The 55946-nt window shown below is 73.4% G+C and carries 55 protein-coding genes (1 of these 55 running past the window's edge); 29 read left to right on the top strand and 26 right to left on the bottom strand.

Annotated features, from left to right (window positions below):
• Positions 1-308, top strand: a 308-nt coding sequence (locus tag ABKW28_RS07595; protein WP_348607860.1) for an HNH endonuclease signature motif containing protein, incomplete at its 5' end; no start/stop codon positions are given.
• A 7-nt stretch (positions 309-315) separates the two neighbouring features.
• Here ABKW28_RS07595 and ABKW28_RS07600 read toward each other — a convergent pair.
• Positions 316-663, bottom strand: a complete 348-nt coding sequence (locus tag ABKW28_RS07600) for a hypothetical protein (RefSeq protein ID WP_348607863.1) — start codon at positions 661-663, stop codon at positions 316-318.
• Between the two features lie 9 nt (positions 664-672).
• Positions 673-1551: an MFS transporter gene (locus tag ABKW28_RS07605; protein ID WP_348607865.1), complete on the bottom strand. Its 879-nt coding sequence runs from the start codon at positions 1549-1551 to the stop codon at positions 673-675.
• Between the two features lie 69 nt (positions 1552-1620).
• On the opposite strand from ABKW28_RS07605, the gene ABKW28_RS07610 reads away from it, so the two are divergent.
• The 9 genes from ABKW28_RS07610 to ABKW28_RS07650 all read left to right on the top strand — a co-directional run bounded on the left by ABKW28_RS07610 (position 1621) and on the right by ABKW28_RS07650 (position 12354).
• The gene (locus ABKW28_RS07610; RefSeq protein ID WP_227491879.1) at positions 1621-2256 is read left to right on the top strand and encodes a TetR/AcrR family transcriptional regulator; all 636 of its coding nucleotides are present in this window, start codon (positions 1621-1623) and stop codon (positions 2254-2256) included.
• Complete coding sequence (locus ABKW28_RS07615) at positions 2253-3053, top strand: TIGR03084 family metal-binding protein (RefSeq protein ID WP_348607868.1); 801 nt, start codon at positions 2253-2255, stop codon at positions 3051-3053. Before ABKW28_RS07610 ends, ABKW28_RS07615 begins: the two co-directional genes overlap by 4 nt.
• Complete coding sequence (locus ABKW28_RS07620; protein WP_348607870.1) at positions 3050-4816, top strand: acyclic terpene utilization AtuA family protein; 1767 nt, start codon at positions 3050-3052, stop codon at positions 4814-4816. Before ABKW28_RS07615 ends, ABKW28_RS07620 begins: the two co-directional genes overlap by 4 nt.
• Positions 4813-5958, top strand: coding sequence for an acyl-CoA dehydrogenase family protein (locus ABKW28_RS07625; RefSeq protein ID WP_348607873.1), 1146 nt, complete (start codon positions 4813-4815; stop codon positions 5956-5958). Before ABKW28_RS07620 ends, ABKW28_RS07625 begins: the two co-directional genes overlap by 4 nt.
• On the top strand, positions 5955-6437 hold the full coding sequence (locus ABKW28_RS07630; protein ID WP_348607875.1) for an SRPBCC family protein: 483 nt from the start codon (positions 5955-5957) through the stop codon (positions 6435-6437). Before ABKW28_RS07625 ends, ABKW28_RS07630 begins: the two co-directional genes overlap by 4 nt.
• Positions 6434-8032: a carboxyl transferase domain-containing protein gene (locus ABKW28_RS07635; RefSeq protein WP_348607878.1), complete on the top strand. Its 1599-nt coding sequence runs from the start codon at positions 6434-6436 to the stop codon at positions 8030-8032. Before ABKW28_RS07630 ends, ABKW28_RS07635 begins: the two co-directional genes overlap by 4 nt.
• Positions 8033-8121: 89 nt before the next feature.
• A complete protein-coding gene (locus ABKW28_RS07640) occupies positions 8122-10059 on the top strand; it encodes a biotin carboxylase N-terminal domain-containing protein (protein ID WP_348607880.1) in 1938 nt (645 codons plus the stop codon).
• Positions 10056-11222 carry an acyl-CoA dehydrogenase gene (locus tag ABKW28_RS07645; protein ID WP_193669506.1) on the top strand — a complete coding sequence of 389 codons (1167 nt, stop codon included), beginning with the start codon at positions 10056-10058 and terminating at the stop codon, positions 11220-11222. Before ABKW28_RS07640 ends, ABKW28_RS07645 begins: the two co-directional genes overlap by 4 nt.
• Positions 11223-11244: 22 nt before the next feature.
• Complete coding sequence (locus tag ABKW28_RS07650) at positions 11245-12354, top strand: YihY/virulence factor BrkB family protein (RefSeq protein WP_348607883.1); 1110 nt, start codon at positions 11245-11247, stop codon at positions 12352-12354.
• On the opposite strand, the gene ABKW28_RS07655 is transcribed toward ABKW28_RS07650, so the two are convergent.
• Positions 12311-13081 (bottom strand): tyrosine-protein phosphatase, encoded by a 771-nt coding sequence (locus ABKW28_RS07655; protein WP_227491914.1) that lies wholly within the window; start codon positions 13079-13081, stop codon positions 12311-12313. The two genes, ABKW28_RS07650 and ABKW28_RS07655, sit on opposite strands and share 44 nt — an antisense overlap.
• 67 nt (positions 13082-13148) lie before the next feature.
• On the opposite strand from ABKW28_RS07655, the gene ABKW28_RS07660 reads away from it, so the two are divergent.
• The gene (locus ABKW28_RS07660) at positions 13149-13688 is read left to right on the top strand and encodes a hypothetical protein (protein ID WP_348607885.1); all 540 of its coding nucleotides are present in this window, start codon (positions 13149-13151) and stop codon (positions 13686-13688) included.
• A 166-nt stretch (positions 13689-13854) separates the two neighbouring features.
• On the top strand, positions 13855-14697 hold the full coding sequence (locus ABKW28_RS07665) for an SDR family NAD(P)-dependent oxidoreductase (RefSeq protein WP_204797219.1): 843 nt from the start codon (positions 13855-13857) through the stop codon (positions 14695-14697).
• A 4-nt stretch (positions 14698-14701) separates the two neighbouring features.
• On the opposite strand, the gene ABKW28_RS07670 is transcribed toward ABKW28_RS07665, so the two are convergent.
• The 9 genes from ABKW28_RS07670 to ABKW28_RS07710 all read right to left on the bottom strand — a co-directional run bounded on the left by ABKW28_RS07670 (position 14702) and on the right by ABKW28_RS07710 (position 24500).
• Positions 14702-15271, bottom strand: coding sequence for a protein-L-isoaspartate O-methyltransferase (locus ABKW28_RS07670; protein ID WP_348607888.1), 570 nt, complete (start codon positions 15269-15271; stop codon positions 14702-14704).
• A 59-nt stretch (positions 15272-15330) separates the two neighbouring features.
• The gene (locus ABKW28_RS07675; protein ID WP_348607891.1) at positions 15331-16146 is read right to left on the bottom strand and encodes a DUF1295 domain-containing protein; all 816 of its coding nucleotides are present in this window, start codon (positions 16144-16146) and stop codon (positions 15331-15333) included.
• A 1-nt stretch (position 16147) separates the two neighbouring features.
• A complete protein-coding gene (locus tag ABKW28_RS07680) occupies positions 16148-17428 on the bottom strand; it encodes a cyclopropane-fatty-acyl-phospholipid synthase family protein (protein ID WP_193669511.1) in 1281 nt (426 codons plus the stop codon).
• Positions 17425-18699, bottom strand: a complete 1275-nt coding sequence (locus tag ABKW28_RS07685; protein ID WP_348607894.1) for a class I SAM-dependent methyltransferase — start codon at positions 18697-18699, stop codon at positions 17425-17427. Before ABKW28_RS07685 ends, ABKW28_RS07680 begins: the two co-directional genes overlap by 4 nt.
• On the bottom strand, positions 18696-20744 hold the full coding sequence (locus tag ABKW28_RS07690; protein ID WP_348607896.1) for a DUF1365 family protein: 2049 nt from the start codon (positions 20742-20744) through the stop codon (positions 18696-18698). The genes ABKW28_RS07685 and ABKW28_RS07690 overlap by 4 nt, the downstream gene beginning before the upstream one ends.
• A gap of 1 nt (position 20745) precedes the next feature.
• On the bottom strand, positions 20746-21474 hold the full coding sequence (locus ABKW28_RS07695) for an anti-sigma factor (protein ID WP_307822946.1): 729 nt from the start codon (positions 21472-21474) through the stop codon (positions 20746-20748).
• On the bottom strand, positions 21471-22079 hold the full coding sequence (sigK, locus tag ABKW28_RS07700; RefSeq protein WP_348607899.1) for an ECF RNA polymerase sigma factor SigK: 609 nt from the start codon (positions 22077-22079) through the stop codon (positions 21471-21473). The genes ABKW28_RS07695 and sigK overlap by 4 nt, the downstream gene beginning before the upstream one ends.
• Before the next feature lie 38 nt (positions 22080-22117).
• Positions 22118-22771 (bottom strand): fasciclin domain-containing protein, encoded by a 654-nt coding sequence (locus ABKW28_RS07705; protein ID WP_348607901.1) that lies wholly within the window; start codon positions 22769-22771, stop codon positions 22118-22120.
• A gap of 127 nt (positions 22772-22898) precedes the next feature.
• Complete coding sequence (locus tag ABKW28_RS07710; RefSeq protein WP_348607904.1) at positions 22899-24500, bottom strand: molybdopterin-dependent oxidoreductase; 1602 nt, start codon at positions 24498-24500, stop codon at positions 22899-22901.
• 62 nt (positions 24501-24562) lie between these two features.
• Here ABKW28_RS07710 and ABKW28_RS07715 point away from each other — a divergent pair, with 62 nt between their 5' ends.
• Complete coding sequence (locus ABKW28_RS07715; protein ID WP_348607906.1) at positions 24563-25333, top strand: enoyl-CoA hydratase family protein; 771 nt, start codon at positions 24563-24565, stop codon at positions 25331-25333.
• Between the two features lie 2 nt (positions 25334-25335).
• On the opposite strand, the gene ABKW28_RS07720 is transcribed toward ABKW28_RS07715, so the two are convergent.
• Both ABKW28_RS07720 and ABKW28_RS07725 read right to left on the bottom strand, forming a co-directional pair.
• Entirely contained in the window at positions 25336-27426 is a 2091-nt protein-coding gene (locus tag ABKW28_RS07720) for an acyltransferase family protein (RefSeq protein ID WP_348607909.1), read from the bottom strand.
• A complete protein-coding gene (locus ABKW28_RS07725) occupies positions 27426-28997 on the bottom strand; it encodes a sulfatase (protein ID WP_348607912.1) in 1572 nt (523 codons plus the stop codon). The genes ABKW28_RS07720 and ABKW28_RS07725 overlap by 1 nt, the downstream gene beginning before the upstream one ends.
• A 174-nt stretch (positions 28998-29171) precedes the next feature.
• Between ABKW28_RS07725 and ABKW28_RS07730 the strand changes: the two genes are divergently transcribed.
• The 3 genes from ABKW28_RS07730 to ABKW28_RS07740 all read left to right on the top strand — a co-directional run bounded on the left by ABKW28_RS07730 (position 29172) and on the right by ABKW28_RS07740 (position 33336).
• Positions 29172-29708 (top strand): SigE family RNA polymerase sigma factor, encoded by a 537-nt coding sequence (locus ABKW28_RS07730; RefSeq protein WP_348607914.1) that lies wholly within the window; start codon positions 29172-29174, stop codon positions 29706-29708.
• Positions 29705-31042 carry a hypothetical protein gene (locus ABKW28_RS07735; protein ID WP_348607917.1) on the top strand — a complete coding sequence of 446 codons (1338 nt, stop codon included), beginning with the start codon at positions 29705-29707 and terminating at the stop codon, positions 31040-31042. Before ABKW28_RS07730 ends, ABKW28_RS07735 begins: the two co-directional genes overlap by 4 nt.
• A 74-nt stretch (positions 31043-31116) precedes the next feature.
• Positions 31117-33336, top strand: coding sequence for a UvrD-helicase domain-containing protein (locus ABKW28_RS07740; protein WP_348608021.1), 2220 nt, complete (start codon positions 31117-31119; stop codon positions 33334-33336).
• Between the two features lie 6 nt (positions 33337-33342).
• Here the strand turns inward: ABKW28_RS07740 and ABKW28_RS07745 are convergent, their stop codons facing one another.
• Positions 33343-34254, bottom strand: coding sequence for a homocysteine S-methyltransferase family protein (locus tag ABKW28_RS07745; RefSeq protein ID WP_348607919.1), 912 nt, complete (start codon positions 34252-34254; stop codon positions 33343-33345).
• Positions 34255-34330: 76 nt separating this feature from the next.
• Between ABKW28_RS07745 and ABKW28_RS07750 the strand changes: the two genes are divergently transcribed.
• The 5 genes from ABKW28_RS07750 to zwf all read left to right on the top strand — a co-directional run bounded on the left by ABKW28_RS07750 (position 34331) and on the right by zwf (position 40390).
• Positions 34331-34945 carry a TetR/AcrR family transcriptional regulator gene (locus ABKW28_RS07750; protein ID WP_348607922.1) on the top strand — a complete coding sequence of 205 codons (615 nt, stop codon included), beginning with the start codon at positions 34331-34333 and terminating at the stop codon, positions 34943-34945.
• A gap of 60 nt (positions 34946-35005) precedes the next feature.
• Positions 35006-36919, top strand: a complete 1914-nt coding sequence (locus ABKW28_RS07755) for an anthranilate synthase family protein (RefSeq protein WP_348607925.1) — start codon at positions 35006-35008, stop codon at positions 36917-36919.
• 145 nt (positions 36920-37064) lie between these two features.
• A complete protein-coding gene (locus tag ABKW28_RS07760; protein ID WP_348607927.1) occupies positions 37065-37658 on the top strand; it encodes an aminodeoxychorismate/anthranilate synthase component II in 594 nt (197 codons plus the stop codon).
• On the top strand, positions 37655-38914 hold the full coding sequence (locus tag ABKW28_RS07765) for an anthranilate synthase component I family protein (RefSeq protein WP_348607930.1): 1260 nt from the start codon (positions 37655-37657) through the stop codon (positions 38912-38914). Before ABKW28_RS07760 ends, ABKW28_RS07765 begins: the two co-directional genes overlap by 4 nt.
• A gap of 24 nt (positions 38915-38938) precedes the next feature.
• Positions 38939-40390 carry a glucose-6-phosphate dehydrogenase gene (zwf, locus tag ABKW28_RS07770; protein WP_348607933.1) on the top strand — a complete coding sequence of 484 codons (1452 nt, stop codon included), beginning with the start codon at positions 38939-38941 and terminating at the stop codon, positions 40388-40390.
• An 18-nt stretch (positions 40391-40408) separates the two neighbouring features.
• Here the strand turns inward: zwf and ABKW28_RS07775 are convergent, their stop codons facing one another.
• The 6 genes from ABKW28_RS07775 to ABKW28_RS07800 all read right to left on the bottom strand — a co-directional run bounded on the left by ABKW28_RS07775 (position 40409) and on the right by ABKW28_RS07800 (position 45241).
• Entirely contained in the window at positions 40409-41260 is an 852-nt protein-coding gene (locus ABKW28_RS07775) for a thioesterase family protein (protein ID WP_348607935.1), read from the bottom strand.
• Positions 41261-41270: 10 nt separating this feature from the next.
• On the bottom strand, positions 41271-42701 hold the full coding sequence (locus ABKW28_RS07780; RefSeq protein ID WP_348607938.1) for a HAMP domain-containing sensor histidine kinase: 1431 nt from the start codon (positions 42699-42701) through the stop codon (positions 41271-41273).
• Positions 42698-43372, bottom strand: a complete 675-nt coding sequence (locus ABKW28_RS07785) for a response regulator transcription factor (RefSeq protein WP_341229819.1) — start codon at positions 43370-43372, stop codon at positions 42698-42700. The genes ABKW28_RS07780 and ABKW28_RS07785 overlap by 4 nt, the downstream gene beginning before the upstream one ends.
• 92 nt (positions 43373-43464) lie before the next feature.
• Positions 43465-44358 carry a fructosamine kinase family protein gene (locus tag ABKW28_RS07790; RefSeq protein ID WP_348607941.1) on the bottom strand — a complete coding sequence of 298 codons (894 nt, stop codon included), beginning with the start codon at positions 44356-44358 and terminating at the stop codon, positions 43465-43467.
• Positions 44355-44864, bottom strand: coding sequence for a low molecular weight protein-tyrosine-phosphatase (locus tag ABKW28_RS07795; protein WP_341229810.1), 510 nt, complete (start codon positions 44862-44864; stop codon positions 44355-44357). Before ABKW28_RS07795 ends, ABKW28_RS07790 begins: the two co-directional genes overlap by 4 nt.
• Positions 44861-45241, bottom strand: a complete 381-nt coding sequence (locus ABKW28_RS07800) for a phage holin family protein (protein WP_348607944.1) — start codon at positions 45239-45241, stop codon at positions 44861-44863. The genes ABKW28_RS07795 and ABKW28_RS07800 overlap by 4 nt, the downstream gene beginning before the upstream one ends.
• Positions 45242-45281: 40 nt before the next feature.
• Between ABKW28_RS07800 and ABKW28_RS07805 the strand changes: the two genes are divergently transcribed.
• The 4 genes from ABKW28_RS07805 to ABKW28_RS07820 all read left to right on the top strand — a co-directional run bounded on the left by ABKW28_RS07805 (position 45282) and on the right by ABKW28_RS07820 (position 48671).
• On the top strand, positions 45282-45836 hold the full coding sequence (locus ABKW28_RS07805) for a VanZ family protein (RefSeq protein WP_341229809.1): 555 nt from the start codon (positions 45282-45284) through the stop codon (positions 45834-45836).
• 13 nt (positions 45837-45849) lie between these two features.
• On the top strand, positions 45850-46932 hold the full coding sequence (gene hisC, locus ABKW28_RS07810) for a histidinol-phosphate transaminase (RefSeq protein ID WP_348607947.1): 1083 nt from the start codon (positions 45850-45852) through the stop codon (positions 46930-46932).
• Positions 46933-46979: 47 nt separating this feature from the next.
• The gene (locus ABKW28_RS07815) at positions 46980-47945 is read left to right on the top strand and encodes a glutathione S-transferase C-terminal domain-containing protein (RefSeq protein WP_348607950.1); all 966 of its coding nucleotides are present in this window, start codon (positions 46980-46982) and stop codon (positions 47943-47945) included.
• A gap of 168 nt (positions 47946-48113) precedes the next feature.
• Positions 48114-48671, top strand: coding sequence for a hypothetical protein (locus ABKW28_RS07820; RefSeq protein WP_348607953.1), 558 nt, complete (start codon positions 48114-48116; stop codon positions 48669-48671).
• Between the two features lie 54 nt (positions 48672-48725).
• Here ABKW28_RS07820 and ABKW28_RS07825 read toward each other — a convergent pair whose 3' ends face one another.
• Positions 48726-49178, bottom strand: coding sequence for an SRPBCC family protein (locus tag ABKW28_RS07825; protein ID WP_348607959.1), 453 nt, complete (start codon positions 49176-49178; stop codon positions 48726-48728).
• Positions 49179-49445: 267 nt separating this feature from the next.
• On the opposite strand from ABKW28_RS07825, the gene pdhA reads away from it, so the two are divergent.
• Genes pdhA through ABKW28_RS07840 form a run of 3 tightly spaced genes read left to right on the top strand, consistent with a single transcriptional unit; the run spans position 49446 to position 53035 of the window.
• The gene (gene pdhA, locus ABKW28_RS07830; RefSeq protein ID WP_302705665.1) at positions 49446-50561 is read left to right on the top strand and encodes a pyruvate dehydrogenase (acetyl-transferring) E1 component subunit alpha; all 1116 of its coding nucleotides are present in this window, start codon (positions 49446-49448) and stop codon (positions 50559-50561) included.
• The gene (locus ABKW28_RS07835) at positions 50561-51550 is read left to right on the top strand and encodes an alpha-ketoacid dehydrogenase subunit beta (protein ID WP_348607962.1); all 990 of its coding nucleotides are present in this window, start codon (positions 50561-50563) and stop codon (positions 51548-51550) included. The genes pdhA and ABKW28_RS07835 overlap by 1 nt, the downstream gene beginning before the upstream one ends.
• A 21-nt stretch (positions 51551-51571) precedes the next feature.
• On the top strand, positions 51572-53035 hold the full coding sequence (locus tag ABKW28_RS07840; protein ID WP_348607965.1) for a dihydrolipoamide acetyltransferase family protein: 1464 nt from the start codon (positions 51572-51574) through the stop codon (positions 53033-53035).
• Positions 53036-53056: 21 nt separating this feature from the next.
• Here the strand turns inward: ABKW28_RS07840 and ABKW28_RS07845 are convergent, their stop codons facing one another.
• Positions 53057-53515 carry a hypothetical protein gene (locus tag ABKW28_RS07845; protein ID WP_348607972.1) on the bottom strand — a complete coding sequence of 153 codons (459 nt, stop codon included), beginning with the start codon at positions 53513-53515 and terminating at the stop codon, positions 53057-53059.
• Between the two features lie 115 nt (positions 53516-53630).
• Between ABKW28_RS07845 and ABKW28_RS07850 the strand changes: the two genes are divergently transcribed.
• Complete coding sequence (locus ABKW28_RS07850) at positions 53631-54191, top strand: signal peptidase I (protein WP_348607975.1); 561 nt, start codon at positions 53631-53633, stop codon at positions 54189-54191.
• Here the strand turns inward: ABKW28_RS07850 and ABKW28_RS07855 are convergent.
• The 3 genes in view from ABKW28_RS07855 to ABKW28_RS07865 are tightly spaced (at most 36 nt apart) and all read right to left on the bottom strand, a layout consistent with a single transcriptional unit that may run on beyond the window.
• Entirely contained in the window at positions 54166-54975 is an 810-nt protein-coding gene (locus ABKW28_RS07855) for an SDR family oxidoreductase (RefSeq protein WP_348607978.1), read from the bottom strand. The two genes, ABKW28_RS07850 and ABKW28_RS07855, sit on opposite strands and share 26 nt — an antisense overlap.
• Before the next feature lie 36 nt (positions 54976-55011).
• Entirely contained in the window at positions 55012-55845 is an 834-nt protein-coding gene (locus ABKW28_RS07860) for an ABC transporter permease (protein ID WP_348607981.1), read from the bottom strand.
• A protein-coding gene (locus tag ABKW28_RS07865) for an alpha/beta fold hydrolase (RefSeq protein ID WP_348607984.1) crosses the window boundary here: on the bottom strand, positions 55842-55946 show its 3' end. 2619 nt of this gene lie beyond the right edge of the window; only the last 105 of its 2724 coding nucleotides appear in the window; the start codon falls outside the window, past its right edge — the gene reads right to left on this strand; the stop codon is at positions 55842-55844. Before ABKW28_RS07865 ends, ABKW28_RS07860 begins: the two co-directional genes overlap by 4 nt.

Genomic DNA, 55946 nt, shown 5'->3' on the forward strand with positions numbered 1-55946 from the left:
CGCCCCGCTGGATGCGCGACCTGGTCACCCGCCGCGACACCCACTGCGTCTTCCCGTTCTGCGACACCGGCTCCCCGTGCTGCGACCTCGACCACATCAGTCCCTACGTCCCCATGGACGAAGGCGGTCCACCCGGCCAGACCCACCCACAGAACTTGGCGCCGCTGTGTCGACACCACCACCGGGCCAAGACCGAGGAGCGCTGGACCTACCAGCGCACCGACCACGGCGACTACCTCTGGCGCGACGACCACGGGCACAGCTACGCCGTCACCACCCACGGCACCCTCGAGCTGACCGGACGCTGACCCCTGCTCAGCTCCGGCCGGTCGCCTCGGGCTCCGCGCCGGTGAGCCGGACGTCGGTGACGGTGCGTCGGGTGGCGGCGACCGCGCCGACCAGCACGGCCAGGGCGAAGCAGCCCAGCTGCACCCGGCCGGCCCCGAGAGCGAGGGCCAGTGGCCCGACGGCGAGCTGGCCGATGGGCGTGGCGACGAAGGAGAAGAACCCGTCGATCGACATGATCCGCGACAGCATCGCCTCGGGCACCTTCTCCTGCACCGTCATGTTCCAGGCCAGGTCGAGCAGGCTCAGCGCCGCGCCGGCGATGACGAAGGAGGCGGTGAGCAGCCAGGTGCTCACGTGGGTGCCGAGCACCAGCATCGGCAGGCATCAGATCGGGAAGGTGATCATGATCGTGCGCAGCGGCACCTTCAGGCTGACACGGGCCAGGAAGAACGCCGCGACGAAGACGCCGACCGCCTGGCCCGAGCGGGCCAGGCCCCAGCCCGTGCTGCCGATCGTGTCGTCGGCGATGCTCGGGCCGAGCACCCCGATGGCGCCGCTGACGAGCGCGTTGAACACCAGTGACGCCGACGCCGCCGGGATCACCCAGCCGAGCTCACGGGCGAAGGCCCACCCCGCCACGAAGTCGCCCAGCACGCTCGTCGCGGCGCCGCCGCGATCGCCCGGTGGCAGCCGCACCAGCGACAGGAACCCCGCCGCCACGAGGTACGTCGCCGCGTCGAAGGCCAGCGCCCAGCCCGGGCCGGCGGTCGCGACGAGCAGCCCCGAGAGCGCCGGGCCCAGGATGCCCACCGCGCTCGACGCCTGTCCGATGAGCAGGAAGGCCGCCTTGCGCTCCGCGACCGGCAGCAGGATCGGGACCATGCCCAGGAATGCCGGGTAGCTCACCGCGAAGACCGTGCCCGCCACGAACTGCAGGACGGCCAGGTGCCACACCTCGGCCAGGCCGGTGACGACCAGGAAGGCCGTCAGTCCCTGCGCGACGCCCAGCACCAGGTTGCAGCCGCGCAGCACGACCGCCCGCGGCAGCCGGTCGGCGATCGCGCCGCCCAGCAGCATGAACACCACCGACGGCACGCTCCACGCCGCGAGCACCACACCCAGGTCGGCTGCCGAGTCGCTGATCGCGAGCACGGCGAACGCCAGCGCCACGCCCGACATCGACGACCCTGCACGGTTCACGACCTGGCCGATGAAGAAGTAGCGGAAGGCAGGGGTGGCGAGCGGGGACAGGCGGGTGCTCACCCGGGAAAGTAAAGCCCACTTCTGGCGCCGGCGCCCGGGTCAACAAAAGTCAGGCTTGACTGTTTGTTGATGAGCCACCAGGCTGTGCTCGTGACCAGCGCCCCCACCCGTGTGCCCCAGGGCGAGCGCACCCGGCTGATGCGGGCGCGGCTCCTCGACGCCACCGTCGAGCTGCTGGTCGAGCGCGGCTTCGCCGGCACCACGACCACGCTGGTCAGCGAGCGGGCCGGGGTGAGCCGCGGGGCCCAGCTGCACCACTTCCCGACCAAGAACGACCTGGTCGTCGCCGCCGTCGAGCACCTCACCGAGGTGCGCGGCGCCGAGCTGGCCGCCGCCGCGACCGCGCTGCCGCCCGACGTGCCGCGCACCCGGGGCGTGCTGCAGGTGCTCGCCGACCACTTCACCTCCCCGGTCTTCGTCGCCGCCCTCGAGCTGTGGGTGGCCGCCCGCACCGACCCCGGCCTGCACGCCTCCGTCGGTCCGCTCGAGCAGCGGGTGGGTCGCGACACCCACCGCCTGACCGTCGACCTGCTCGATGCCGACGAGTCCGTCGACGGGGTCCGCGAGCTGGTGCAGGCCACCCTCGACCTGGTCCGCGGCCTCGGCCTGGCCAACACCGTCACCGACGACGCCGCCCGCCGCGCCCGGATCCTGGACCGCTGGGCCGACACGCTCGACACCACCCTCACGAGGAGAACGCGATGAGTGACCTGCTCGAGGCCCTGCTGGGCGACCTGCGCGCGGAGGGCGACCAGCTCTGGTCGACCGTCGCCGGGCTCGACGCCGACGGCTGGGCCACGCCCACCCCGGCACCCGGCTGGAGCGTGGCCACCCAGGTCGCCCACCTGGCCTGGACCGACGAGGTCGCCGCCCTGGCGGCCCGCAGCCACACCCCCGAGGGCAAGGCCGCCTGGGACGAGGTCGTCCTCGCCGCGATGGCCGACCCCACCGGCTTCGTCGACACCGCCGCCGTGGAGGTGGCCCGCCTGGCCCCCGAGGCCCTGCTCGCCCGCTGGGGCAAGGCCCGCGAGGAGCTGACCATCGCGCTGCGCGAGGTGCCCGCAGGCGAGGAGATGCCCTGGTTCGGCCCGCCGATGTCGCCGACCTCGATGGGCACCGCCCGCTTCATGGAGACCTGGGCGCACGCCCTCGACGTGTACGACGCCCTCGGCCAGCGGCACGAGCCGACCGACCGCGTCCGCCACGTCGCCCACCTCGGGGTGCGCACCCGCGACTTCGCCTACTCCGTGCACGAGCAGCAGCCGCCCGCCCAGCCGTTCCGCGTGCAGCTCGTCTCGCCCTCGGGGGAGACCTGGGCCTGGGGGCCGGAGGAGGCCACCCAGACCGTGACCGGGTCGGCGTACGACTTCTGCCTGCTCGTCACCCAGCGCGTGCACCGCGACGACACCGACCTGGTAGCCACCGGCGCCGACGCCGAGCACTGGCTCACCATCGCGCAGGCCTTCGCCGGCCCCGCCGGCCCCGGGCGGGAGCAGCGATGACGGGCACGCTCGCGCCGACACTGCTGGTCGGCAACTGCTCCGGCTTCTACGGCGACCGGATCTCGGCGATGCGCGAGATGCTCGAGGGCAGCCTCGAGGACGGGCGCACCCTCGACGTCCTCACCGGCGACTACCTCGCCGAGCTGACCATGCTGATCCTGGGCAAGGACACGATGCGCGACGAGTCCCTCGGTTACGCGCGCACCCACCTGCGCCAGCTCGAGGACTGCCTGGGCCTGGCGCTCGAGCGCGGCACCCGGATCGTCTCCAACGCCGGCGGCCTCAACCCCGCCGGGCTCGCCGCCAAGGTCCGCGAGGTCGCGCGGGGCCTGGGCCTCGACGTTGCCGTCGCCCACGTCGAGGGCGACGACCTGCGCGCCCGCGCCGCCGAGCTCGGCCTCGACGGCGCCCTGACCGCCAACGCCTACCTCGGCGGCTTCGGCATCGCCCGCGCCCTCACCGCCGGCGCCGACGTCGTGGTCACCGGCCGCGTCACCGACGCCTCCCTGGTCGTCGGCCCCGCCGCTGCCCACTTCGGCTGGAGCGCCGACCAGCACGACGAGCTCGCCGGCGCCGTGGTCGCCGGCCACGTGCTCGAGTGCGGCACCCAGGCCACCGGCGGCAACTTCAGCGGCTTCCGCTCGCTCGCCGCGGCCGGCGTCGACCTCTCGCAGCCGCTCGGCTTCCCCGTCGCCGAGATCGAGGCCGACGGCTCCTCGACCATCACCAAGCACGCCGGCACCGGCGGCGCGGTCACCGTCGACACCGTCACCGCCCAGCTGGTCTACGAGATCCAGTCCACCCGCTACCTGGGCCCCGACGTCACCACCCACCTCGACACCGTGCGCCTCGAGCAGGTCGGCCCCGACCGGGTGCGGGTCAGCGACGTCGTCGGCGAGGCACCGCCCGAGCAGCTCAAGGTCTGCGTCAACGAGCTCGGCGGGTGGCGCAACACCGTCGAGCTGGTCCTCACCGGCCTCGACGTCGAGGCCAAGGCCGACTGGGTGCGCGAGCAGCTCTCGCCGCGGCTCACCGCCCAGGAGGTCACCTGGAGCCGGCCCACCGCGCCCGCCGCCGACGCCGACACCGAGGAGGGCGCCTCGGTGCTGCTGCGCTGCACCGTCACCGACCCCGAGCAGGGCCCCGTCGCCAAGGCCTTCACCGGCCCCGCGGTCGAGCTCGCCCTCGGCTCCTACCCCGGCTTCACGATGACCGGCCCGCCCGCGGCCCCCACGCCCTACGGCGTCTACCGCGCGGCGTACGTCGACCGCTCGGCCGTCGAGCACGTCGTGGTGCTGCCCGACGGCACCCGCGAGAGCGTGCCCGACCCGACGGCGTACGCCGAGGCCGACCACACGCTGGGCCTGCGCCCCTCGCCGTACCCCGCGCCCGCCGACACCCTCAACCGCCGGCTGCCGCTGGGCACCTTCGTGCACGCCCGCTCCGGCGACAAGGGCGGCGACGCCAACCTGGGCCTGTGGGTCTCCCACGACGGCCCCGACGACAAGTACGCCGCCCGGGTGACCTGGCTGGCCAAGATCATCAGCCCGCGCAAGGTCCGCGAGCTGCTGCCCGAGACCGCCGCGCTGCCCGACGAGGCCATCGAGGTGCACGTGCTGCCCAACCTCGGGGCGGTCAACGTCGTCATCAAGGGGCTGCTCGGGCGCGGGGTGGCCGCCTCGACCCGCTTCGACCCGCAGGCCAAGGGCCTCGGCGAGTGGGCCCGGGCCCGCTCGGTGCACATCCAGGAGGGACTGCTGTGAGCGAGATCCACGAGCTCGGCGCCGAGTTCGCCCGCCGGGAGGTCGTCGACCACCTGCAGGAGTGGGAGGACGCCGGCACCATCCCGCGCGAGCTGCACGCCGCGGCCGCCAAGCAGGGGCTGCTCGGCCTGGCCTTCCCCACCGAGGTGGGCGGCGAGGGCGGATCGATGCTCGACACCGTCGACCTGCAGGAGGGGATGCTCTCCGCCGGCGCCTCCAGCGGCCTGCTCGCCGGGCTGTTCACCTCGGGCATCGCGCTGCCCCACATGGTCGCGGCCGCCGGCCGCGGCGAGGCCGGCGCCGACGCGCTGGTCGACCGGTTCGTGCGGCCCACGCTGGCCGGCGAGCTGATCGGCTCCCTGGCGATCACCGAGCCGGGCGGCGGCTCCGACGTCGCCGGCCTGCGCACCACGGCCGTCCGCGACGGCGACCACTACGTCGTCAACGGCGCCAAGACCTTCATCACCTCGGGCGTGCGCGCCGACTTCGTGACCACCGCGGTGCGCACCGGCCAGCCCGGCCACGCCGGCGTCAGCCTGCTCGTCGTCGAGCGCGGCACGCGCGGCTTCACCGTCGACCGCTCGCTGCGCAAGATGGGCTGGCACTGCTCCGACACCGCCGAGCTGTCGTACGCCGACGTGCGGGTGCCGGTGGGCAACCTCGTGGGCGCCGAGGGCTCGGGCTTCTACCAGATCGCCGAGCAGTTCGTCTCCGAGCGGATCGCCCTGGCGGTGCACGCCTACGGCATCGCCGCGCGCAGCCTCGAGCTGACCGCCGCCTACTGCCGCGAGCGCGACACCTTCGGCAAGCCGCTGGTGGCCAACCAGGTGGTGCGCCACAAGCTGGTCGAGATGCACCGCCAGGTCGAGGTGGCGCGCACCTACACCCGCGCCGTCGTCGAGCGCGGCGCGAGCGTGGCCGAGGCCTGCCTGGCCAAGCAGACGGCCTGCGACGCGGCGACCTACGTCTGCGACCAGGCGGTGCAGCTGCACGGCGGCACCGGCTACATGCACGGCACCGAGGTCGAGCGGCACTACCGCGACGCCCGCATCCTGCCCATCGGCGGCGGCGCCACCGAGGTCCTCACCGACCTCGCGGCCAAGCTGCTGGGCTACGCACCCACGAGAGGCGAGAGCCGATGATCCTGGACCGACTCGTACCCCCGATGACCGGTGAGGTCACGGTGGCCATGGACGCCCCGCCCGAGGAGGTGTGGGCCCTGGTCAGCGACGTGACCCGGATCGGTGAGTTCTCGCCCGAGACCTTCGAGGCGCGCTGGACCCGCGGCTCCACCGGCCCCGAGGTCGGTGCCAGCTTCAAGGGCCACGTCAAGCGCAACGGCGTCGGGCCGACGTACTGGACGCCCTGCCAGGTCACGGCCTGCGAGGAGCCGCGGCTCTTCGAGTTCAGCGTCGGCACCGACGACGTGACGGTCAACAGCTGGGGCTACCGCATCGAGCCCGACGGCGCGGGCGGCTCGCGGGTCACCGAGTACTTCCGGCTCTCGGCCGCGCTGCCGTTCCGGGCCTACTGGCTGGTGCTCGGCCGACTGCGCCGGCGCACCAACGCCAACGGCATGCGCACGACCCTGGAGAGGATGAAGCAGGTGGTGGAGTCATGAGCGGCAACCGCGAGGCGATGCTGGAGAAGCTGTCGTCGCTGGCCGAGGAGCAGGACAAGGCCGTCGCGGGCGGGGGCGAGCGCTCGGTCGCACGCCACCACACCCGAGGCAAGCTGCTGCCGCGCGAGCGCATCGAGCTGCTCGTCGACGAGGGCTCGGCCTTCCTCGAGCTCTCGCCGCTGGCCGGCTGGGGCTCCGACTTCACCGTCGGCGCCTCCGTGGTCACCGGCATCGGGGTCGTGGAGGGCGTCGAGTGCGTCATCACCGCCAACGACCCCACCGTCAAGGGCGGCGCGAGCAACCCGTGGACGGTCAAGAAGATCTTCCGGGCCGCGCAGATCGCCGAGGAGAACGGGCTGCCGACGGTCTCGCTGGTCGAGTCGGGGGGTGCCGACCTGCCGACCCAGAAGGAGATCTTCATCCCCGGCGGCAAGCTCTTCCGCGACCTGACCCGGGCCAGCGCCCGCAAGCAGCCCACGGTCGCGCTGGTCTTCGGCAACTCCACCGCCGGCGGCGCCTACGTGCCCGGCATGAGCGACTACACCGTGATGGTCAAGGAGCAGGCCAAGGTCTTCCTCGGCGGCCCGCCGCTGGTCAAGATGGCCACCGGCGAGGAGTCCGACGACGAGTCGCTGGGCGGCGCCGAGATGCACGCGCGCACCTCCGGGCTGGCCGACTACCTCGCCGAGGACGAGCGCGACGCCATCCGGATCGGGCGGCGGATCGTGGCCCGGCTGAACCGTCGACGCACCGGTGGTTTCGAGACGGGACTTCGTCCCTCCTCAACCACCGTGGGGTACGCCGAGCCCGACGCCGACCCCGACGAGCTGCTCGACCTCGTGCCGGCCGACCTCAAGGAGCCCTTCGACCCGCGTGAGGTGATCGCGCGGGTCTGCGACGGCGCGGGGCCGGGCAACGCGGTGGCCTTCGACGAGTTCAAGCCGCTCTACGGCACCTCGCTGGTCACCGGCTGGGCCCGCCTGCACGGCCGACCGATCGGCATCCTGGCCAACGCCCAGGGCGTGCTGTTCAGCCAGGAGGCCCAGAAGGCCGCCCAGTTCGTGCAGCTGGCCAACCAGTCCGACACCCCGCTGCTCTTCCTGCACAACACCACCGGCTACATGGTCGGCAAGGAGTACGAGCAGGGCGGCATCATCAAGCACGGCGCGATGATGATCAACGCGATCAGCAACTCCTCGGTGCCGCACCTGACCGTGGTGCTCGGCGCCTCCTACGGCGCCGGCAACTACGGCATGAACGGGCGCGCCTACGACCCGCGCTTCCTCTTCACCTGGCCCTCGGCGAAGTCGGCGGTGATGGGCCCCGCCCAGCTCGCCGGCGTGCTCTCGATCGTGGCGCGCGCCGCGGCCGAGGCCAAGGGGGCGGCGTACGACGAGGAGGCCGACGCGGGCATGCGCGCCTTCATCGAGTCCTCGGTCGAGGAGCAGTCGCTGCCGCACTTCCTCTCCGGGATGCTCTACGACGACGGGGTCATCGACCCCCGCGACACCCGCACCGTCCTGGGCATCTGCCTGTCCGTCATCGAGAACCAGCCCTGGACCGGCGCCGCCGGCTACGGCGTCTTCAGGATGTGAAAGCACCCCATGACGTTCTCCGCTCCTCCGCTTCGCTCCTCCGCGAACAACGCCACGGGGACCCCGAGGCCCCAGACAGAGGTGTACTCATGATCCAGCGACTGCTGGTGGCCAACCGGGCCGAGATCGCCTCGCGGGTCTTCCGGACCTGCCGGGCGCTGGGCATCGAGACCGTCGCCGTGCACTCCGACGCCGACGCCGTCCTGCCCTACGTCGCCGAGGCCGACGCCGCCGTGCGGCTGCCCGGCAACGCGCCGGGCGAGACCTACCTGCGCGCCGACCTGGTGCTCGAGGCCGCCCGGGCCGCGGGCGCCGACGCGATCCACCCCGGCTACGGCTTCCTCTCCGAGAACGCCGACTTCGCCCGCGCCGTCGAGGCCGCCGGGCTGACCTGGGTCGGCCCGGCCCCCGCCTCGATCGAGCAGATGGGCTCGAAGATCGAGTCCAAGAAGCTGATGGAGGCCGCCGGGGTCCCGGTGCTCACCGACCACACGGTCGAGACCGCCACCGAGGCCGACCTGCCGCTCATCGTCAAGGCCTCCGCCGGTGGCGGCGGGCGCGGCATGCGCATCGTCCGGTCGCTGGCCGACCTGCCCGGCGAGGTCGCGAAGGCCACCGCCGAGGCCGAGTCGGCCTTCGGCGACGGCACCGTCTTCGTCGAGACGTACGTCGAGGCCGGCCGTCACGTCGAGGTGCAGGTGCTCGGCGACGGCCGCGGCGCCGCGGTCGCCGTCGGCGAGCGCGACTGCTCGCTGCAGCGCCGCCACCAGAAGGTCGTCGAGGAGTCGCCGGCCCCCGGGCTGCGACCCGAGGTCGCGGCCGCCATGCACGAGGCCGCGGTGGCCGCGGCGACCGCGATCGACTACCGCGGCGCCGGCACCGTGGAGTTCCTCTACGACCCGGCCACCGAGCGGTTCTTCTTCCTCGAGATGAACACCCGGCTGCAGGTCGAGCACCCCGTCACCGAGCTGGTGCACGGCCTCGACCTGGTCGAGCAGCAGCTGGCGGTCGCCGAGGGCCACGACCTGCCCACGGTGCCCGCTGCGCAGGGGCACGCGATCGAGGTCCGGCTCTACGCCGAGGACCCCGCCGCCGACTACCAGCCGCAGAGCGGCGTGCTGAGCCGCTTCGAGATCCCCGGCGCGCTGGGCGAGGAGCCGGGGGTGCGCGTCGACGCGGGCTTCACCAGCGGCTCGGTCGTCTCCACCCACTACGACGCCATGCTGGCCAAGGTGGTCGTGCACGCCGCGACCCGCGAGGCCGCCGCCCGGCGGCTGGCCGGAGTCCTCTCGCGGGCCCGGATCCACGGGCTGGTCACCAACCGCGACCTGCTGGTCGCGGCGCTGCGCGAGCCCGACTTCGTCGCCGGCCGGGTCAGCACCGGCTTCCTCGCCGAGCACCCCGACGTGTTCGCCGGGGCCGAGGCCGACCCCGGGGCACCGGTCGCAGCCGCGCTGGCCCTGGCCGAGCGCACCCGCGCCGAGCGCACCGTCCAGCACGGTGCCCCGGTCGCGTGGCGCAACGTGGTCTCCGCGCCGCAGCGCACCGAGCTCGAGGCGCTCGGCGCCGACGAGCCGGTGGTGGTGCAGTGGTGGGGCGGCCGCGACGGCTACTCGGTCGAGGGCTTCCGCGTGGTCTCGGTGAGCGCCACGGCCGTGAGCCTCGAGCGCGACGGCGTGCGCACGACGTACGACGTGACGCTGAGCGGCCCGACCCACCGCGCGGTCGTCGACGTCGACTCCCCGCGCGGGCACCTGCGCCTGGTGCGGGTGCCGCGCTTCACCGACCCGGCCGACGCGGTCGCCAGCGGCAGCCTGCTGGCGCCGATGCCCGGCAGCGTCGTGAAGGTCCTGGTCGCCCAGGGCGACGAGGTCGGCGCCGGTGACCCGGTGCTGGTGCTCGAGGCGATGAAGATGCAGCACACGGTCAGCGCCCCCACCGACGGTGTGGTGGTCACGCTCGACGTACGACCCGGCTCGCAGGTCGCGGCCGGAGAGGTCCTGGCAGTAGTGGAGGAGAAGCAATGAGCACGCACGCGTTCACCGAGACCGAGGAGCGCCAGGAGCTGCGCAAGCAGGTCGCCAAGCTGGCCGCGACCTACGGGCGCGACTACTTCGTCGAGAAGGCCCGCTCCGGCGGCAAGACGACCGACCTGTGGATGGCGATCGCCAAGAACGGCTACCTGGGCATCAACATCCCCGAGGAGTACGGCGGCGGGGGCGGCGGCATCGGCGACATCGCCGCGGTCTGCGAGGAGCTCTCGGCGCAGGGCTGCCCGCTGCTGCTGATGGTGGTCAGCCCCGCGATCTGCGGCACCATCATCGCCCGCTACGGCACCGAGGAGCAGAAGCAGAAGTGGCTGCCCGGGCTGTGCGACGGCACCGGCACGATGGCCTTCGCGATCACCGAGCCCGACGCCGGCACCAACACCCACAACATCACCACCACCGCGCGCCGCGACGGCGACGGCTGGGTGCTCAACGGCCGCAAGATCTGGATCTCCGGCATCGACGAGGCCGACAACGTGCTGGTCGTGGCCCGCACCGAGGACGCGCGCACCGGCAAGCTGAAGCCGTGCCTGTTCGTGGTGCCCACCGACGCCGAGGGCTTCGAGGCCAACGCGATCCCGATGGAGATCGTCAGCCCCGAGAACCAGTTCCAGGTGTTCATGGACGACGTGCGGCTGCCGGCCGACGCGCTCGTGGGAGACGAGGACGGCGGGCTGGTCCAGCTCTTCGCCGGGCTCAACCCCGAGCGGATCATGGCGGCGGCCTTCTCGCTGGGCCTGGCGCGCTACGCGCTGCGCCAGGCGACGGCGTACGCCAAGGAGCGCGAGGTCTTCGGCCAGCCGATCGGCGCCCACCAGGCGATCGCGCACCCGCTGGCGCAGAGCCACATCGAGATCGAGATGGCGCGGCTGATGAACCAGAAGGCCGCCGCCCTGCTCGACGCCGGTGAGGAGATGGCGGCGGGGGAGGCCGCCAACATGGCCAAGTACGCCGCCGCCGAGGCCGCCTGCGACGTCGTGGACCGCGCCGTGCAGACCCACGGCGGCAACGGCGCGAGCCAGGAGTACGGCATGGCGGGGCTGCTGGTGGCCACCCGTGTGGGCCGGATCGCGCCGGTCAGCCGCGAGATGATCCTCAACTTCGTGTCCATGCACTCGCTGGGGCTGCCGAAGTCCTACTAGTCGACCAACTAGCGTGGGGCGGGTGGGAAGAGTCCTGGACGGTGCCGACCGGTTCCAACGACGCTTCCCGCCCGTCTCCGTGCCGCTCGCGGTCTTCTACAAGTACGTCGACGACCAGGGCCCCTACCTGGCCGCGATCATCACCTACTACGGGTTCATCGCGATCTTCCCGCTGCTGCTGCTGGCCACCTCGATCCTCGGCTTCCTGCTGCAGGGCAACCCGGGGCTGCAGGAGGCGGTGCTGAGCTCGGCGCTGCGCCAGTTCCCGATCATCGGCGACGAGCTCGGCCGCCCCGAGGGCCTCAGCGGCTCCACGACGGCGGTCGTCGTCGGTGCCCTCACCGCGACGTACGGCGCCCTCGGGCTGGGCCAGGCGCTGCAGAACGCGCAGAACATCGCCTGGGCGGTGCCGCGGCACAATCGGCCCAACCCCGTGGTGCTGCGGCTCAAGAGCCTGGTGCTGCTGGCCTCCGCCGGCGTCGCCGTGCTGGGCGTCTCGGTGGTCTCGGCGCTCGGCTCGGAGACCGACATGCTCGGCGTGAGCGTCGACGGGTCGCTGCGCTGGGTGGTGCGGCTGGTCACGATGCTGCTCGTCGGCGCGGTGCTCACGGCGCTGTTCCGGCTGGCCGCGGCCCGGCGGCTCAGCGTGGGCCAGGCCGCGCCCGGCGCCTTCGTGGTGGCCGCCTTCTGGCAGGGCCTGCAGTGGCTCGGCACGCTCTACGTCACCGCGGTGCTGAGCGAGACCGACGGCATGAACGGCACGTTCGCGCTGGTGCTGGGCCTGGTCGGGCTGATCTACATCGCGGCGGTGATGGGCGTGATCGGGATGGAGGTCAACGTCGTGCTGGCGCGCCGCCTCTACCCGCGCGCGCTGCTGACGCTCTTCATCGACAAGGTCGACCTGACCCCCGCCGACAAGCGGGCCTACGCCTACTACGTGCGCTCGCAGCGGCACAAGGTCAACGAGGTCATCGACGTGCAGTTCAGCGAGGACGAGCCGGCGCCGCCCGACCCCGAGGAGCTGCGCCGCCAGCCGCCCACGACCGTGCTCGACGTACCGGCGCCCGGTGCGGGATCCGGTGCGGGATCTAGCGCAGACGCGCCACCAGCGCCGCCACCGTCTCGCGACTGAGCCCCAGCCCCTCGACGGCGTACGTCGCGTGGTCGCCGTGCTCGGCGCGCACCCGCTCGTCGGCGGCCGCGAGGTAGCCGGCCTCGGCGACCATGACGCTCTCGTAGACCGGGACCTTCTCGGGGCCCAGGTGCTCGGCGACCATCGCGAGGTACTTCTCGCGGGTGCCGTTGACCTCGTTGGTGCGCAGGTAGTCGGCGAGCACCGCCTCCTCGGGGACCCCCGCCAGGCGCAGCAGCAGCGCGGAGGCCCAGCCGGTGCGGTCCTTGCCGGCGGTGCAGTGGAAGACCTGGGGCGCCGCGCCCGCCGCCAGGCGGGTCAGCAGCTCGGCGAAGCTCACCCGCGCCAGCTCGTCGTCGACGAAGCCGCGGTAGACCGCGCGCATCGCCTCGTCGGCCTCCTCGCGGCTCGACAGCGCCACCACCTGGTCCATCGGGATGCCCGGCACCGGCAGGTGGTGCCAGCTGGCGCCGGCCACCTCGATGTCGGGGTGGGCGTCGACCTCGTGCTGCTCGCGCAGGTCGAAGATCTCCCCGAGCCCCAGGGCGCCCAGCCGGTGCACGTCGGCGTCGCTGAGCTGCAGCTCGTTGGAGCGGTAGAGCACGCCCGGACGCAGCGGCGCGCCGTCCGCGGTGCGGTGACCGGGCCCCGCCAGGTCGCGGAAGTTGTCGGCGGAGGCCAGCCGCACCAGCTCGTGGCCAAGGTCGCCGGTCTCGCCGGGGGACATCTCGCTCACGCCCGGAATCCTGCCAGGTGGCGCCCCACCCGGGGGGCGGGTGCCGCAGGATGGGGCGATGGCCTGCTCGCGCATCCTCGTCGTCGGCTCGCCCGGCACGGGGAAGTCCCGGATCGCGGTCGAGCTGGGCGCCCGGCTCGGCCTCCCGGTCGTGCACCTCGACCGGCTGTTCCACGACCCGGCGCACGGCTACGCCGACGACCGGCCGCGCTGGCGCCGGCACGTGGTGGAGGAGCTGGTGACGCAGCCGCGCTGGGTGATGGACGGCCACTACGCCTCCACGTTGGCGCAGCGCATCGCCGCGGCCGACCTGGTGGTGCACCTCGACCACCCCACGCGCACGGCGCTGCGCGGCGTCGTGGCCCGCCGCTGGGGTCGGGGCCAGAATCGGCCGGACGTCCCCGAGGGGTGGCGGGAGCGGGTGTCGTGGGAGCTGCTGGTCTCGGTGCTGAGGTTCCGGTCGACCGAGCGGGCGAGGATCGCCGAGCTGGTGGCCGCGGCGCCGCACCCGCCGGTCGTCGTACGCCTGGGGTCGCGGGCCGAGGTGAGGCGCTGGCTGCAGGGCGTCGACGGGCGGCCGGCCGCGGACGTTGGTTGAGCAGCGAGGGCAGAAGGCTCGAGCGTCGCCGGAACCGGGTGACTCCATGGCGTACGGCGAGTGGTTGCGGTGGGCGCGGTGCTTGCGGGGTCTCGGCGTCGCTCGTCGCTGGCGCTCCTCCCTGCTCGACCAACGGTGACGTTGGTCGTCTCACTAGGCTCGAGCCATGACTGAGCAGACGATGGCGGGCCGCACGGTCCTGGTGACCGGCGCGAGCGACGGGATCGGCGCGGAGGCGGCGCGGGTGCTGGCCGCCGAGGGGGCCACGGTGCACGTGACCGGGCGCAGCGCCGACAAGCTGCGGCCGGTGGCCGAGGCGGTCGGCACCGAGCCGCTGGTCGCCGACTTCTCCCGCCTCGACGACGTACGCCGCCTGGCCGAGCAGGTCGGCGAGCGGGTCGGCAGCCTCGACCTGCTGCTCAACAACGCCGGCGGCACCTTCTCGCCCGCGCGGCGCACCCACGACGGCCATGAGCCCAACTTCCAGGTCAACCACCTGGCGCCCTTCCTGCTCACCCAGCTGCTGCGGCCCCGCCTCGCCGCGGCCGGCGGCTCGCTGGTCGTCAACACCTCGAGCATCGCCAACCTGATGGGCCGGGTCGTGCTCGACGACCTCGACTACGAGCGCCGCCGCGCGATCGAGTTCCCGGCGTACGGCACGGGCAAGCTGATGAACATCCTCTTCACCCGGGGCATCACCCAGCGCTGGGCCGACGACGCGATCCGCTCCGTGGCGGTGCACCCGGGTCCGGTCGGCAGCTCGTTCGGCCGCGACTCGTGGCTGGTCGGCCTGCTCTACCGCTCGCCGCTCAAGCGGTTCGCGACCATCACCGTCGCGGACGGTGCCGCGCCCCTGGTCGCGCTGGCCCACCGGGGCCCCGACCCCGAGATCGACGGTCGCTACTTCAGCCGCTTCACCATCGACGGCCGCGAGAGCCGCCAGGCCCGCGACCAGAGCCTCATCGACGGGCTGTGGGAGCGCTCGGCCCAGCTCACCGGCCTCGCCTGAGGCGCTACCTCAGGGGCACGAACCGGTAGCGGCCGTGCCGGGTCAGGTGGTCGCGGCCGTCCCGACGCTCGACGAGCACCATCTCGCCCGCGACCGGCACCACCATCCGGCCCGGGTCGGCGAGCTGGTCGAGCAGCGGTTGCGGCAGCTCCCGGGCCTCGGCCGAGACCAGGATCGCGTCGTACGGCGCCTCCGCGGGCCGGCCGAGCCCGTCGGGGTCGGCCTGCTCGACCCGCACCCGCGGCACCTGCCGCGCCGCGAGGTTGGTCCGGGCCATGGCGACCAGGGCGGGCTCGAGCTCGACACCGAGCACGGTCCCCGACGGGCCGACCAGCCACGACAGCAGCGCGGTGGTCCAGCCCGACCCGCAGCCCACGTCGAGCACCCGGTCGCCCGGGCGCGGGTCGAGCAGGCGCAGCATGTCGGCGACCGTGCGGGGCTGGCTGTTGGTCTGGCCGTGGCCGATCTGCACCGGGGCGTCGTCCCCGGCGCGGTCGCGCTGTCCCGGCGGCAGGTAGTCGCCGCGGGCCACGACCCGCATCGCCTCTGCCACCTGGTCGGACGTCGACGGCATGCTGCCATTCTCCCCAGCAGCGCAAGTCCGGGCCGGGTCAGCGCGAGATATGGGCCGGGTCAGCGCGGGGGGCGGGGGAAGAACATCGGCACGCGGGCGGCGTACTCGTCCCAGCCCTCGCGCTGGCTCATCTTCTTCTCCAGCAGCTTGGCGCCGGTGACGTTGCGCAGGAAGAGGGTCATCGCGACCGGGCACAGCACGGTGGCCAGGGCGGCGACCCAGCCGGTCGAGGCGGCGGCGGCGAGCCACAGGCCCCACCACACGCAGGCGTCGCCGAAGTAGTTGGGGTGGCGGGTCCAGCCCCACAGGCCCTGGTCCATCACCGGCGGGCGCTCGTCGCGCGGGCGCGACATGTAGTCGTTCAGCTGGCGGTCACCCACCGCCTCGAAGACCAGCCCGACGCCCCAGACCACGACGCCGAGCACCAGCACCCACGCGTGCTCGAGCGCCAGCACGGCGCCGACCGCGACCGGCACCGAGACGAACCACTGGGCCACCCCCTGCACCAGGAAGACCCGGCGCACAGCGGTGCCGATCCCGACCTCCTGCAGCGAGCCGCCGAGCATCTCCTGGTAGCGGGGGTCCTCCTCGCCGCCGTGGGCGCCGAGCGCGCGGCTGCGCACGTGCCAGGCGAGCCGGCCGCCCCACGCCGCGACCATCGCCAGCACCAGCCAGCGGTGCCCGTCGGCCCCGTCGGCGCCCAGGCCGACCAGCGCGGTCACCAGGGCGACCACCACGAAGCCGAGGCCCCACGCGACGTCGACGACCGCGACCACCCCGAGCTGGCGGGCCCGCAGCGCCGTCGCGGTCATCACCACCACGACGCAGGCCAGCCCGGCCAGCAGCGAGACGGTCAGGGCAGTCGCGGTGTCCATGTCACCAGTCTCGTACAGACGGCAGGGTGTGCGTGCCGCCCGGGCGCACCATCAGCACCTGGTCGACGCCCATCCGGCCGTCGCGGAAGGCCATCGCGCCGCCGACGAGGTAGAGCCGCCACACGCGCACGACCTCCTCGCCCACGAGCTTGGTGAGCACCTCGACGTTGGACTCGAAGCGCTCGAGCCACCCCGCCACCGTGAGCACGTAGTGCTCGCGCAGCGCGTGCACGTCGCGCACCTCGAGGCCACCGGCCTCGAGGAGGCCGACGGTCTCGCCGACGGGGCGCATGTGCATGTCGGGGGCGATGAAGCTCTCGATGAAAGGCCCGCCGCCGGGCCACCTGCCCGCGCGCGACATCTGCTGCACCAGCACCCGCCCACCGGGGCGGACCGCGTCGTGCAGCACCTTCGCGTACGTCGGGTAGTTGCCCTGGCCGACGTGCTCGCCCATCTCCAGGGAGCCGACCGCGTCGTACTCCTGGCCCGGGGCCGGCACCGCGTCGCGGTAGTCCTGCAGCCGGATCTCGACCCGGTCGCCCAGGCCGCGCTCGGCGATCCGGGCGTCGATGAACTTCTTCTGCTCCGCGGCGATGGTCACGCCGGTGACCTGGGCGCCGAAGTGCTCGGCGGCGTGCAGCGACAGCGAGCCCCACCCGCAGCCCACGTCGAGGAAGCGCATGCCGGGCTCGAGGCCGAGCTTGGTGCACACCAGGTCGAGCTTGGCGCGCTGCGCGTCCTCGAGGGACTGCTCGGGGGAGGAGTGGTAGCCGCACGAGTAGGCCATCTGCGGCTCGAGGATCAACGAGTAGAACTCGTTGGACAGGTCGTAGTGGAACGAGATCGCCGAGCGGTCGCGCACCTTGGAGTGCAGCCGGCCGCGGACCCGCGCCTGCGAGGCCGGGTTGGCGGGCGGGCGGCCCAGGACGCCCAGGCCGGCGGCGGTGCGCACGGCCTCGACCAGGGCGCGCGGGGAGGGTCGCACGCCGGAGAGGCCGCGCTCGCGGGCGACCGCGAAGGAGTGGGTCAGCGCCGAGTCGAGGTCCCAGCCGTCGACCTCGGGCACGTCGAGCTCACCGGTGACGTAGGCCTGGGCGGCCCCGAGCTCGCCCGGGTGCCACAGCAGGCGGCGTACGGCGTCGGGGCTGCGCAGCTCGACGGTCGGCACCGAGCCGTCGGCCGGGCCGGTCGCGGAGCCGTCCCACGCCACCAGGCGCACCGGGAGCGGCCCGCGCAGGAACGGCTCGAGCGCGAGGGCCAGCCGCTGCGCGACCCCGTTCACGAGTCCTCCGGACGCGACAGGACCAGCTGGTTGACGTCGATGTAGCCCGACGCGAAGCCGGCACGGGAGTACTCGAGGTAGAAGTGCCACATCCGCACGAACACCTCGTCGAAGCCGAGGGCGGCGACCTCGTCGGGCGAGCCGAGGAAGGCGTCGTCCCACAGCCGCAGCGTGGCGGCGTAGTGCTGGCCGAAGGCCTGGCGCTCGACCAGGCGCAGCGAGGTCTGCTCGTGGGTGATCTGCTCGATCACCGACACCGAGGGCAGCAGCCCGCCGGGGAAGATGTACTTGTGGATCCAGGTGTAGGTGTTGCGGGTGGCCAGCATCCGGTCGTGCGGCATCGTGATCGCCTGGATCGCCACCACCCCGCCCGGCGCCAGCACCTTGTCGATGGTGCGGAAGTACTCGCCCCAGTAGTCGTGGCCCACCGCCTCGATCATCTCCACCGAGACCACGGCGTCGTACTCGCCGGTGACGTCGCGGTAGTCGCAGATCTCCACGTCGACCAGGTGGCCCAGGCCGGCGGCCTCGATGCGGGCCTGGGCCAGGTGCTGCTGCTCGACCGAGAGCGTGATGGTGCGCACCGAGGCGCCGCGGCGCGCCGCGCGGATCGCGAGCTCGCCCCAGCCGGAGCCGATCTCGAGCACCCGTGATCCCGCGCCGACCTTGGCGCGGTCGAGCAGCCGCTCGATCTTGTTGGCCTGCCCGGCCTCGAGGTCCTCGGCCCGCGCGGCGGCGGGGCTGGTCTCGAAGAGCGCCGAGGAGTAGCTCATCGTCGGGTCGAGGAACAGCTCGAACAGGTCGTTGGACAGGTCGTAGTGGTGCGCGATGTTGCGCTGGCTGTTCGACCTGCTCGAGCGCATCCAGCTCGGTGGCCGCTTGACGACCAGGGCCCGGGCCTTCTGCAGGTTCTGCGGCACCAGGTGCTGGATCTCGGCGGCCAGCACCGTCAGGAAGCCACCCAGGTCGGGTGCGTCCCAGGCGCCGGTGAGGTAGGCCTCGCCGAAGCCGATGAGCTGGTGGCGGCCCACGCGCGCCCACAGCTCGTCGGGGCGGTGCACGGTCATCTCGGGGCCGCCGCGGCCGATGGTGCGCCGGCCCTCGGGGAGGTCGAGGTGCACGGTCACGTCGAGGCGGCTCACCGCGGCGACGAAGAGCCGCTGGGCGATGGCCGCGGAGACGCGGGCGCGGGGTCCGGAGGGGACGACGTCGAGGCCGGGCCAGCGCTCCGCCTGCGGCGGGCTGGTGGGTCGGGACGGGGTCATGGTCATCGCGAGACGCCTTCCTGGTGGTGCGCGGGTCGCTGTCGGATCGGGAGTCGGCGCAGCCACAGCCACACCCCGTGCAGCCGGATCAGCGCGGATCCTCGCAGGGCGGCGGGTGCGGCGCGCAGGGCGCTGCTGGTGCTCCGCTTCCCCGTCAGCGACGCGCTGAACCGTGCGTCGCCGTCGGAGTGCAGGGTCACGGCGATGTCGAGGCTCTCGCCGGGCACCGGCACCGCCAGCTCGTAGTGGCCGTCGGTGCCGTGGAACGGCGAGACGTACATGGCCTTGCCGGTGCGGGCGCGGCCCTGCTCGTCGGGCTGGACGAGGTAGGCGTGCCGGTCGCCGTAGGTGTTGTGCACCTCGACGACGCAGGCCTCGACGCCGCCGTCGGGCGCGAGCGCCCAGAAGACGGTGATCGGGTTGAAGCAGTAGCCGAACGCCCGCGGCTGCGCGGCCATCAGCACGCGGGTGTCGCGGCGCAGCGTGACGCCCTGCAGGTCGAGGAAGTGCTCGACGTTCTCGCGGATGCTGCGGTCGGGGGAGCCCAGGTGGTCGCGGGCCTCGAAGGAGCCGCGCAGCCACGACGTGGACTTGTGGTCGGGCAGGTCGTCGAGGTCGACGAGCCAGGTGTGCGAGTGGTGCGTGAACGCGCGCCTGAACGGCGTGCGGCGCTGGTGGCGGATGGTGGTCTCGTAGATGACGCCGGCCTCGACGTCGGCCGCGGTCGCCTGCTCGGGCCAGGTCAGGCCCAGCCGCTCGACGGCCCGCAGCCCCGAGCGGGCGCCGTCCTCGTGGAAGCCCCACCCGTGGTAGGCGCCGGCCAGCGCGACCCGGTCGGTGTCGAGCTCGCCGAGGCGGGCCTGGGCGGCGACCGAGGCGGGGGTGTAGAGCGGGTGCTCGTACTCCATCCGGTCGATCACCGTGGCCGGGTCGACGAGGTGCTCGCCGCCGAGGGTGACCAGGTAGTGGGTGTCGGTGTCGAGGCGCTGCAGACGGGTCAGGTCGTAGGTGACAACGACGCCCTCGACACCGTCGGGGCGCTCCTGCGCGTCGGAGGGACGCAGGAAGTTCCACGACGCCCAGGTGCCGCGCAGCCGCGGCAGCACCGAGGTGTCGGTGTGCAGGAGCGCGGTGTTGGGCGAGTAGGGCAGCGCGCCGAGCAGCTCGCGGTGCAGCGGCGTCGGCTCGGCCAGCATCGCCAGGGTCTGCGAGGGGTGCGTGGCCAGCACCACGGCGTCGTACGACGCGGTGGCACCGTTGCCGTCGGTGACCTCGACGCCACCGGGCGTCTCGAGGACCGAGGTGACCTTGGTGCCGAGCCGCACGTCCTGGAGCACCGCCCCGACCCGCTGCACGTAGGTGTGCGAGCCGCCGGTGACGGTGCGCCAGGTCGGCGAGCCGAAGATGCTCAGCATCCCGTGGTGCTGCAGGAAGCTGAAGAGGTAGCGCGCGGGGTACTCGAGCGAGACCTCCGGGTCGCACGACCAGACCGCGGCGACCATCGGCTCCATGAAGTGGCGCACGAAGAAGTCGCTGAAGCCGCCGTCGGCGAGGAACTCGCGCAGCGTCCGCTCGTCGCTGCGCCCCCGCTCGTCGGTGGCCGCGAGCAGGGCGCGGGCCCGGCGGTGGAAGCGGGGGATCTCGGTGAGCATCCGCAGGTACGCCGGGCGCGCCAGGTGGCCCCGCGAGGGGACCACCCCGCGGCGCCCCAGGGCACCGGCCCACTCGAGGTCGGAGTCGTCGTCGCGGATCGACATCGACATCTCGGACTGCTGGGTGGGCACGCCGAGCTCGGCGAAGAGACGCAGCAGCGTGGGGTAGGTGCGGCGGTTGTGCACGATGAAGCCGGTGTCGATGCCCAGCTCGTGCTGGCTGCCGTCGGGACGGGTCTCGGGCACCCGGTGGGTGTCGGCGTGCCCGCCGAGACGGTCGTCGGCCTCGTAGAGCGTGACGTGGGCGGTGCGCGAGGCGACGTACGCCGCGGTCAGCCCGGCCACGCCGGAGCCGACCACCGCGACCCGTCGGGGCGCAGCCGGGGTGGGACCGACCACGTCAGGCCTTCGCGAAGTCGATGACGATGGCCGACTCGAAGTTCGGGGTGGTGGACCCGCCCTCGGGCTCCACGGTGATGCCGACCGCCTCGGCGGTGGCGGCGTCGCCGGAGAGCAGCACGACGTTGTCGGGACCCTTGGGCATGAACCCGGCGGCCTTCATCCGGCCGTCGCGCTGGAGCCACAGCTCGTAGACCAGGCCCTCGCCGGGGTCGGCCATGTCCTCGGTGACGATGACGGCCTGGCCCAGCGAGACCGATCGGGTCACGGTGGCCTTGGCGCCGTCGTCGAAGGTGCGGGTGACGGTCTCGGCGTCCTCGGCCTGGAGGACCTGGGTGACCGCCTTGGGGGTCGCCACGACCTCGCCGGCCTCCTGCACCGAGGAGTCCTCCCACGGCTGGGTGACGGCGACGACGCCGCCGACGCCGAGCAGCGCTACCACTGCAGCTGCGGCGGCGACCAGAACCGGAAATCGACGGGTCCGGCGGACCTCCTGCACCAGCGGGGGCAGGGGACGCACGGTGGCGACGTCGGCGAGCAGCCGCTCGCGCAGCGCCGCCGGCGGGGCGACCGGGGCGACCTCGGACAGGACGCCGGAGGCCTCGCGCAGCGAGTCGACCTCGTGGCGGCACTCGGCGCACTCGGCGAGGTGCCGCTCGAAGTGCATCCGCTCGATGTCGTCGAGGGCGTCGACGGCGTAGGCGCCGGAGAGCGCGTGGACGTCGTTCACTGGCCTACTCCCATCGTGTCTCGCAAGCGGATCAGTCCGTCGCGTATTCGTGTCTTGGCTGTGCCGACCGGAAGGTCGAGCATGCTGGCCACCTCGGTGTGCGTGTAGCCGCCGAAGTAGGCCAGCTCGAGGGCCTCGCGCTGCACCGGGGTGAGCGTCGTGAGGGCCTCGCGGACCCGGCGGGCCTCCATCGAGGCGTGGGCCGCCTCGGCGGTCGAGTCGTGCTCGACCGGCTGGTTGTGCTGGTGGTACGTGGTGTCGCGCCGCGTGGACGCCTCGGCCGAGCGGACCCGGTCGACGGCCTTGCGGTGCACGATCGTGAGCAGCCACGACAGCGGGCTCCCGCGGTCGGGGTCGAACCTGGCGGACTGGCGCCAGACGTCGAGCATGGCCTCCTGGAGGACCTCCTCGCTCTGGGCCGGGTCGCGCACGACCCGGAGCACCAGGCCGAAGGCCCGGGAGGCGACCGCGTCGTAGAGCTGCGCGAACGCCTGCTGGTCCCCCCTGGCGGAGGAGCGCAGCAGATCTGCGAGGTCGGGGGGCGCGGCCCCGCCGGCCGGGGACCCCTGGGGATCCCCGGCGACGGTCAGCCTTGGCTCAGTCACGTGCTGATCTTCTCGCGTTGATGCTCAGTCGCGAAAGATCAGGGCATCAGCACGGCGTCGACGACGTACACGGTGGCGTTGGCGGTGGGGATGTTGCCGCACAGCACGTTGGCCGGGGTGTCGCCGTTCTGGACGGTCATGCCGTCGGTGTCGCCCTCGATGGTGAGGGTGTCGCCGTTGAGCGTGTCCTGCTCGCCCACGACGGCCTCGGGGTCGAGCTGCTCGCCGATGACGTGGTGGGTGAGGATCGCGGTGAGGGTCTCCTTGTCGGCGAGGACCGCGTTGAGGTCCTTCTCCGGGATGGCCGCGAACGCGTCGTCGGTGGGAGCGAAGACCGTCAGGGCCTCGGCACCGTTGAGGGTGTCGACGAGCTCGGCCTCGCCCACCGCGGTCACCAGGGTGCCGAGCAGCGGGTTGTTGCTGGCGGCGGTGGCGACCGGGTCCTGGACCATGCCGTCGAAGGAGCCGGCACCGTCCTGCGGCACGGCCGAGCAGGCGTCACCGAAGGTCTGGTCGCCGGCGGAGGCCTCGGCGGTCTCCTCCTCGGTGGGCTCGTCGGTGGTCTCGGAGCTGGTGTCCTCGGACGCGGTGCTGGTCTCGTCGGCGTCGTCGCCACAGGCGGCGAGGCCGAGGGAGAGGGTGAGGGCCGTGGCGGCCAGGGCGCCGGTGCGCTTGAAGGTGGTGTTCTTCATGGGGAATCGTGCCTTTCGTTGGCTGAACTTGGTGGCTGAACACTGGTTGTTCGGTGCTGCCCCGGGCCCGGATTGGCCGGATGGGGGCAGATCGTGCGGATCTGCTGTGAGCCGGGTCACGCACGCGTCACGTGACGGTGACGCGCAGCTCCTGGATGCCGCTCGCGCCCTCCGGGAAGGGCATGGCACGAGCGGGGGTCTGGGTGGTGCCGTCGCCGCTGATGGCGCGCGCGGCGACGGTGTGGCCGCCCTCGCTGGCGTCCCAGCGGTAGAACCACTGGCGCCAGTAGTCGTTGTTGACCGATGGACCCATCTCGGCGTCCTGCCAGGCGCCGCCGTCGATGCGTACCTGCACCTTGTCGACGCCGCCCTTCTGCTGGGCCCAGGCCACGCCGCCGATGACGTTCTCGCCCACCGGCAGCTCCTCGAGCGCGTTGGGGGTGTCGATGCGGGTCGAGACCTTGATCGGGGCGTCGGTGGCCCAGTCGCGGTCGGTCCAGTACGCCGACTTCTCGGCGTAGGTCGTCAGGGTGATGCGGGTGATCCACTTGGTGGCGCTGATGAAGCCGTAGAGGCCCGGCACGATCATCCGGGCGGGGAACCCGTGGGCGCGCGGCAGCGCCTCGCCGTTCATCCCGATCGCGATCATGGCGTCGCGCCCGTCGGTGGCCAGGTCGAGCGGGGTGCTGATGGTCATCCCGTCGAAGTCGGTGGAGTAGATCTGGTCGGCGGTGTCGCCGACGCCGGCCATGTCGAGCAGGTCGGTCAGGCGCACCCCGAGCCAGCGTGCACCGCCGACGAACTCGCCGCCGACGCTGTTGGAGACGCAGGTCATGGTGATGTCGCGCTCGATCAGGTCCATCTCGAGCAGGTCGTCGAAGGTCAGCGTGATCTCGCGCTCGACGTCGCCGTCGATGGTCAGCGTCCAGCTGTCCTGGTCGACCACGGGGGTGTCGAGGCGGGTGTCGACGCGGTAGAAGTCGGCGTTGTCGATGCGCAGCGGGGTGATGCCCTCGACCTGGCCCTCGAGGCCCTGGGGGAAGGGGTCGGCCGGCGAGGCCGGGTCGGGCAGGGCGATGTCGACGTTGCCGCTGCGCAGGCCGGTGATGAAGCGACCCGCTCCGCCCAGCACGGCGGCCGCGGCGGCGAGGGCGCCCGCGGCGACCAGGACGCCCCGGCGGCTCGCGCCGGTGCCCGCCTCGCGGGGCTGGCCGGGCTGGCCGGGCTCGGCCGCGCTGGTGGCGGACGCCTTGGCGTGCAGCCACCACAGCGACGCGACGCCGGTGACGGCGGCGACCAGGCTGGGCAGCAGCTCGGTGACGCTGCCCTGCACGACGGCGGCGGCCGCGGCCAGGGCGACCAGGGCGACCAGCAGGCCGGCGCCCAGCGCCAGGCGCCGGCGGGCCAGCACGCCCGCCACCCCGGCCAGGACGAGCACGACCAGCACGACGGAGCCGACCAGGATGATCTTGTCGGCGGTGCCGAACTGGCGGATCGCCCACTCCTTCATCGGGGTGGGGGTCAGGTCGATGACCTGCGAGCCGACGGCCAGCACCGGCGACGACGAGGGGGTGGTCACGGCGGCGACGAGGTGGGCCGCGGCCATGCCCAGCAGGGTGGAGACGACGCCCAGGCCGGCCCACAGGGCGGTGCCGGCGATCCGCTCTGATCGCGGCGGTCGGGGCGAGGCGCCGGGGTCGGGGGTGCGGTCGGACGTGGAGGTGGCCATGGAGGTGGTTCGGAGCGGGCCCCCGCGCCGGATGCCTGCGCGGGCGCGGCAGGATGTGGCGCATGTCGCACGAGAACACCCCTGACGAGCCCCTGGTCCGCTACGAGGTGGCCGATGGCGTCGCCACCGTCACCCTCGACTCCCCGCACAACCGCAACGCGCTCTCGAGGCGCCTGGTCACCGAGCTGCTGGCGGCGCTCGAGCGCGCCGCCGCCGACGAGGCGGCCCGGGTCGTGGTGATCGCTGCCACCGGCAAGGTCTTCTGCTCGGGCGCCGACCTCTCGGAGGCCGCGGGCGGCTCGATGGAGGAGGGCGCGCTCACGATCGTCGCGATCCAGCGCGCCGTGGCCGCGCACCCGAAGCCGGTCGTGACCCGCCTGCAGGGCCCGGTGCGCGCCGGCGGCATCGGCCTGGTCGCGGCCAGCGACGTCGTGGTCAGCGCCGAGGGCGCGACCTTCGCCCTGACCGAGGTCAAGCTCGGGCTGGCCCCCGCCGCGATCTCGCTGACCGTGCTGCCCCGGATGACCAGCCGGGCCGCCTCGCTGGCCGCGCTGGGCGGTGAGGTCTTCGACGCCGCGGCGGCGCTCGAGCACGGCCTGGTGACCCGGGTGGTGCCCGCCGAGGGTCTCGACGCGGCCGTCGAGGAGGTCTGCGCCTCGTTGGCGAGCGGCTCGCCGCAGGGCCTGCGCGAGACCAAGGCGCTGCTCAACCGCGACCTGCTGGCCCGCATCGACGAGCGCGGTCCCGAGCTGGCCGCCCTCTCGGCGCGCCTCTTCGGCTCCGAGGAGGCCAAGGCGGCGATGACCGCCTTCCTGGCCCGCGGCCGGGGCTGAGCCTAGGAGCGGGCGATCCGGTCGAGCTCGGTGCGCAGCTTCTGGTTCAGCGCCCGGGCCAGGCGGTGCACGAACGTGACCGTGAGGTGGCCGCGGAAGTAGTAGACGACCTGGTCGTCGACGACCGTCGGGCAGCGCTCCTCGCGGCACAGCCAGGGCAGCGGGTTTACGAAGCCCAGGCCCAGCTCGTCGCTGAGCTCCTCCTGCGCCTCGAGGATCCGCGTCACCTCGGGATCCAGGCTCATCTCGCAGTCGGCGGGGGTGGCGCCCTCGGTGTCGAGGCAGGCCACGAGGTCCTCCTCCCGGTCCAGCCACGGCGTCTCGCCGAGCACCACGACGTCGGCGCCGCTGGCCTGCAGCCGCTCGGCGCTGCGCCGCATCCCGGCCACCCACTGCTCGCCGAAGTCGTCCTGGGCCATCGTCGACATCACGACCACGTCGGGCGCGAGGTCGTCGACCTCGTCGAAGGCCCACTCGCGCCACTGGGTGCAGTCCTCGCGGGACAGCGAGGGCGAGTCGGCCAGCGTGCAGCCGGTCTTGACCAGGTGGTGGACCCGCCAGCCCCGGGCCTGGCCGATCTGGTCGAAGGCCGGCAGGAACATCCCGGCGTGCGAGTCGCCGATGACCACGACGTCGTCGAGGTCCTGGCCGTCGTGCGCGCCGACCGTGCACACGTCGTGGGAGGTCTGGTCGGAGCTGCGGGCGTAGCAGCGGTTGTCGACCGTGCGGTGGAAGGTGTCGCCCCGCAGCTCGGACAGCGGCGGCTCCAGCTCGTCCGCCACGGGCTCGTCGGCCCGCTCGACCGCCTCGCGCAGGTCGCGGCGCGGCTGGCGGGTCGCGGTGGGGAAGTCCTTGCCCGAGGCCCGCTCGGCGCGCTCCACGCGGGCGAAGTACTCCGACTCCTGGTCGAGGTCGGGCCCGTTGACGCCGACGACCACCACCGAGGTGACCAGCACGGCCACCGAGGCGGGCCACCAGGCCAGGGCGACCAGCCGCGCCGGCCGCAGCCGGCCGGTGTGGAAGGGCACCTCGACCAGGGTGTGGGTCAGCATCGTGGCGAGCACCGCGAGCCCGATCGCGCCGACGAGCTCGAGGAGGGTCGGCTCGCGGCCCAGCCGGGCCTCGGCCAGCACCAGCACCGGCCAGTGCCACAGGTAGAGCGAGTAGGAGCGGTCCCCGAGCCACTGCAGCGGGGCCACCCCCAGCAGCCGGCCCGCCGCGAACCTGCCGGGACCCGCCTCGGAACCCGGCGTGCCCGCGGCCACCAGCAGGCAGGTGGCCCCGACCGGGAGCAGGGCGACCACGCCGGGGAAGGCGCTCGTGTCGTCGATGACCCACAGCGACAGGCCCAGCCCGGCGAGGCCGACCCAGCCGGCTGCGGTGCGCAGCCCGGCGGGCAGGGCCGCCAGGCGCGGCACCAGCAGCGCGAGACCGGCCCCGGCGGCCAGCTCCCAGACCCGGGTGGTGGTGGTGAAGTAGGCGGCCTCGGGCGTGCTCGCGGTCAGGCTCACCGACCACGCGAGCGAGATCGCGACGACCGCCGTGACCAGCAGCCCCAGCGCGGGCGAGCGGCGTACGCCGCGACCGCGCAGCCGGGTCGCCAGCAGGGCGGCGCCGAGCACCAGCAGCGGCCAGCCCAGGTAGAACTGCTCCTCGACGGCCAGCGACCAGTAGTGCTGGAAGGGCGACTGGTCGGCGCCCTGCGCGAAGTAGTCGGCGCCCTGGGCGGCCAGGTCCCAGTTGATCGCGAAGAGTGCCACGAGGACCACGTCGCGGGTGACCTCGGCGGTGCGCACGTCGCCGAGCACCAGCACCGAGCCGAGCAGCGTGGCCAGCGCCACCAGGGTGGCGGCGGGCAGGATGCGCCGCGCCCGGCGGGCGTAGAAGTCGCGCAGCGAGATCGTGCCGCTGCGCTCCAGCTCGGCCAGCAGCAGCCCGGTGATCAGGAAGCCCGAGAGCACGAAGAAGACGTCGACGCCCAGGAAGCCGCCGGGCAGCCATCCGGCGTGGTCGAGGACGACCAGGCCCACCGCCACCGCGCGCAGGCCCTGGATGTCGCGGCGGTGCGGCCGCGACCGCGTCGCGCCGGGCACTACCGCCCCGGCTCCGGCAGCGGGCCGAAGTCCTGGTGGCACTCCTCCGCCCCGCGGCAGCCCGAGAGGATCTCGGTGCGGCGCGCCAGCTCGGCCTCGACCGCGGCGTAGCGCTCGCGCCCGGCGACCGACTGCACCTGGCCCGGGTCACGGTCGCGGTCGTACAGCTCGACGAAGCCGTCGTGGAAGCGGGCGTAGGTGTAGCGGTCGGTGCGCAGCCCGCGGTAGAGCCAGCCGGTCTTGCCCGTCTCCGGCTTGTAGGGGCCGCCCTGCAGCAGCACGCCTCCGGGATAGAGCTCCTCGCTCTGGAGGCCCTGCCACAGGTCGAGCAGCGAGGTGCCGTCGGTCAGCAGGCTCGGCGTCGCGCCGGCGATGTCGAGGAAGGTCGGCACCAGGTCGACGATGGTCGCGGTGGCATCGGTGCGGGTGCCGGGCTCGATGCCGGGCCCGCGCACCAGCATCGGGGTCCGCACGCTCTCCTCGTAGGGCAGGATCTTGCCGAACCAGCGGTGCTCGCCGAGCTGGAAGCCGTTGTCGGTGATGAAGACCAGGTAGGTGTTGTCGAGCTCGCCCTGGGCGCGCAGCTCCTCGACGAGCGGGCCGATGGTGTCGTCGAGGCTGGCCAGCGCGCTGGCGCGCCCGCGGGCCGAGCGCACGACCGTCTGCTCCGACATCTTCGGCTGGCGGCGCACCAGGGCCTGCTTGTCGGAGAGGTCGTCCTCGTTGAAGGCGGGCGAGCGGGTCACCGAGCGGGCCAGCTCGTCGGCGGCGTCCTGGTGCGGGGTCTTGCCGGTGCGCTCCTGCTCGGCGAGGTAGGTGGGCGAGGAGCGCGGCGGCTCGAGCCCGCAGGTGTCCTGCTCGCAGGTGCTGCGGCGGCGCGAGGGGTGCGGGGCGAAGTGGCTGACCCACATGAAGAACGGCTCGTCGCCCTGGCTGAGCTCGTCCACGTACTCGACGGCCTTGTCACCGACGTAGTCGGTGTAGTAGCCCTCGACGCCGACCACCTCGTCGCCGTCGAACTGCTTGAAGTCGTAGTAGTCGGCGTAGCCGTGGCTGGTGGCGTTGAAGATGTCCCAGCCGGGGTCGCGGCCGTCCTGGTGGGAGTAGCCGTTGAGCATCTTGCCCAGGAAGGCCGTGCGGTAGCCGGCCTCCTGCAACCAGACGCCGACGTGCTGGCTCTCGTCGAAGGCGTCGTAGCCGCCCTGCGGCGGGAAGTTGCCGCGCACCCCGTTGTTCTGGGCCAGCTGGCCGGTCATCAGCTCGGCGCGCGCGGGGCAGCACAGCGGGTGCGGGGTCAGCGCGTTGTCGAAGGTGACACCCTCGTCGCCGATCAGCCGCTCGACCTCGGGCAGGAACTGCATCTCGTCGAGGCGCTGGTCGTCGCTCGAGACCAGGACGATGTTGGGGCGCTCCCGGCCCAGGAAGCCGGGCGCCTGCTGCGCGCCGGTGCTCCCCGGCGGCGGCGGGTCGGTGCGGATGTCGGCGACGGCCGCGACCGTGAGCAGCACGACGAACGCCGTCAGTGCGGCCAGCAGGGGCCGCGGCAGGCGCGGCGGGATGAGCGAAGGCACGCCAGACCTCGGGATCGGGGGCGGGTGTCCCCCCAACCTACCGACGTCCCCGGGGAGCGGGCGAACTGACGATATCGCGGCCCGCAGGCAACCATCCGTCATCCTCGGGTGGTCCACCAGGACATGACCACCACCACCGGGACGCGCTCGGGCCCGTCCCGCCCAGGAGGATCCGTGGCACCACGGCCGGGCGACGCGCACGTCGCCTTCGACGAGTTCGTGCTGGCCCGCTCCTCCGGACTGCTGCGCACGGCGTACCTGCTCACCCACGACCACGCCCTGGCCGAGGACCTGCTGCAGACCGCGCTGGCCAAGGCCTGGTTCGCCTGGGACCGCATCGACCAGCACGAGGCCTACGTGCGCCGGATCCTGGTCACCACCTACGCGACGTGGTGGCGCCGGCGCTGGAACGGCGAGCACCCCACCGACGAGCTGCCCGAGGCCGGCGGGTCGCCCGACCCGACCGAGGCGGCCGGGCAGCGCCACGACCTGTGGAGCGCGATGGAGCGGCTGCCGCGGCGCCAGCGGGCCGTGGTGGTGCTGCGCTACTTCGAGGACCTCACCGAGGCCCAGACCGCCCAGGTGCTCGGCTGCTCGGTCGGCACCGTCAAGAGCCAGGCGTCGAAGGCGTTCGCCAAGCTGCGCATCGACCCGTCCCTGGCGCCCGTCCCCACGACCAGCTCCCGCACCGAGACCGAGGACCGCTCATGAGCACCGTCGACGACCTGCGCAGCACCCTCGAGGACCGGGCCCGGGCGGTCGACGACCCCGGCGCCTCGCCCCGTGTGGTGGCCGTGCACGAGCGGGTGCGCGGGCTGCGTCGCCGGCGGCGCGCGACGGCAGCGGTGCTGGCGGCCGCGGTGGCCGTGGCCGGGGTCGGTGTCGGCAGTCGGGTGCTGCTCGACGACGGCGCCGGCCCCGAGCCGGCGGGGCCGCCCCAGGTGGTGGCCGGCCAGCAGGTGCCGGGCTCGGTCACGGTGGGTGGCAGCGAGTACGACTACGTCAGCGCCGCTGAGAAGGGGAGCGACGACGACCGGCTCGTGCTGAGGCTGAGCCCCAGCGAGCGGCTGCGGGCCGTCTCGCTGGTGGCCAGCGACCTGGGTGAGGGCTGGGCGACGCTGCGTCACGACGACCGGCCCGCGGCCCGGCTGCTGGGCGAGGGCGGGAGCAGTGCCGCGGTGCCCGTGGAGGGGGAGCGGCCCCGGTTGGTGGTCGACCTGCACGGGGTGCCCGACGAGGCCCGGGTCGGGCTCGCGGTCTTCGAGCGCACCGGCGTGCCCGCCGCGAGCGTCGTGGCCGACGACGGGTCGGCGTACTTCCGCCCGACGGTCGACGACGCCGAGCTGCTCGACGCCGCCTTCGGCGAGCCCGGCCAGGGGGAGGTCTCGCTGACCGTGCGCACCTCGCTGGACGACCTGCAGACCTCCGACTTCTGCCGCACCGAGGCCAAGGGGCTGTGGGTCAAGACCAGCATCGACGGCGGCGGCTGGAGCGGGGGGCGCTGCTCGCCCGGAGGCGACGACCAGCAGGTCGACGCGGCCGCCAGCCACTCCAGCCCGGGCAGCACCGGTTCCCCGGTGCGCGAGCACACCGTGCGTGTCTACGTCACGCGCGGGTTCGAGGGCACCGAGCCGGTCTCGGACGCCAGCACGGTGCTCGGCCTGGGGGTCTACGAGCAGGGTGCTCGCGAGAGGGTGCTCGGGATGGACGTCCCGGGCACGGTGGACTCCGACGGCCGCCGATGGCGCATCGACCAGGTGCTGCCCGCCACCGACGCCCAGGGCGTCCTCACGACGCTGCCGGCGCAGGACGAGGCCGTGCTGCTCGGCATGGTGGCGCGAGGCGGCGCCGGTGGGGCGCTGCGCTGGCGCGGCTCGGTGTCGGGGCGCGCCGACGACGGGATCCGCTTCCTGGTCTCCAGGGGCTCGGGCTACGGCCTCGAGGGACAGCTGCTGCCGGGGGAGGAGTGGACGCTGCGGGTCCTCCAGCAGCGTGCGGAGAAGCCCACCGAGGTGGCGGTGCTCCTCTACCGACCGGTGTCCTGAGGCGCCGCCGTGCCGTCCTCTGGCAGGGACCGGTAAAGTCCCCTCCTTGCACGAGGAGCAGCACGGTGAAGGGGATGCGGGCGTTGACCGAGGATCTCGCAGCGCAGGAGACCGCGCGCGAACAGGCGTACGTCGACAAGGTCTACGCGCAGCTCTCGCTGTCGTCGGCCGCGGCCCAGGCGCTGGCCCGCGAGGGCCACGACCGGGGCCGGCTGGGCCACGAGGGCGGCCTGGTCGAGCGCGACGCGATGGTCTTCCAGGCCGCGCGGCGCATCGCCCAGCTCGACGCCGCCCACGAGGGCCTGGTCTTCGGGCGGCTCGACCTGCACCCGGGCCTCGACCCGCAGCCGCGCTACATCGGGCGCATCGGCCTGCGTGACGCCGAGCGCGACTCGCTGCTCATCGACTGGCGCGCCCCGGCCGCCGCGGTGTTCTACCAGGCCACGGCGGCCACGCCCCAGCAGGTGATCCGCCGCCGGGTGCTGCGCTCGGACGGCCCCCGGGTCGTCGGGGTCGAGGACGAGCTGCTCGACGCCGAGGCGCTCGAGGAGACCGGCGCCGACCTGCCGATCATCGGCGAGGGTGCGCTGATGGCGCAGCTCTCGCGCGCCCGCGACCGCACCATGCACTCGATCGTGGCGACCATCCAGGCCGAGCAGGACCAGGCGATCCGCGCGCCCAGCAAGGGCGTCGTGGCGATCTCCGGCGGCCCGGGGGTCGGCAAGACCGTCGTGGCGCTGCACCGCGCGGCGTACCTGCTCTACACCGACCGGCGCCGCTACGAGACCGGTGGCGTGCTGATCGTGGGCCCCAGCGGGGTCTTCATGCGCTACATCGAGCGGGTGCTGCCCAGCCTCGGCGAGACCGCGGTGGCGCTGCGCTCGCTCGGCGAGGTCGTCGACGGCGTGCGGGCCACCCGCCACGACGAGCCGTCGGTGGCCGACGTGAAGGGCGCGGCCCGGATGGCCGAGGTGGTGCGCCGCCTGGCGCGCCAGCAGGCGCCGGGCAGCCCGAGCGAGTTCCGCGTGTTCTACCGCGACGACGTGCTGGTGCTCGACCGCGGCCTGCTGGGCCGCATCCGCCGCCAGCTGATGTCGCAGGGCCGTCGCAACCGCCAGCTGCCGCGGGTGCCGGGGGTGCTGCTCGACGCGCTGTGGCGCCAGGTGCGCGGCGAGCGCGGTCGCGAGCGCGGCCGGGCCTCCTTCGACGACGACCTGCTGGGCGACCAGAAGTTCCTCGACTTCGTCACCGCCTGGTGGCCCCCGCTCGACGCCCCGACGGTGCTGGCCTGGCTGCGCGACCCCGAGGTCCTGGCGCGGGTCGCCGAGGGCGTGCTCTCCTCCGAGGAGCAGCGGGTGCTGGCCAAGTCGTGGGCCGACCTGCCCGAGCACCCGCTCGGCAGGGACCTCACGGTCCAGGACGTGCCGCTGCTCGACGAGCTGCGCTACGCGCTGGGCGACGTGCCCGAGCGCACCGACGACGAGGCCTCGCTCGCCGACACCTCGCTGCTCGAGGGCGGGCACGACATGGCCGAGCTGATGACCGCGGCCGACCGCGAGTACGCCCCCTCGGGGCGCGCCTGGGCGCCGCCGACGCACAAGATCGACGACGACCCGTTCGCGCACGTGCTCATCGACGAGGCGCAGGACCTCACGCCGATGCAGTGGCGGATGGTCGGGCGCCGCGGCCGCACCGCGTCGTGGACCATCGTCGGCGACCCCGCCCAGTCGTCGTGGCCGGTGCCCGACGAGGCGGCCGCCGCGCGCGCCGAGGCCATCGAGGGCAAGGCGCTGCACGAGTTCCACCTCTCCACCAACTACCGCAACTCCTCCGAGATCTACGCCCACGCCGCGGCGTACGCCGAGCGGGTCGGCCTCGACGCCGACCTGCCGACCGCGGTGCGCTCGACCGGCGTGGAGCCGCGGGTCGTCGAGGACGCCCCCGACCTCGAGGCAGCCGTGCGCGAGGCCGTCGTCGACCTGGCCGGCCGGGTGGCCGGCACCGTCGGCGTCGTCGTCCCCGCTGCGCGTCGCTCCGAGGTCAACGCCTGGCTGGCGTCGTGGCCCGAGCTCGCCGACGACGCGAAGGGCGCCCGCGCGGCCATCGACTCCTCGGTCACGCCGTCGGGCGAGGACCGCGTCGTGGTGCTCACCGGTCTCGACACCAAGGGCCTGGAGTTCGACGGCATCGTGGTGGTGCGGCCCCAGGAGATCGAGGACGAGTCCCAGACCGGGCGGGCCACGCTCTACGTCGTGCTCACGCGCGCGACGCAGCTGCTCACCACCGTGTCCTGACACGGCTCACGCCCCGACCAGCGCCGCGACGTGGCGGGCGTCGGTGCCGCAGCAGCCTCCGACGATCGCGAGGCCGGGCAACCGGTCGCGCAGCGCGGCGTACGACGAGGTGAGCAGGGGCAGGTCCCCCGGGTCGAGGTGCTCGGCGTCGTCGAGCTCGGCGTGGCTGAGCGTGGAGGCGTTCGGGTTCACCTGCACGACCCGGGCGAGCCACTCGCCCTCCTGCAGGCCGGGGGCGATGTGGGTGGGGTGGGCGCAGTTCACGATGAAGCCGTCGGCGGCCCCCTCCTCCTCGAGCAGCGTGATGGCCTCGCGCAGGGTGCTGCCGTCGGGCAGTCGGCCGTCGGTCTCGACGGTGAAGCCGACGAGGACCGGCAGACCGGCCCGCCGGGCGGCGCGGGCGACGCCGAGCCCCTCGGCCGCGGTGGTCATCGTGTAGGCCCCGACCACGTCGACCCCGGCCTCGGCGAAGGCCTCGACCTGGGGCAGGTGGAACTGCGCCGCCTCCGCGGCGGTCATCGCCTCGCGGGCGACGTAGCCGTCGCCGCGCGGGCCGACGGCGCCGATGATGCGCACGTCCTCGACGTCGTCGTACGACGAGCGCAGCTCCTGCATCAGCGCGACGGCGGCCCGGTTCGCCCGGGCCAGCGCGGCGTCGTCGTAGCCGAGGGTGGCCCCCCAGTCGTGGCTGGCGCGCCAGGTGGGGGTCTCGAGCGTGAGCCCGCGGGCGGCGCGGCGGGCCACGGCGGCGTACTGGCCGTAGTAGTCGCGCAGGTGCTGCCGGCCGGCCTCGTCCTCCACCAGCGGGAAGGACGCGAACTGCGGCAGGTCGACGCCCCGGTTGAAGATCAGGTCGGTCTCGAGCCCGCCGTCGCTGACGTAGCGACGGCCGGACTCCCAGAAGTGGGTGGTGCTCATGGCGGTGGTGTCCTCTCGTGTACCAGACTGTTCAGTCTGGTTGTAGCAGACCGGGCGGTCTGGTACAACGGCATTCATGCCGAGGGACGGGACCATCAACCGCGAGCGGATCCTCGACGCCGCCCAGCACCTGGTGATCGAGAACGGCTTCGCGGCCACCTCGCTCGACCAGGTCCTCACCGCGGCCGGGACCTCGAAGGGGGCGTTCTTCCACCACTTCGACTCCAAGCTCGACCTCGGTCGGGCGCTGACCGAGCGGTACGCCGCCGCCGACGTCGCCCAGCTGCGCTGGGCGCTGGAGCAGGTCGCCGACGTCGAGGACCCGGCCGAGCGGGTGGTCGCGTTCGTGCGCTGCTTCGAGGAGGCGGCCGAGGAGATCATGTCCGCCCAGAGCAGCTGCCTCTACGTCGCGGTCCTCACCGAGCAGCAGCTGGTCGGCAACGGCACCACGGACCTGGTCACCCGGGCCATCGAGGCCTGGCGTGAGGAGATCGCCCGGCTCCTCGAGGCGGCCGCCCAGGACCGGGGCCTGGACCTGGGCGACACCGACGCCTTGGCCGACCACGTCTTCGTCACCTTCGAGGGTGCGTTCCTGCTCTGCCGCTCGACGGGGAGCCCCGCGCACATGCGTGCCCAGCTCGGCGTGCTGCGGCGGTTGCTGGGCGCCGCCCTGGGGGTGCGTGCGGCCTGAGGGTGCCAGCGTCGTCCCGTCCGCGCGGGCACGCTGTCGCCGGCCACTAGGCTGCGGGGCATGACTGAGGCCATGCCTGACGCCCGCGCCGCGATCGAGGCGATCCAGGGGCACGAGGCGTGGGCGATCATCCGGCGCTCGACCCGGGCCGGCGACAAGGACACCGTCGGGCTGGTGGGCGGGCGGCGCAGCGTCGTCGAGTCGCTGCTCGACGTGCCGCTCGAGGAGGGCGCACCGGCCGACGGCCACATCGCCGACCGGCTGCTGGCGATCCCGTTCCGCCAGGTCGCCGAGCGCGGCTTCGAGGCCCACGACGACGGCACCCCGCTGGTGGTCGTCGACGTCGAGACCGAGCTGGAGTTCTCGGTCGCCGAGGTGGTCGAGGCGATCGACGACACCGGGGTCGAGTTCACCGACCGCGGCGGCTTCGAGACCGACGACGCGGCGTACGCGAAGGTCGTCGACACGATCATCCGCGACGAGATCGGGCAGGGCGAGGGCGCCAACCTCGTCGTCGGGCGCCACTACCGCGCGAAGGTCGCCGACTGGGGCACCGCGACGGCGCTGAGCGTCTTCAAGCGGCTGCTCGAGCGCGAGCGCGGCGCCTACTGGACCTACGTCTTCTTCACCGGCGACCGCTTCCTCATCGGCGCCAGCCCCGAGCGGCACGTCTCGATCCACGACGGCGACGTGCGGATGAACCCGATCTCGGGCACCTTCCGCATCCCGCGCGAGGGCGACGTGAAGGCCTCGCTGCTGGAGTTCCTGCGCGACGAGAAGGAGATCTACGAGCTCTTCATGGTCGTCGACGAGGAGCTGAAGATGATGTGCGACATCTGCCACGAGGGCGGGCAGGTGCTCGGGCCGTTCCTCAAGCCGATGACGCACCTGGTGCACACCGAGTACCTCCTGGCCGGGCGCACCGACCGCGACCCGCGCGAGGTGCTGCGCGACACGATGTACGCCGCCACCGTCACCGGCAGCCCGGTCGAGAACGCCTGCCGGCTGATCAAGGCCTACGAGTCGGAGGGCCGCGGCTACTACGGCGCCGCGCTGGCGATCCTGGGCCGCGACGAGCGTGGCGGACCGGTCGTGGACAGCCCGATCGTGATCCGCAGCGCCGACGTCGACCTCGAGGGCAACCTCAAGGTCACCGCCGGCGCCACGCTGGTGCGCGACTCCGACGCCGCCTACGAGGTGGCCGAGACGCACGCCAAGGCCGGGGGCATCCTCAGCGCCTTCGGGCTGGTGCCGCCCGCGCCGGTGCCGACGGTCCCGGTCGCCGAGCTGGCCGCCGACGAGGACGTGCTGATCGCCCTCAACGCCCGCAACCGCCGGCTGTCGTCGTTCTGGCTGACCGACCAGGGCGACGAGGACCCCGACCCGCGCCTGGCCGGGCGCAGCGTGGTGATCCTCGACGGCGAGGACGACTTCGTGAACATGCTGCGCCACGTGATGGGCGTGATCGGGCTGAGCAGCACCGTGGTGCGCCACGAGGACTACGTGCCCGGCTGCCTCGACGGCCACGACCTGGTGATCGTCGGGCCCGGGCCCGGCGACCCCCGCGACGACACCGACCCCAAGATGCAGAACCTGCGCGCGGCGGTGGCGGCGCTGCTCGAGAGCGAGCAGCCCTTCCTGGCGGTGTGCCTGGGCCACCAGGCGCTGTGCCACCAGCTGGGGCTGCCGCTGGCCTACAAGGACATCGTCTTCCAGGGCACCCAGTCGCCGGTGCGCCTCGCCGGGCGCACCGAGCGGGTCGGCTTCTACAACACCTTCGTGGGCCGTGTCGACGACGCAGGCGCGCTGCCGGCGGGCGTCGAGGTCGACACCGACCCCGACACCGGCGACGTGCACGCGCTGCGCGGCCCGCACTACCGCGGCATCCAGTTCCACGCCGAGTCGATCCTGACCCAGAACGGCTTCGACCTGCTGCACACGCTGGTGCGTGACCTCCTGGTCACCGAAGGATGACCGATCGGAGGATGCCCGCCGGGAGGGGACCTGTAAGGTTGTCTCTCGACACGCACTGCGCGTCGAAGCCCGATGGTGACTGCCCCCCAGCTCCATCGGGCTTGTCGCATTTGTGGGTGTCGCACCTCCGGGGCGAGCCGTCGCCGTGACGGCCGTGCCCGACGTGGTCGTGGTCGACCACCACGACTCCTACACCCAGAACCTGGTGCACCTGCTGGCCGAGGTGACCGGGCGGCTGCCGCGGGTGGTCCAGCACGACGAGACCGACCCCGACGACGTGCTCCGGCACAGCCACGTCGTGCTCTCGCCGGGCCCCGGGCGCCCCGACGAGCCGCGCGACTTCGCGGTGGGGGTCGAGGTGCTGCGTCGCGCCACCCGGCCGGTGCTCGGCGTCTGCCTGGGCATGCAGGGCCTGGTCACGGTGTACGGCGGCCTGGTCGGACGGGTGCACCCGGCCCACGGCACGGTCTCGGCGCTCGACCACGACGGGCGCGGGGTGTTCACCGGGCTGCCGCAGGGCTTCGACGTGGTGCGCTACCACTCCCTGGCCGCGCTGCGGGTGCCCGACTGCCTCGAGGTCAGCGCCACCTGCGCCGGCGCCGGTCCCGGCGACCCGCCCGTGGTGATGGGGGTGCGCCACCGCGGCCTGCCGCTCGAGGGTGTGCAGTTCCACCCCGAGTCGGTGCTCTCGCGCCACGGCGCCGCACTGGTCGGCTCGTTCCTGCGGGGGGCGGCGTGAGCGACCCGGCCACCGACCCCGTGGCGCTCTTCGAGCGGACGGCAGCGGCGTACGAACGGTGCTTCTGGCTCGACGGCGGCGGCGCCCGGGAGTGGTCGGGGCGCCGTTCGATCCTCGGCTGGCTCGAGCCCGACGACGTCTCGCTGAGCTACGACGCGACGCGCCGCGAGGTGACCCGCCACGCCGGTGGGCGCGCCGAGGTGGTCGGCGACGACGTGTTCACGGTGCTCGAGGCCGAGCTGGGCGCCGGGTCGCCGCGCGACCAGTGGTTCGGCTACCTCGGCTACGCCAGCCGCCCCGACCTGCCCGCCCGACCCTCGACCGACCTGCCCGACGCGGTGTGGATGCGCCCCCGGCACGTGCGGTTCTTCGAGCACCGCGGGGGAGCCGGCGGCGCGACCGCTGGCCTCGGGACGGGTGCCGCACAGCCCCCTCGACCTGCGTCCGCGGCCTACCGCGACGCGTTCGCGCAGGTGCAGGAGCGGCTCCGGGCGGGCGACACCTACGAGGTGAACCTGACCCTGCGCGAGGAGGTGGTCTCCGACCTCGACCCGGTCTCGGCCTACCTGCGGCTGCGCACGCTCAACCCGGCGCCGTACGCCGGCTTCCTGCAGCACGACGTGGCGGGCGCGCGGGGGTGGCTGCTGAGCAGCAGCCCCGAGCGCTACGCCCTGGTGGGGGCCGACCGGGTGCTGGAGACCAAGCCGATCAAGGGCACCGCGCCCCGCGGCGCCGACGCGGCGAGCGACGAGGCGCTGCGCGAGGAGCTGGCCCGCGACCCCAAGCAGCGCGCCGAGAACCTGATGGTCGTCGACCTGCTGCGCAACGACGTGGCCGGCGTCTGCGAGCCGGGCTCGGTGCGGGTGCCGGCGTTGATGGAGGTCGAGACCTACGCCAGTGTGCACCAGCTGGTCAGCGTCGTCTCGGGGCGCCTGCGCGCCGACGTGAGCACGGTCGGCGCGCTGCGCTCGCTCTTCCCCGCGGGGTCGATGACCGGGGCGCCCAAGCTGCGCACGATGCAGGTGATCGACGCCGTCGAGGCCACGCCCCGCGGTGCGTACGCCGGTGCCTTCGGCTGGGTCAGCGCCGACGGGCGCGCCGACCTCGGGGTGGTGATCCGGGCGCTGAGCACCCGCGGCGACGGCACCTGGCGCCTGGGCACCGGCGGCGGTGTGACGGTGCTCTCCGACGTCGGGGCCGAGTGGGCCGAGGCCCGGTTGAAGGCCGACCGGTTGCTGGCCGTCTTCGAGGCGTAACAAGGGACCGTTAGCCTCGGGGCCATGGAGAAGCCGCACGTCGTCGTCCTGTTCGGCGCGACCGGGGACCTGGCCCGGCGCAAGCTCCTCCCGGGGCTGCTGCACCTCTACCAGGCCGACCTGCTGCGCGATGCCAAGATCGTGGGCACCTCGCTGGAGGACCTGACCGACGAGGAGTTCGTGGCGCTGGCGCGCAAGTCGTGCCAGGAGTTCGCCACGGACGACTTCGACTCCGAGACCTGGCACTCCTTCGCCGCGATGCTCAGCTACGTCTCGCAGGCCGCGGGCTCCGATGCGCTGCGCGACGAGGTCTACCGCGCCGAGACCCAGCTGCCCGGCGACATCCACGACAAGCGACGGCTGCACTACCTGTCGGTGCCGCCCAGCGCGGCGCTCGACGTGCTGCACCAGCTCGACGAGTGCGACCTGGTGGAGCGCTCGCGGGTGGTGATGGAGAAGCCCTTCGGCACCGACCTGGAGTCCGCGAAGGTGCTCAACGCCCGCGTGCACGAGGTCTTCGACGAGTCGCAGGTCTTCCGCATCGACCACTTCCTGGGCAAGGAGGCGGCCCAGAACATCCTGGCCTTCCGTTTCGCCAACGGCCTCTTCGAGCCGATCTGGAACCGCAACTTCATCGACCACGTGCAGATCGACGTGCCCGAGACCCTCGGCCTCGAGGGCCGCACGTCCTTCTACGAGGCGACCGGCGCCTACCGCGACATGGTGGTCACCCACCTGATGCAGGTGCTGACCTTCATGGCCATGGAGCCGCCCACGTCGCTGACGCCCGACCCGATCAGCGACGAGAAGCTGAAGGTCTTCCGGTCGATGAAGCCGATCGAGCCGCACCACGTGGTGCGCGGGCAGTACGCCGGCTACCGCGGCAAGGAGGAGGTCGCCGACGACTCCGAGACCGAGACGTTCGTGGCGCTGCGGGTCGAGATCGACAACTGGCGCTGGGCGGGCGTGCCGTTCTACCTGCGCACCGGCAAGAAGCTCGCCGACAGCGCTCGGATCATCTCGATCGCCTTCAAGGAGCCGCCGCTGACGATGTTCCCGGCCGGCTCCGGGGTCGGCACCCACGGCCCCGACCACCTGACCTTCGACCTGGCCGACCAGTCGCGGATGTCGCTGTCCTTCTACGGCAAGCGGCCGGGCCCGGGGATGAAGCTCGACAAGCTCTCGATGCAGTTCGCCACCCACGACACCCCCGCCTCGGGGCTGGTGCTGGAGGCCTACGAGCGGCTGATCCACGACGCGATGCGCGGCGACCACACCCTGTTCACGACCTCGGAGGGCATCGAGGAGCTGTGGGCTAAGTCGACGCCGCTGCTCGAGGACCCGCCGCCGGTGCGCAGCTACCCACCCGGCTCGTGGGGCCCCAACGCGATCCACCAGCTGATCGCGCCGCGCGCCTGGCGGCTGCCCTTCGAGCGCGAGTGGCGCGACACCGGCACCACCATCCCCGAGGCCTGAGCCGCCGGCCGAGCAGGCTCAGACGTCGTCGCCGCGGGCCCGCTCGTCGGAGCCCAGGTCGACCGAGCGGCGGGTGTTGGTCATCGCGGTGACCACCGTGGTGCCCAGGCGGCCCTCGCGGTCGAAGATGGTCGCGGTGCCCACGGCGATGCCGTCGTGCTCGACCCGGTCGCTGGCCTCGAGCCCGACGGTGACGCCGACGGGGCGACGCGCCAGGGTCAGGGTGATGTCGGCGTTGATGTGCTCGACCCCGCGGCTGCCCCAGTTGCTGGTCAGGCTGGTGCCGTCGGCCATCGCGGCGGCGGCCTGGAAGCCGGTCAGCGGCTCGCCCGAGACGATCGCGGGCGGGGTGCTCCAGGTGGTCTTGCGTCCGGCGTTCTGGTGCTCGCGGAAGTTCTGCGACCAGTCCGCGTCGCTGCGCAGGTAGGGCACGTGCGGCTCGTCGGAGACCGGGGCGACCTCGAGCGGCGGCGGCTGCGGCGCGTCCTGGGGCATCCACACCTCGCCCGTCGGGGCCTCGCCGGTGCGCAGGAACAGCGCCGAGGCCCGGGCGGTGGTGACCTGCTCCCCGTCGCCCTCGCCGTCCACGTCCTGGCGCAGGTGCACGTCGACCAGGCACAGCCGCGGGCCCTCACGCACCACGGTGGTCTCGAGCCGGCAGGGACGCATCCGGGTGGCCCGGAAGAGGTCGACGCTCAGGCGCACCGGCACCAGCTCGGCGCGGCCGAGGTCGGCGACGGCCCGCTCGGCGGCGCGGCCCAGCGCCCCGCTGACGGCGACCCCGTGCAGCTGGTCGTCCGACCAGCTGCTCAGCGCCATGGGGGTCGGCACGAGGGTGTCGCCGTCGCTGGTGAAGAAGGAGAGGTCCACGGGCGAGACCCTAGAGGTCGCGCGGGCCCGGCGACCTCCCGGGCAGCTGCAGCACCAGCCGCGCCCCGCCGTACGTCGACGCCTCGGCGCGCACCGTGCCGGAGTGCCGCTCGGCGGCCTGCGCCACGATCGCCAGCCCGAGCCCCGAGCCGGGCATCGAGCGGGACTCGTCGGCGCGGTAGAAGCGCTCGAAGACGTGGGGGCGGTCGTGCTCGGCGATGCCGGGCCCCTCGTCGTCGACCGAGAGCTCGCCCCCGGCCAGGCGCACCCGCACCGTGGCGCCGTCGGGGCTCCACTTGGCCGCGTTGTCGAGCAGGTTGGTGACCGCGCGCTCGAGGGTGCCGGACTCGCCGACCACCTCCCAGGCCTCGGTCTCGACCTCGAAGCGGACCCCGGGGGCGCGGCGGCGCACCCGGGCCACGGCGTGCTCGACGAGCTCGGCGAGGTCGACCGTGCCCACCACGTGGGTCAGGGGCTCGTCGCGGGCCAGCTCGACGAGGTCGCCGATGAGGGTGGTCAGCTCCTCGGTCTGCGCGCGGACGTCGTCCATCAGCTCCTGGCGGGCCTCGGGCGGCAGCCGCAGCGCGTGCGGGTCGCCGTCGGCGGCGGTGGCCTGGCTGAGCAGGTCGATGTTGGTGCGCAACGAGGTCAGCGGGGTGCGCAACTCGTGCCCGGCGTCGGCGACCAGGCGCCGCTGCCGGTCGCGGGAGGCCTCGAGCGCGGCCAGCATCTGGTTGAAGCTGGTGGAGAGCCGGGCGATCTCGTCGTCGCCCTCGACCGGGATCGGGGTGAGCTGCTCGGTGCGCGCGATGGTCTCGACGGCGCCGGTGAGCCGGCGTACCGGCTTGAGGCCGTTGCGGGCCACGCCCCAGCCCGCGAAGCCGGCCAGCACCACGCCCGCGAGCCCGAGCAGCAGGGTGACCACGCCGACCTTGGCCATCACCTTCTCCTGCGCGTCGAGCGACTGGGCGATGACCAGTGCCTGGCCCTGGCTCTGGGCCGGCACCGCGACCACGCGGAAGCGCTCGCCGCCGGCCTCGACGGTGCGCAGGCTCGAGCCGCGCCCCTGCAGGGCCACCCGGGTCTCGGGGTCGCCCAGGGCGATGCGGGCCGCGTCGGGGTCGCGGTCGGCCGAGACGATCTCGGGCTCGGGTCCGGCGGTGAGGAAGGCGATGCGGATGTCGCCGGCGCCCAGCGCCCACGAGGGGATGTCGTTGGCCACCGTCAGCTGCTGCAGCGCGTCGGCGCTGGCCGCGGCCTGGGCCCGGTCGAGCAGCGACTCGTCGAGGGTGTCCTGCAGCTGCATGCGCATCGTCAGGTAGGTGCCGGCCGCGACCAGGGCCACGGTGAGGCCGACGGCCATGGTGGTCAGCAGGGTGACCCGCCCGGCCAGCGAGCGGCGGAAGCCGGTGAGCCCGGACGGCCCGGGGGCCGGGCTCATGACTCCTTCAGCACGTAGCCGACGCCGCGCACGGTGTGCAGCAGCCGGCTCTCGCCCTCGGCCTCGGTCTTGCGCCGCAGGTAGCCGACGTAGACCTCGAGGGAGTTGGCGGTCGTGGGGAAGTCGTAGCCCCAGACCTCCTCGAGGATGAACGAGCGCTCCAGGACCCGGCGCGGGCGCCGCAGGAACATCTCGAGCAGCGCGAACTCGGTGCGGGTCAGCTCGATCAGCCGCTCGCCGCGGCGCACCTCGCGCGTCGCGGTGTCCATGCTCAGGTCGGCGAAGGCGAGGGTCTCCTCGGGGTCGCCGGCGGCGGGCACCGTGCGCCGCAGCAGCGCGCGGAGGCGGGCCAGCAGCTCCTGCAGCGCGAAGGGCTTGGTCAGGTAGTCGTCGGCGCCGGCGTCGAGGCCGTCGACCCGGTCGCCGACGGCGTCGCGGGCGGTCAGCACCAGGATCGGCACGTCGTTGCCCGAGGCGCGCAGCGCGCGCGTGGTCTCCAGGCCGTCGAGGCGGGGCATCATCACGTCCATCACCACCACGTCGGGGCGGGCGGAGGCGATGCCGGCCAGCGCCTCGGCGCCGTCGGTGGCCAGCGCGACGGCGTACCCGTTGAACTCCAGCGAGCGGCGCAGCGACTCGCGCACGGCCTTGTCGTCGTCGACCACGAGCACCGTGGACCGGCTGGTCGTGGGGGCGTCGGCAGCGTTCACCCTCCCACTGTGCCAGGACGCCCTGAGTGGTGGCTGAGAGCGAGGGGTGAGCGTCAGAGGTAGCGGGAGGCGAGGTCGGCGGCGCGGGCGCCGTACCCGCCGCCCATCAGGCACGCGTGCACGAGCAGCGGGAAGAGCTGGTGCAGCGCCACCCGGTCCTCCCAGCCCTCGGCGAGCGGGTGGGCCTCGTCGTAGGCCGAGAGCACCACCGGCAGGTGCGGCAGCCCGAAGAGCGCCAGCATCGCCAGGTCGACCTCGCGGTGCCCGCCGTACGCCGCGGGGTCGACGACCCAGGGCGAGGCCGGGGCGCCGGGGGCGGCGCCGCTCGTGGTGTCGGTGCCCCACAGCACGTTGCCGTTCCACAGGTCGCCGTGCAGGCGGGCCGGCGGCTCGTCGGGCAGCAGCGTGGTCAGGCGGCCGACCAGCCGCTCGATGGTGGCGACGTGGGCGTCGGTCACGGCGCCGCGGTCGCGGGCCAGCTTGAGGTAGGGCAGCACCCGGCGCACGGCGTAGAACTCCGCCCAGGTGTCGGCGCTGCGCTGGGGCAGCGGCAGCCGGGCGATGAACCCGTCACGCTCGGCGCCGTACGCCGGCGCACCGGCGCGGTGGGTGGCGGCCAGCGCGCGGCCCAGGTCGGCGGCGGCCTCGGCGCTGACCCGGCCGGGCTCGATCCAGCGCAGGATCACGCAGTCGCTGTCGGCGGCCAGCAGGGCCGGCACCTGCACGCCCTCGGGCGCGGTCTCGGCGAGCCAGCGCAGGCCGGCGGCCTCGGCCTCGAAGAAGCCGGGGGGCGCCTGCGAGAGGGTCTTCATCAGCGCCGTGGTGCCGTCGGAGAGCCGCAGCTTGGTGGCGCGGGCCACGTCGCCGCCGGCGACCGGGGCGGTGGCGACCACGGCGGAGCCGAGGAGCTCCTCGGCGCGACGGGCGATCACGGGCTGGCGCGTCATGGCAGACCCGTCGCCTGCTGCAGCGCGGAGACGAGCGCGGCGCTGGTGCGCTCGACCATGGCCAGCACCTCCTCGAACCCCTGGTCCCCACCGTAGTAGGGGTCCGGCACCTCGCCACCGGTGCCGACGGGGTCGTGGTCGCGGTAGAGGTGCACCCGCTCGCTGCGTCCGCCGAGGTCGGCGAGGTTCTGCTCGTCCATGGCCAGCACCAGGTCGTGCCGGTCGAGCCAGCCCGGGTCGACCTGGCGGGCCCGGTGGGCGGTGGGGTCGTGGTCGGCGGCCAGCAGCGTGGTCGCGGCCCGGGGGTCCATCGGCTTGCCCGTGTGCCAGCCGGCGGTGCCGGCGCTGGCGACGCTGACGCGGGCGCCCAGGCCGGCGTCGTCGACGCGCCGGGCCAGCACGACGTCGGCCATCGGGGAGCGGCAGATGTTGCCCAGGCAGACCAGGGCGACGGCGTAGCGGCCGGGCTCCCGCGGCGGGGGCAGCTCGCCGGGGGCGGGCCTCACCGCTCGGAGCCGATCAGGTTGTCGACGGCCCAGGTCACGACGGTGATGACGATCGCTCCGCCCACCGCGGGCCAGAAGCCGCTGACGCGGAAGCCGATGTCGAGCAGCTGGGCGATCTCGTCGGTGAGCAGCAGCATCGCGGCGTTGATGACGAGCAGGAAGAGCCCGAGGGTCAGGATGATCAACGGCAGCGCCAGCAGCTTGAGCACGGGCTTGAGCAGCGCGCTCACGGTGCCGAGGATCGCGGCGACCACCAGCAGGGGCACGATCTTGTCGGCCAGCTCGGCGTCGCGTGGGGTGAAGCGGATCCCGTCGAGCAGCCAGGCGGCCGCCGCGAGGGCGATGGCGTTGGTCAGGAGCCAGGTCACGAAGCGCACGCCCCGAGTGTGTCAGGTCGCCGTTACGTAGGCTGCGGTCGTGTTCCCGGTCGGTGGTGTGGAGGCGATGCTCGCCGGGGCCGTCCTGTCCGGGCTGGTCTGCCTGGCGCTCGCGCTGGCCCTGCAGCGGCGTACCGGGGTGGTCTGGGCGTGGTCCTTCGCCGGCCTCCTGTGGTCGCTGGCGGTGATCGCGCTGGTCACGCTGCTGCCCGCCGACGGGGCCACCGAGGTCGTCTACGCCGACGAGCGGATGGGCTCGTGCTCCTTCGACCTGGGCGGTCCGGCCCCGGAGGGGTTCTGGATCTTCTCGGGCGGCCAGCGGCTGCTCAACGTGCTGGTCTTCGTGCCCTCCGGGGCGCTGCTGGTCGTGGTGGCGGCGCGCTGGCGCTCGGGGTGGGTGACGGTGCCGATCGGGCTGCTGGCGCTGGCGGCGTACTCGGTGGGCATCGAGTGGACCCAGCTCGAGCTGGCCCGCATCGACCGGGCCTGCGACGTCACCGACGTGGTCGACAACGTCACCGGGGCCGCGCTGGGGGTGGCCGCGGGGCTGGTGCTGGTGCTGGTGCTGCGGCCGTGGCGGGCCCGCCGGGCCTGACTAGGGTGACGCCATGAGCACCCCCACGACGCCTCGGCCGCGCTCGCACATCGCAGACATCCCGGCCTACGTCCCCGGCAAGCCCCCCACCCCGCGCCCCGGCCTGACGGCGTACAAGCTCTCCAGCAACGAGAACCCCTACCCGCCGCTGCCCGGCGTGGTGGAGGCCGCGACCCGTGCGGTCGAGGCGATGAACCGCTACCCCGACATGGGCAGCAGGGCGCTCTACGAGGCGCTGGCCGAGCGGTTGGGCGTGCCCGTGGAGGACCTGGCGGCGGCGACTGGCTCGGTGGCGCTGATCTACCAGCTGCTGCAGGCATTCTGCGAGCCCGGCGACGAGGTCGTCTACGCGTGGCGCTCCTTCGAGGCCTACCCCATCGCGGTCACCGCGGCCGGCGCGCGCTCGGTGCAGGTGCCGCTGCGCGCCGACGGCCACCACGACCTCGACGCGATGGCCGCGGCGATCACCGACCGCACCCGCGTCGTGATGGTCTGCACCCCCAACAACCCCACCGGCCCGGCGGTCAGCCAGGCCGAGCTCGACGCCTTCCTGGCGCGGGTGCCCGCGCACGTGGTGGCCGTCGTCGACGAGGCCTACCTCGAGTTCGTGCGGATGGACGACGCGGTCGACGGGCTCGCGACCTGCCGCGCGCACCCCAACGTGGTGCTCTTCCGCACCTTCTCCAAGGCCTACGGCCTGGCCGGCTTCCGGGTCGGGTACGCCGTCGCGCAGCCCGAGGTCGCCGGCGCGCTGCGGGCGGTCTCGCTGCCCTTCGGCGTCTCCGCGGTGGCGCAGGCGGCCGCGGTGGCCTCGCTGGAGGCCGGCGAGGAGCTGCTGGCACGGGTCGACGCGCTGGTCGCCGAGCGCGACCGGGTCGAGGCGGGCCTGCGTGCGGCCGGGTGGGACGTCCCCGACGCCCAGGGCAACTTCGTCTGGTTCGCCCTCGGCGAGCGCACCTCGGAGTTCGCGGCGGCCTGCGACGAGGCCGGGATCGTGGTGCGCCCCTTCGCGGGCGAGGGCTGCCGGGTCTCGATCGGCGAGGTGGAGGCCAACGACCGGCTGCTCGAGGTGGCGCGCTCGTTCTCCGGGGGGTGAGTGCCAGGGATGACCTGGGTGGTTGAGCCTTCACCTAGTCTGGACGGATGAGCGAGGACCTGAAGCCGACGTACGTCGAGGCCGGTGGCTTCGACCGCGACATGAACTACGTGCCCGATCGCATCACGCAGGGCGCGCGGCGCCCCGAGCACGGTCCGGTCGAGGGTGAGCTGTGGCCGGCCGAGCCGGGCCGCTACCGCCTGGTCGCGGCGAAGGCCTGCCCCTGGGCCAACCGCTCGATCATCGTGCGCGGCCTCCTCGGGCTCGAGGACGTCATCTCGCTGGGCACGCCGGGCCCCACCCACGACAAGCGGTCGTGGACCTTCGACCTCGATCCCGGCGGCAAGGACCCGGTGCTGGGCATCGAGCGGCTGCAGGAGGCCTACTTCGCGCGCTTCCCCGACTACCCGCGAGGCATCACGGTGCCGGCGATGGTCGAGGTCGAGTCCGGCAAGGTGGTCACCAACGACTTCCCCTGGATCACCCACGACCTGTTCTTCGAGTGGCGCGAGCACCACCGCCCCGACGCCCCCGACCTCTGGCCCGCCGAGAGCCGGGAGGAGATGGAGCAGGTGATGAAGCGGATCTTCACCGAGGTCAACAACGGTGTCTACCGCTGCGGCTTCGCCGGCGACCAGGAGTCCTACGAGTCGGCCTACGACCGGCTCTTCGACGCCCTCGACTGGCTGGAGGAGCGTCTCGGCGAGCGGCGCTACCTGATGGGCGACGCGATCACCGAGGCCGACGTGCGGCTCTTCACCACGCTGGTGCGCTTCGACGCGGTCTACCACGGCCATTTCAAGTGCAACCGCAACAAGCTCACCGAGATGCCGAACCTGTGGGGCTACGCGCGCGACCTCTACTCCATCCCGGAGTTCGGCGACACCATCGACTTCGAGCAGATCAAGGCGCACTACTACGTGGTGCACAGCGACATCAACCCCACCGGCATCGTGCCCAAGGGCCCCGATGAGTCGCTCTGGCGCACCCCGCACGACCGCGACCGGCTCTGAGCGCCAGCTGCTCCCAGACAGACCCCCCTCCCCATTCGTCGATCGGTTGACCAACGGCCGTTGTCGTTGATCAACCGGTCGACGAATGGGGAGGGCGGGTGTGTGTCGGGCGACGCGGCCTGTGGAGGAGCGCTCGCGTCGGTCGACGCGGGGTGGTCGACTCCGGGCATGCGCCCCCTCGCCGAGTTCAGCCGCACCTCCGACGTCCTGGACGCGATCAACGCCCTGGTCGTCGAGGGCGGGTTGCGCGGCCCCAGCCAGCGCCAGATCGCGGCGGTGGTGCGGATCAGCCCGGGCACCCTGATGCACGAGTACGGCAACCGGTCCGAGATGCTGCGCCGCGCCTGCGTGCAGGCGGCCAGGGACCGCGTGCGGATCTGGAACCGGCGCTGGTCCGATCGCTGGCACCTCGCGGTGCCGGAGCGGCGAGGACCGGCGCTGCTCCTGCCCGACCACGAGCAGGACCTCTCGCACGAGCGGCAGTGGGCGGCCTGGCGCGAGCTGTCCCGGGGTGACGTGGCCATGCTCCCCGGCATGGGCGTGGCCCTTGAGGGCGAGCGGCGCGCGGTGGAATGGGCCCGCGAACAGCTCGGCCGTGAGCGCGACGAGCTGGCCACCGACGCGTTGCTGGCGCTGGTGACCGGCGTGATCACCAGGATGGTCGACACGGAGGACCCGTGGACGCTGGAGCACGCCTCGCGGGTGCTCGAGTCGGCGTGGTCCTAGTCGGAGCGGGCCGTCAGTCGGCGCGCTCGACCTCGGTGCCCGTGCGGATCGACATCAACGCACCCCTGCGTCCGCCTCGGCGGCGTCCTTGAGCTTGGGCAGGGTCGCCTCGATGGCGGCCTGGGTCCGCTTCGCGAAGAGCGCCCGGAAGACCGCGCGCACCGGGGCGGGGTAGCGGGTGATGTCCCAGGTCTCGGTGACGCGGGTGCCGCCGTCGCCGGTCGGGTCCAGCTCGTAGCGCCAGCGGTGCAGCCCCTTGTGCCGCCACGCGATCAGCCGGTCCTCGTCGTACTCGACGACCTTGTTGGTGATCTTGTAGGGCGCGCCCTGCTTCATCGACATCCCGAACTCCGAGCCGAGCACCAGCTGGTCGGGGCCCGAGACCGTGCCCTGCACGGTGCCCGAGCCGTCGATGCGGGGGTGCTGGCGCGGGTCGCTGAGGATCGCGAACACGGTGGCCGGGGGAGCCTGCACGGTCAGGGAGGTGTGCACCGGTGAGGTCGACATGCCTCGACGGTAGCGGGCACGGCCGGTCCGGGTGGGTGGGTGATTGGCGAGCGCGCCGACCGGTTCGGTAGGTTGGCGCTACTCGTGTGGTCCGGGTCACAGACCCCTGGCACGATGGCGCACCACCCCGCGCCGAGCCAGGCCCGGACCACGTGCGGCCCGCGGAGACCCCGCTCGGCCCGTGACTCGAATGGAGCGTGCCCCGTGCCTGATCCCGCCACCGAACGCGGCCAGAACCGCGACGGATTCGGCCCCGACCTCGCCGAGGTGTTCGGCCCCTCGCAGAACGACGGCGGCCCCGAGCTGGTGCAGCTGCTGACGCCCGAGGGCGAGCGGGTGCACCACCCCGAGTTCGACATGGACTTCAGCGCCGAGCAGCTGCGCGGCTTCTACCGCGACATGGTCCTCACCCGGCGCATCGACACCGAGGCGACCGCCCTGCAGCGCCACGGCGAGCTCGGCATCTGGGCCCAGCTGCTGGGCCAGGAGGCGGCCCAGATCGGCGCCGGCCGCGCGCTGCGCCCGCAGGACTACGTCTTCCCGACCTACCGCGAGCACGGCGTGGCCTACTGCAAGGGCATCGACCCGCTGAGCCTGCTGGGCCTCTTCCGCGGCGTCGACCACGGCAACTGGGACCCCGCCGAGTTCAACTTCGGCCTCTACACGATCGTCATCGGCGCCCAGACCCTGCACGCCACCGGCTACGCCATGGGCATGCAGCGCGACGGCGTCGTCGGCACCGGCGACCCCGAGCGCGACGCGGCGGTCGTGGCGCACTTCGGCGACGGCGCCTCCAGCCAGGGCGACGTCAACGAGGCCTTCATCTTCGCGGCCTCCTACAACGCGCCGGTCGTCTTCTTCTGCCAGAACAACCAGTGGGCGATCTCCGAGCCCATCGAGCGCCAGACCCGCATCCCGCTCTACCAGCGCGCGCTGGGCTTCGGCTTCCCGGGCGTGCGCGTCGACGGCAACGACGTGATGGCGACGTACGCCGTGACCCAGGCGGCGCTGCAGCGCGCCCGCGACGGCCAGGGCCCCACCTTCGTGGAGGCCTACACCTACCGGATGGGCGCGCACACCACCACCGACGACCCCACCCGCTACCGGCTCAGCGACGACGTCGAGAGCTGGAAGCTCAAGGACCCGATCGCGCGCGTGGAGGCCTACCTGCGCCGCAACGGCCTGATCGACACCGAGTTCGTCGACGACCTCAAGAAGGAGGCCGACGACCTCGGCGCCCACCTGCGCGAGGGCTGCAAGTCGATGCCGGACCCCAAGGCCATGCAGATGTTCGACCACGTGTACGCCGACATGCCCGAGGAGCTGGTCGCCCAGCGCGACGGCTTCGCGGCGTACCTCGAGACCTTCGAGGAGGCCCGCTGATGTCCGCCAGCACGCAGAAGATCACCCTGGCCAAGGGGCTCAACATGGGCCTGCGCAAGGCCATGGAGGACGACCCCAAGGTCCTGGTGATGGGTGAGGACGTCGGCAAGCTCGGCGGCGTCTTCCGGATCACCGACGGTCTGCAGAAGGACTTCGGCGAGGACCGCGTCATCGACTCGCCGCTGGCCGAGTCGGGCATCGTGGGCACCGCGGTCGGCCTCGCGCTGCGCGGCTACCGCCCCGTGGTGGAGATCCAGTTCGACGGCTTCGTCTACCCCGCCTACGACCAGATCGTGTGCCAGGTCGCGAAGATGCACTACCGCTCCAAGGGCCGCTCGCCGATGCCGATGGTCATCCGGATCCCCTTCGGTGGCGGCATCGGCGCGGTCGAGCACCACAGCGAGTCGCCCGAGGCGCAGTTCGCGCACACCCCGGGCCTCAAGGTCGTGGCCTGCTCCAACCCCGTCGACGGCTACTGGATGATGCAGCAGGCCATCGCCTCCGACGACCCGGTCATCTTCCTTGAGCCCAAGCGTCAGTACCACGCCGAGAAGGCCGAGCTCGACGAGACCGCGACCCCCGAGCCGCTCTTCACCTCGCGCGTCGTACGCCGCGGCGAGGACGTCACCGTGCTCGCCTACGGGCCGACCGTGAAGACGGCCATGTCGGCGGCCGAGGCCGCCGCCACCGAGGGCCGCTCGCTCGAGGTCATCGACCTGCGCACCCTCTCGCCGCTCGACATGGGCCCGGTCTACGAGTCGGTGCGCCGCACCGGCCGCGCCGTGATCACCCACGAGGCGCACGTCAACCTCGGCATCGGCGCCGAGGTCGCGGCCCGGGTCACCGAGGAGTGCTTCTACTCGCTGGAGTCGCCGGTGCTGCGCGTCGGCGGCTTCGACACGCCGTACCCCGCGTCGCGGATCGAGGAGGACTTCCTCCCCGACCTCGACCGGGTCCTCGACGCCGTCGACCGCACCCTGGCCTACTGAGAGCCTCGAAGGAGCACGCGCATGCCTGAGTTCAAGCTGCCCGACGTGGGCGAGGGCCTCACCGAGGCCGAGATCGTGACCTGGAAGGTCAAGGTCGGCGACGTCATCGAGATCAACGACGTGGTCGTCGAGATCGAGACCGCGAAGTCGCTGGTCGAGCTGCCCTCGCCGTACGCCGGCGAGGTCACCGCCCTGCTCGTCCCCGAGGGCGAGACCGTGCCCGTGGGCACCCCGATCATCCGCGTGGGTGCCGACGAGGCCGCCCCGGCGGCCGGTGGTGCACCGGCGCCCCAACCCGGCGCCAGCTCGGGCACGCCGGCCCCCGAGATGGAGATCGACCTCTCCAACCCCGCCGCCAGCGGCGGCGGCGAGGGCGAGAGCCTGGTGGGTCGCAACAAGGCTGACCGCGGCCCCACCCGCCGGGCGCGGCACGGCGCCGGCGCGGCCGCCGCCAACCGCCAGGCCCAGGCCGCCTTCGAGCCGGGTGCGGCGCCGCCCGTCGAGGAGGAGACCGACGAGGAGCCCGTCCCCGCCCGTTCGGTGGTCGACCGCTCGCTGGTCGAGGAGGTTGCGCAGCAACCGTCTCGAGACCAAGCGTCCACCCGCGCCCTGGCGAAGCCCCCCGTGCGCAAGCTCGCCAAGGACCTCGGCGTCGACCTGAGCACCCTGACCGGCTCGGGCCCCCAGGGCTCGATCACCCGCGACGACGTCCAGGCCGCGACCACGCAGGCTGAGGAGGTCGCCCAGCGACCGTCGCGAAGCCACCAGTCGACCACTGGCGAGCGCGAGACCCGCGAGCCCGTCAAGGGCGTGCGCAAGATGATGGCGCAGGCGATGAGCCAGTCGGCCTTCACCAGCCCGCACGTCACCGAGTGGGTCACCGTCGACGTCACCGCGACCATGCAGCTCGTCGAGCGGCTCAAGGAGCGGCGCGAGCTGCGTGAGGTCAAGGTCAGCCCGCTGCTGGTCCTGGCCCGGGCGGTGCTGCTGGCGATGCGGCGTACGCCGGAGATCAACTCGTTCTGGGACGATGCCGCCCAGGAGGTCGTCTACAAGCACTACGTGAACCTCGGGATCGCCGCGGCGACCCCCCGCGGCCTGGTGGTGCCCAACGTCAAGGACGCCGACAGCCTCTCGCTGGTCGAGCTGGCGAGCGAGCTCGGCGAGCTGACGGCCACCGCACGCCAGGGCAGGACCCAGCCCGCCGACATGGCGGAGGGCACCTTCACGATCACCAACGTCGGCGTCTTCGGCGTCGACGCGGGCACGCCCATCATCAACCCGGGCGAGTCGGCGATCCTGTGCTTCGGCGCCATCAACAAGCGGCCCTGGGTCGACGAGACCACCGGCGAGGTCGTCGCCCGCGACGTCACCACGCTGGCGCTCTCCTTCGACCACCGCCACATCGACGGCGAGAAGGGCTCGCGCTTCCTGGCCGACGTCGCCGGGCTGCTGCAGGATCCCGCCTCCGCGCTGCTCTTCTGAGGGCCGGGCCCAGGGGCCTGCTCAGGGGCAGCCGCCGGGCAGGGTGAACCGGACGACGTCGTTGCCCTCGGAGGGCTCGCTGAGGGTGACGACGATCTTCCGGTAGGTCTGCACGCCCTTCTTGGTGCAGGTGCGCAGCCGCTTCATCCTCACCTCGGCGCCCCGCTTCTCCGGGGGCGGGCAGGAGGCGCAGTCGCTCACGAACGTGCCGGTGGCGGTCGTGGTGGCGCTGCCCCAGTCGCTCCACCGCAGCCGCTTGAGGTACTGCCCTGCGTTGGCGCTGAGGAAGATCCGGCGGGGCTTGACGCGCTGCTGGGCGAACATGTCGAAGTAGACGGTCTTGAGGGTGTCGGCCTCGTCGCTCGCGGCGGTGGCGGGAGCGACGTGGGCCGACGACGGCGCCGGGGCGGCCAGGAGCAGCAGGGCGACGGCCACGAGGGAGGCCAGGAGCCGGCCGCGGAGGGCGCGAGTAGTGGTCATCCGGCTGACGCTAGGGCCGCGGGCACCCCCGTGGATTGGCCGAAGAGCCACAGGCGCATGGTCGGTTGTGACTAGCCGGGCCCCAGCACGCCGGTCATCGTGGGATGATCGGCCCATGGCTGTGCCGCGACTGGCCGCATCGCTGCTCAGCCTCTGCTCGTGGGTCGTGCTGGGCATCGCGGTGGCGGTGGTCGGAGCCGCGGTGGTCGTCCCTGGGCTGTCCGGCTCCACCCCGATGACGGTGCTGACCGGTTCGATGGGACCCACCTACCCGTCCGGGACGCTGGTGGTGGTCAGGCCGGTGTCCGCCGAGGAGATCGGCATCGGCACGCCGATCACCTACCAGCCGCGCTCGGGCGAGCCGACGATGGTGACCCACCGCGTGGTCGGCATGGGCCACGACGCTGACGGAGAACGCGTGTTCACCACCCAGGGCGACGCCAACGAGGCGCCCGACCGCGAGCAGGTGCGGGCCGGCCAGGTGCGGGGTGAGGTCTGGTACGCCGTGCCGTGGTTGGGCCGGCTGAACATCCTGTTCTCCGCCGACCAGCACGTGCTGGTGGCCCGGGTGGTCGCCGCGTGCTGCTTCGCGTACGCCGTCGTCCTGCTCCTGCGCAGCTGGCGTCGACGCCCCCGGCGTGGCGGGCCGGCTAGCCCGGTGTCGACACGCGGCTGACCTGCCACCCCACCGGCACCTCCGGGTGCAGCACCGCGTCGGTGCCGCCGTCGACGTAGAGCACCGACCCGACGACCAGCGAGGCCGCGTCGGAGAGCAGGAAGCCGATGGTGGCGGCGACCTCCTCGGGGCGGCCGGGGCGGCCGATCGCGGTGGGGTAGGAGTCGGCGAAGGCGCCGAGCTCGGGGTCGGCGCGCAGGCGGTCGGTCATCGGGGTGGCGACCAGGCCGGGGGCGACGGCGTTGACGCGGATGCCGGCGCCGGCCCAGTCGGCGCCGACACCCTCGCGGCGCGCCCACCACGCCAGCGCCGCCTTGGTGGCCGGGTAGACCTGCACCGCCCGGGTCACGGCCGCCGCGGCGCGGGCGGCGTCCTCGTCGCCGGCGAGGCAGAGGTCGGCCACGTCGCCGGCCCACCCGGGCTGGCAGGTGATCGAGTTCGAGGCGAGCAGCACCACGCCGGCACCCTGCGCGGCCGCCAGCTCGGCGCGCAGCCCGCGCACCAGCGCGAGCGCCCCGAAGTAGTTCACCGAGACCACCAGCGCCGGGTCGACGCCGGTCAGCCCGGCCACCCCGGCGCAGGGCACCACGCCGTGCACGACGTCGGTCAGCCCCCGCACCGCCTGCACCGCCGCCGATCGCCCAGCCACGCTCGACAGGTCGGCGACCACGTCGGCGTCGCGCAGGTCGACGCCGACCACCCGGTCGCCCCGCTCACGCAGCAGGGCGGCGGTGGCCGCACCGATCCCGGAGGCGGCGCCGGAGACGACGTACGTGCGATCCATCCCCGAACTGTAACGCGTTCTACCCAGCGGGCAGGCTCAGCTGAGCACGTCCTTGCGGCGGAACATCCAGAACGCCAGCCCCACGAAGACCAGCGTGTAGAGCACCGACCACAAGGTGCCCTGCACCAGGTCGTCCCAGACCACCTCGGGCCGCAGCAGCGCGAACCACGCCCCCGCGTCGTGCATCGGCAGCGCGTTGCGCAGCGAGCCCAGGTTGTCGATCTGGTCGAGGATCGCGGCCACGATCGTCACCATCACCGCGCCGCCCACGGCCGCCAGCGGCGCGTCGGTGCGCACCCCCAGCGCGAAGGCGATGGCGCCGACGGGCAGCAGCGTGACCACCAGGTACGCCGCCACCACGACCAGCCGGGGCCCGAAGGTCGCCCAGTCGAGGGTGCCGCCGCTGGGGTTGCTGAACCCCGCGGGGCCGTAGAAGACCAGCCCGACGAGCAACGACCAGCCGATCAGCGCCACCACCGCGACGGCGGTGCTCGCCAGGCCGACGACCAGCTTGCTGGCCAGCAGCCGCGCCCGCGGCACCGGCGCCAGCAGCAGGTAGCGCAGCGTCGACCACGACGCCTCCGAGGGCAGCGAGTCGCCGACGAACAGCGCGGCCAGCACGATCAGCAGGAACGACGAGGACACCGCGGTGGTGAAGATCGCGAAGTTGGCCGCGCCGCCGGTGGCCAGGTCGACCAGGCTGCCCTCGCTGGGGTCGCCGTCACCGAGCGCGAAGGCTGCCACGATGACCAGCGGCAGCGCCAGCAGCAGCACGAACGACCACAGGGTCCGGCGGCGCGACAGCTGGCGGCGCAGCTCGGCGCGCAGCGACAGCGGCCGCCCGGGCAGGGTCGCGGTGGACGAGCTCATCGCGAACGCACCTGCCTGAGGTCGGGGTCGGAGCCGGAGGCCGCGGCGATCACGCCGAGGAAGACCTCCTCGAGCTGGCGGCGGCTGCTGACACCGACCAC

Source organism: Nocardioides sp. 31GB23 (genome assembly GCF_040012395.1).
Classification (GTDB): domain Bacteria; phylum Actinomycetota; class Actinomycetes; order Propionibacteriales; family Nocardioidaceae; genus Nocardioides; species Nocardioides salarius.

Excerpts from the sequence above, each read along its gene's own strand:
- ABKW28_RS07600 (WP_348607863.1), bottom strand. The coding sequence starts at position 663 with ATGCTGGTGCTCGGCACCCACGTGAGCACCTGGCTGCTCACCGCCTCC.
- ABKW28_RS07610 (WP_227491879.1), top strand. The coding sequence starts at position 1,621 with ATGAGCCACCAGGCTGTGCTCGTGACCAGCGCCCCCACCCGTGTGCCC.
- ABKW28_RS07615 (WP_348607868.1), top strand. The coding sequence starts at position 2,253 with ATGAGTGACCTGCTCGAGGCCCTGCTGGGCGACCTGCGCGCGGAGGGC.
- ABKW28_RS07620 (WP_348607870.1), top strand. The coding sequence starts at position 3,050 with ATGACGGGCACGCTCGCGCCGACACTGCTGGTCGGCAACTGCTCCGGC.
- ABKW28_RS07630 (WP_348607875.1), top strand. The coding sequence starts at position 5,955 with ATGATCCTGGACCGACTCGTACCCCCGATGACCGGTGAGGTCACGGTG.
- ABKW28_RS07635 (WP_348607878.1), top strand. The coding sequence starts at position 6,434 with ATGAGCGGCAACCGCGAGGCGATGCTGGAGAAGCTGTCGTCGCTGGCC.
- ABKW28_RS07640 (WP_348607880.1), top strand. The coding sequence starts at position 8,122 with ATGATCCAGCGACTGCTGGTGGCCAACCGGGCCGAGATCGCCTCGCGG.
- ABKW28_RS07645 (WP_193669506.1), top strand. The coding sequence starts at position 10,056 with ATGAGCACGCACGCGTTCACCGAGACCGAGGAGCGCCAGGAGCTGCGC.
- ABKW28_RS07655 (WP_227491914.1), bottom strand. The coding sequence starts at position 13,081 with ATGTCCCCCGGCGAGACCGGCGACCTTGGCCACGAGCTGGTGCGGCTG.
- ABKW28_RS07660 (WP_348607885.1), top strand. The coding sequence starts at position 13,149 with ATGGCCTGCTCGCGCATCCTCGTCGTCGGCTCGCCCGGCACGGGGAAG.
- ABKW28_RS07665 (WP_204797219.1), top strand. The coding sequence starts at position 13,855 with ATGACTGAGCAGACGATGGCGGGCCGCACGGTCCTGGTGACCGGCGCG.
- ABKW28_RS07670 (WP_348607888.1), bottom strand. The coding sequence starts at position 15,271 with ATGCCGTCGACGTCCGACCAGGTGGCAGAGGCGATGCGGGTCGTGGCC.
- ABKW28_RS07675 (WP_348607891.1), bottom strand. The coding sequence starts at position 16,146 with ATGGACACCGCGACTGCCCTGACCGTCTCGCTGCTGGCCGGGCTGGCC.
- ABKW28_RS07685 (WP_348607894.1), bottom strand. The coding sequence starts at position 18,699 with ATGACCATGACCCCGTCCCGACCCACCAGCCCGCCGCAGGCGGAGCGC.
- ABKW28_RS07705 (WP_348607901.1), bottom strand. The coding sequence starts at position 22,771 with ATGAAGAACACCACCTTCAAGCGCACCGGCGCCCTGGCCGCCACGGCC.
- ABKW28_RS07710 (WP_348607904.1), bottom strand. The coding sequence starts at position 24,500 with ATGGCCACCTCCACGTCCGACCGCACCCCCGACCCCGGCGCCTCGCCC.
- ABKW28_RS07715 (WP_348607906.1), top strand. The coding sequence starts at position 24,563 with ATGTCGCACGAGAACACCCCTGACGAGCCCCTGGTCCGCTACGAGGTG.
- ABKW28_RS07735 (WP_348607917.1), top strand. The coding sequence starts at position 29,705 with ATGAGCACCGTCGACGACCTGCGCAGCACCCTCGAGGACCGGGCCCGG.
- ABKW28_RS07740 (WP_348608021.1), top strand. The coding sequence starts at position 31,117 with ATGCGGGCGTTGACCGAGGATCTCGCAGCGCAGGAGACCGCGCGCGAA.
- ABKW28_RS07745 (WP_348607919.1), bottom strand. The coding sequence starts at position 34,254 with ATGAGCACCACCCACTTCTGGGAGTCCGGCCGTCGCTACGTCAGCGAC.
- ABKW28_RS07750 (WP_348607922.1), top strand. The coding sequence starts at position 34,331 with ATGCCGAGGGACGGGACCATCAACCGCGAGCGGATCCTCGACGCCGCC.
- ABKW28_RS07755 (WP_348607925.1), top strand. The coding sequence starts at position 35,006 with ATGACTGAGGCCATGCCTGACGCCCGCGCCGCGATCGAGGCGATCCAG.
- zwf (WP_348607933.1), top strand. The coding sequence starts at position 38,939 with ATGGAGAAGCCGCACGTCGTCGTCCTGTTCGGCGCGACCGGGGACCTG.
- ABKW28_RS07780 (WP_348607938.1), bottom strand. The coding sequence starts at position 42,701 with ATGAGCCCGGCCCCCGGGCCGTCCGGGCTCACCGGCTTCCGCCGCTCG.
- ABKW28_RS07790 (WP_348607941.1), bottom strand. The coding sequence starts at position 44,358 with ATGACGCGCCAGCCCGTGATCGCCCGTCGCGCCGAGGAGCTCCTCGGC.
- hisC (WP_348607947.1), top strand. The coding sequence starts at position 45,850 with ATGAGCACCCCCACGACGCCTCGGCCGCGCTCGCACATCGCAGACATC.
- ABKW28_RS07815 (WP_348607950.1), top strand. The coding sequence starts at position 46,980 with ATGAGCGAGGACCTGAAGCCGACGTACGTCGAGGCCGGTGGCTTCGAC.
- ABKW28_RS07820 (WP_348607953.1), top strand. The coding sequence starts at position 48,114 with ATGCGCCCCCTCGCCGAGTTCAGCCGCACCTCCGACGTCCTGGACGCG.
- ABKW28_RS07825 (WP_348607959.1), bottom strand. The coding sequence starts at position 49,178 with ATGTCGACCTCACCGGTGCACACCTCCCTGACCGTGCAGGCTCCCCCG.
- ABKW28_RS07835 (WP_348607962.1), top strand. The coding sequence starts at position 50,561 with ATGTCCGCCAGCACGCAGAAGATCACCCTGGCCAAGGGGCTCAACATG.
- ABKW28_RS07840 (WP_348607965.1), top strand. The coding sequence starts at position 51,572 with ATGCCTGAGTTCAAGCTGCCCGACGTGGGCGAGGGCCTCACCGAGGCC.
- ABKW28_RS07845 (WP_348607972.1), bottom strand. The coding sequence starts at position 53,515 with ATGACCACTACTCGCGCCCTCCGCGGCCGGCTCCTGGCCTCCCTCGTG.
- ABKW28_RS07850 (WP_348607975.1), top strand. The coding sequence starts at position 53,631 with ATGGCTGTGCCGCGACTGGCCGCATCGCTGCTCAGCCTCTGCTCGTGG.
- ABKW28_RS07855 (WP_348607978.1), bottom strand. The coding sequence starts at position 54,975 with ATGGATCGCACGTACGTCGTCTCCGGCGCCGCCTCCGGGATCGGTGCG.
- ABKW28_RS07860 (WP_348607981.1), bottom strand. The coding sequence starts at position 55,845 with ATGAGCTCGTCCACCGCGACCCTGCCCGGGCGGCCGCTGTCGCTGCGC.